Source organism: Pseudomonas leptonychotis, assembly GCF_004920405.1.
In the GTDB taxonomy this organism is placed as follows: Bacteria; Pseudomonadota; Gammaproteobacteria; order Pseudomonadales; family Pseudomonadaceae; genus Aquipseudomonas; species Aquipseudomonas leptonychotis.
In genome coordinates, this window is sequence record NZ_RFLV01000002.1 from 115,344 (window position 1) to 172,133 (window position 56,790).

At 57.9% G+C, this 56,790-nt stretch carries 54 protein-coding genes and 1 pseudogene (2 of these 55 running past the window's edge); 18 read left to right on the forward strand and 37 right to left on the reverse strand.

Annotation, left to right across the window (positions count from 1 at the left end):
• From D8779_RS11190 to nudC, 4 genes are all read left to right on the forward strand, one after another.
• Positions 1-1,147, forward strand: the 3' portion of a protein-coding gene (locus tag D8779_RS11190) for an Orn/Lys/Arg family decarboxylase (RefSeq protein WP_136664565.1). Its footprint begins 1,112 nt before the window's first position; 1,147 of the gene's 2,259 nt are visible here — the last part of the coding sequence; the start codon falls outside the window, past its left edge; its stop codon occupies positions 1,145-1,147.
• A 241-nt stretch (positions 1,148-1,388) separates the two neighbouring features.
• The gene (locus tag D8779_RS11195; RefSeq protein ID WP_136664566.1) at positions 1,389-2,201 is read left to right on the forward strand and encodes a crotonase/enoyl-CoA hydratase family protein; all 813 of its coding nucleotides are present in this window, start codon (positions 1,389-1,391) and stop codon (positions 2,199-2,201) included.
• 50 nt (positions 2,202-2,251) lie between these two features.
• The gene (locus D8779_RS11200) at positions 2,252-3,931 is read left to right on the forward strand and encodes a FimL-related protein (protein ID WP_136664567.1); all 1,680 of its coding nucleotides are present in this window, start codon (positions 2,252-2,254) and stop codon (positions 3,929-3,931) included.
• 2 nt (positions 3,932-3,933) lie between these two features.
• Entirely contained in the window at positions 3,934-4,761 is an 828-nt protein-coding gene (nudC, locus tag D8779_RS11205; protein ID WP_136664568.1) for an NAD(+) diphosphatase, read from the forward strand.
• Here the strand turns inward: nudC and D8779_RS11210 are convergent.
• On the reverse strand, positions 4,729-5,514 hold the full coding sequence (locus D8779_RS11210) for a TSUP family transporter (protein WP_136664569.1): 786 nt from the start codon (positions 5,512-5,514) through the stop codon (positions 4,729-4,731). The two genes, nudC and D8779_RS11210, sit on opposite strands and share 33 nt — an antisense overlap.
• A gap of 174 nt (positions 5,515-5,688) precedes the next feature.
• Between D8779_RS11210 and D8779_RS11215 the strand changes: the two genes are divergently transcribed.
• Positions 5,689-6,336 (forward strand): hypothetical protein, encoded by a 648-nt coding sequence (locus D8779_RS11215; RefSeq protein ID WP_136664570.1) that lies wholly within the window; start codon positions 5,689-5,691, stop codon positions 6,334-6,336.
• A 61-nt stretch (positions 6,337-6,397) separates the two neighbouring features.
• Here D8779_RS11215 and D8779_RS11220 read toward each other — a convergent pair whose 3' ends face one another.
• The 9 genes from D8779_RS11220 to puuE all read right to left on the reverse strand — a co-directional run bounded on the left by D8779_RS11220 (position 6,398) and on the right by puuE (position 15,982).
• Positions 6,398-7,165, reverse strand: a complete 768-nt coding sequence (locus D8779_RS11220; protein WP_136664571.1) for an SDR family oxidoreductase — start codon at positions 7,163-7,165, stop codon at positions 6,398-6,400.
• A gap of 40 nt (positions 7,166-7,205) precedes the next feature.
• Positions 7,206-8,273 (reverse strand): phosphotransferase family protein, encoded by a 1,068-nt coding sequence (locus tag D8779_RS11225; protein WP_136664572.1) that lies wholly within the window; start codon positions 8,271-8,273, stop codon positions 7,206-7,208.
• A gap of 382 nt (positions 8,274-8,655) precedes the next feature.
• Positions 8,656-9,528, reverse strand: a complete 873-nt coding sequence (locus D8779_RS11230; protein ID WP_136664573.1) for an outer membrane protein OmpK — start codon at positions 9,526-9,528, stop codon at positions 8,656-8,658.
• 79 nt (positions 9,529-9,607) lie between these two features.
• Positions 9,608-11,104 carry a nucleobase:cation symporter-2 family protein gene (locus D8779_RS11235; protein WP_136664574.1) on the reverse strand — a complete coding sequence of 499 codons (1,497 nt, stop codon included), beginning with the start codon at positions 11,102-11,104 and terminating at the stop codon, positions 9,608-9,610.
• Between the two features lie 357 nt (positions 11,105-11,461).
• A complete protein-coding gene (locus D8779_RS11240; protein WP_136664575.1) occupies positions 11,462-12,781 on the reverse strand; it encodes a urate hydroxylase PuuD in 1,320 nt (439 codons plus the stop codon).
• 48 nt (positions 12,782-12,829) lie between these two features.
• Positions 12,830-13,333, reverse strand: a complete 504-nt coding sequence (locus D8779_RS11245; protein ID WP_136664576.1) for an ureidoglycolate lyase — start codon at positions 13,331-13,333, stop codon at positions 12,830-12,832.
• Positions 13,334-13,451: 118 nt separating this feature from the next.
• Positions 13,452-14,447 carry an allantoicase gene (alc, locus tag D8779_RS11250; RefSeq protein WP_136664577.1) on the reverse strand — a complete coding sequence of 332 codons (996 nt, stop codon included), beginning with the start codon at positions 14,445-14,447 and terminating at the stop codon, positions 13,452-13,454.
• A 78-nt stretch (positions 14,448-14,525) separates the two neighbouring features.
• Positions 14,526-15,041, reverse strand: coding sequence for a 2-oxo-4-hydroxy-4-carboxy-5-ureidoimidazoline decarboxylase (uraD, locus tag D8779_RS11255; protein ID WP_136664578.1), 516 nt, complete (start codon positions 15,039-15,041; stop codon positions 14,526-14,528).
• Entirely contained in the window at positions 15,038-15,982 is a 945-nt protein-coding gene (gene puuE, locus D8779_RS11260) for an allantoinase PuuE (protein WP_136664579.1), read from the reverse strand. The genes uraD and puuE overlap by 4 nt, the downstream gene beginning before the upstream one ends.
• A 409-nt stretch (positions 15,983-16,391) precedes the next feature.
• Here puuE and uraH point away from each other — a divergent pair, with 409 nt between their 5' ends.
• On the forward strand, positions 16,392-16,745 hold the full coding sequence (uraH, locus tag D8779_RS11265; protein ID WP_136664580.1) for a hydroxyisourate hydrolase: 354 nt from the start codon (positions 16,392-16,394) through the stop codon (positions 16,743-16,745).
• A gap of 286 nt (positions 16,746-17,031) precedes the next feature.
• On the opposite strand, the gene D8779_RS11270 is transcribed toward uraH, so the two are convergent.
• Both D8779_RS11270 and D8779_RS11275 read right to left on the reverse strand, forming a co-directional pair.
• Positions 17,032-17,658 carry a LysE family translocator gene (locus tag D8779_RS11270; protein ID WP_136664581.1) on the reverse strand — a complete coding sequence of 209 codons (627 nt, stop codon included), beginning with the start codon at positions 17,656-17,658 and terminating at the stop codon, positions 17,032-17,034.
• 67 nt (positions 17,659-17,725) lie between these two features.
• A complete protein-coding gene (locus D8779_RS11275; RefSeq protein WP_405118044.1) occupies positions 17,726-19,075 on the reverse strand; it encodes an NCS2 family permease in 1,350 nt (449 codons plus the stop codon).
• A gap of 583 nt (positions 19,076-19,658) precedes the next feature.
• Between D8779_RS11275 and D8779_RS11280 the strand changes: the two genes are divergently transcribed.
• Positions 19,659-20,429: a GntR family transcriptional regulator gene (locus D8779_RS11280; protein ID WP_136664582.1), complete on the forward strand. Its 771-nt coding sequence runs from the start codon at positions 19,659-19,661 to the stop codon at positions 20,427-20,429.
• Positions 20,430-20,486: 57 nt separating this feature from the next.
• On the opposite strand, the gene guaD is transcribed toward D8779_RS11280, so the two are convergent.
• From guaD to D8779_RS11305, 5 genes are all read right to left on the reverse strand, one after another.
• A complete protein-coding gene (gene guaD / locus D8779_RS11285; RefSeq protein ID WP_136664583.1) occupies positions 20,487-21,791 on the reverse strand; it encodes a guanine deaminase in 1,305 nt (434 codons plus the stop codon).
• Positions 21,792-21,852: 61 nt separating this feature from the next.
• Positions 21,853-22,689: a xanthine dehydrogenase accessory protein XdhC gene (gene xdhC, locus D8779_RS11290; protein ID WP_136664584.1), complete on the reverse strand. Its 837-nt coding sequence runs from the start codon at positions 22,687-22,689 to the stop codon at positions 21,853-21,855.
• Between the two features lie 277 nt (positions 22,690-22,966).
• Positions 22,967-25,363: a xanthine dehydrogenase molybdopterin binding subunit gene (gene xdhB / locus D8779_RS11295; RefSeq protein ID WP_136664585.1), complete on the reverse strand. Its 2,397-nt coding sequence runs from the start codon at positions 25,361-25,363 to the stop codon at positions 22,967-22,969.
• Positions 25,356-26,795 carry a xanthine dehydrogenase small subunit gene (gene xdhA, locus D8779_RS11300; RefSeq protein WP_136664586.1) on the reverse strand — a complete coding sequence of 480 codons (1,440 nt, stop codon included), beginning with the start codon at positions 26,793-26,795 and terminating at the stop codon, positions 25,356-25,358. The genes xdhB and xdhA overlap by 8 nt, the downstream gene beginning before the upstream one ends.
• 375 nt (positions 26,796-27,170) lie before the next feature.
• A complete protein-coding gene (locus D8779_RS11305; RefSeq protein WP_136664587.1) occupies positions 27,171-28,304 on the reverse strand; it encodes an alkane 1-monooxygenase in 1,134 nt (377 codons plus the stop codon).
• A gap of 250 nt (positions 28,305-28,554) precedes the next feature.
• Here D8779_RS11305 and D8779_RS11310 point away from each other — a divergent pair, with 250 nt between their 5' ends.
• From D8779_RS11310 to ligA, 4 genes are all read left to right on the forward strand, one after another.
• Entirely contained in the window at positions 28,555-29,214 is a 660-nt protein-coding gene (locus tag D8779_RS11310) for a GntR family transcriptional regulator (RefSeq protein WP_136664588.1), read from the forward strand.
• 12 nt (positions 29,215-29,226) lie between these two features.
• On the forward strand, positions 29,227-32,715 hold the full coding sequence (smc, locus tag D8779_RS11315; RefSeq protein WP_136664589.1) for a chromosome segregation protein SMC: 3,489 nt from the start codon (positions 29,227-29,229) through the stop codon (positions 32,713-32,715).
• A gap of 182 nt (positions 32,716-32,897) precedes the next feature.
• Positions 32,898-33,722, forward strand: a complete 825-nt coding sequence (gene zipA / locus D8779_RS11320; protein WP_136664590.1) for a cell division protein ZipA — start codon at positions 32,898-32,900, stop codon at positions 33,720-33,722.
• 61 nt (positions 33,723-33,783) lie between these two features.
• A complete protein-coding gene (gene ligA, locus D8779_RS11325) occupies positions 33,784-36,153 on the forward strand; it encodes an NAD-dependent DNA ligase LigA (RefSeq protein ID WP_136664591.1) in 2,370 nt (789 codons plus the stop codon).
• A 54-nt stretch (positions 36,154-36,207) separates the two neighbouring features.
• Here the strand turns inward: ligA and D8779_RS11330 are convergent, their stop codons facing one another.
• The 4 genes from D8779_RS11330 to D8779_RS11345 all read right to left on the reverse strand — a co-directional run bounded on the left by D8779_RS11330 (position 36,208) and on the right by D8779_RS11345 (position 40,273).
• Positions 36,208-36,516, reverse strand: coding sequence for a TRL-like family protein (locus tag D8779_RS11330; protein WP_136664592.1), 309 nt, complete (start codon positions 36,514-36,516; stop codon positions 36,208-36,210).
• A 235-nt stretch (positions 36,517-36,751) separates the two neighbouring features.
• Positions 36,752-37,108, reverse strand: a complete 357-nt coding sequence (queD, locus tag D8779_RS11335; RefSeq protein WP_136664593.1) for a 6-carboxytetrahydropterin synthase QueD — start codon at positions 37,106-37,108, stop codon at positions 36,752-36,754.
• A 105-nt stretch (positions 37,109-37,213) separates the two neighbouring features.
• Positions 37,214-38,347 carry a catalase family protein gene (locus tag D8779_RS11340; RefSeq protein ID WP_136664594.1) on the reverse strand — a complete coding sequence of 378 codons (1,134 nt, stop codon included), beginning with the start codon at positions 38,345-38,347 and terminating at the stop codon, positions 37,214-37,216.
• Positions 38,348-38,398: 51 nt separating this feature from the next.
• Entirely contained in the window at positions 38,399-40,273 is a 1,875-nt protein-coding gene (locus D8779_RS11345; RefSeq protein ID WP_136664595.1) for a di-heme-cytochrome C peroxidase, read from the reverse strand.
• A 161-nt stretch (positions 40,274-40,434) separates the two neighbouring features.
• On the opposite strand from D8779_RS11345, the gene D8779_RS11350 reads away from it, so the two are divergent.
• Positions 40,435-40,902 (forward strand): DUF3429 domain-containing protein, encoded by a 468-nt coding sequence (locus D8779_RS11350; protein WP_136664596.1) that lies wholly within the window; start codon positions 40,435-40,437, stop codon positions 40,900-40,902.
• Here D8779_RS11350 and D8779_RS11355 read toward each other — a convergent pair.
• Positions 40,870-41,421, reverse strand: a complete 552-nt coding sequence (locus D8779_RS11355; protein WP_136664597.1) for an AAA family ATPase — start codon at positions 41,419-41,421, stop codon at positions 40,870-40,872. The genes D8779_RS11350 and D8779_RS11355 overlap by 33 nt on opposite strands.
• A gap of 10 nt (positions 41,422-41,431) precedes the next feature.
• Positions 41,432-41,998 carry a nicotinamide riboside transporter PnuC gene (gene pnuC, locus D8779_RS11360; RefSeq protein ID WP_136664598.1) on the reverse strand — a complete coding sequence of 189 codons (567 nt, stop codon included), beginning with the start codon at positions 41,996-41,998 and terminating at the stop codon, positions 41,432-41,434.
• A gap of 147 nt (positions 41,999-42,145) precedes the next feature.
• Between pnuC and D8779_RS11365 the strand changes: the two genes are divergently transcribed.
• Positions 42,146-43,258 (forward strand): ABC transporter substrate-binding protein, encoded by a 1,113-nt coding sequence (locus D8779_RS11365; protein WP_240789725.1) that lies wholly within the window; start codon positions 42,146-42,148, stop codon positions 43,256-43,258.
• Between the two features lies 1 nt (position 43,259).
• Here D8779_RS11365 and D8779_RS11370 read toward each other — a convergent pair whose 3' ends face one another.
• The 5 genes from D8779_RS11370 to D8779_RS11390 form a co-directional block, all read right to left on the reverse strand.
• Positions 43,260-43,475 carry a DUF2970 domain-containing protein gene (locus D8779_RS11370; RefSeq protein ID WP_136664600.1) on the reverse strand — a complete coding sequence of 72 codons (216 nt, stop codon included), beginning with the start codon at positions 43,473-43,475 and terminating at the stop codon, positions 43,260-43,262.
• Between the two features lie 431 nt (positions 43,476-43,906).
• Positions 43,907-44,551, reverse strand: coding sequence for a hypothetical protein (locus D8779_RS11375; RefSeq protein ID WP_136664601.1), 645 nt, complete (start codon positions 44,549-44,551; stop codon positions 43,907-43,909).
• 26 nt (positions 44,552-44,577) lie between these two features.
• Positions 44,578-45,150, reverse strand: coding sequence for a DUF2589 domain-containing protein (locus tag D8779_RS11380; protein ID WP_136664602.1), 573 nt, complete (start codon positions 45,148-45,150; stop codon positions 44,578-44,580).
• A 61-nt stretch (positions 45,151-45,211) separates the two neighbouring features.
• Positions 45,212-45,874, reverse strand: coding sequence for a DUF2589 domain-containing protein (locus D8779_RS11385; protein WP_136664603.1), 663 nt, complete (start codon positions 45,872-45,874; stop codon positions 45,212-45,214).
• A 79-nt stretch (positions 45,875-45,953) separates the two neighbouring features.
• Positions 45,954-46,337 carry a Mor transcription activator family protein gene (locus D8779_RS11390; protein WP_136664604.1) on the reverse strand — a complete coding sequence of 128 codons (384 nt, stop codon included), beginning with the start codon at positions 46,335-46,337 and terminating at the stop codon, positions 45,954-45,956.
• Positions 46,338-46,501: 164 nt separating this feature from the next.
• On the opposite strand from D8779_RS11390, the gene D8779_RS11395 reads away from it, so the two are divergent.
• Complete coding sequence (locus tag D8779_RS11395; RefSeq protein WP_136664605.1) at positions 46,502-47,056, forward strand: pesticin C-terminus-like muramidase; 555 nt, start codon at positions 46,502-46,504, stop codon at positions 47,054-47,056.
• Positions 47,057-47,103: 47 nt separating this feature from the next.
• Here the strand turns inward: D8779_RS11395 and D8779_RS11400 are convergent, their stop codons facing one another.
• From D8779_RS11400 to D8779_RS11425, 6 genes are all read right to left on the reverse strand, one after another.
• Positions 47,104-47,562, reverse strand: coding sequence for a hypothetical protein (locus D8779_RS11400; RefSeq protein ID WP_136664606.1), 459 nt, complete (start codon positions 47,560-47,562; stop codon positions 47,104-47,106).
• 273 nt (positions 47,563-47,835) lie between these two features.
• Positions 47,836-48,027 carry a DUF1272 domain-containing protein gene (locus D8779_RS11405; protein WP_136664607.1) on the reverse strand — a complete coding sequence of 64 codons (192 nt, stop codon included), beginning with the start codon at positions 48,025-48,027 and terminating at the stop codon, positions 47,836-47,838.
• Between the two features lie 23 nt (positions 48,028-48,050).
• Positions 48,051-49,046 (reverse strand): GlxA family transcriptional regulator, encoded by a 996-nt coding sequence (locus tag D8779_RS11410; RefSeq protein WP_136664608.1) that lies wholly within the window; start codon positions 49,044-49,046, stop codon positions 48,051-48,053.
• Between the two features lie 171 nt (positions 49,047-49,217).
• Positions 49,218-49,487 (reverse strand): hypothetical protein, encoded by a 270-nt coding sequence (locus tag D8779_RS11415; protein WP_136664609.1) that lies wholly within the window; start codon positions 49,485-49,487, stop codon positions 49,218-49,220.
• Between the two features lie 189 nt (positions 49,488-49,676).
• Complete coding sequence (locus D8779_RS11420) at positions 49,677-50,516, reverse strand: hypothetical protein (protein WP_136664610.1); 840 nt, start codon at positions 50,514-50,516, stop codon at positions 49,677-49,679.
• Positions 50,517-50,570: 54 nt separating this feature from the next.
• A complete protein-coding gene (locus D8779_RS11425) occupies positions 50,571-51,650 on the reverse strand; it encodes a patatin-like phospholipase family protein (protein ID WP_136664611.1) in 1,080 nt (359 codons plus the stop codon).
• A gap of 193 nt (positions 51,651-51,843) precedes the next feature.
• On the opposite strand from D8779_RS11425, the gene D8779_RS11430 reads away from it, so the two are divergent.
• From D8779_RS11430 to D8779_RS11445, 4 genes are read left to right on the forward strand one after another with little or no spacing between them, the layout of a single operon-like run.
• Positions 51,844-52,152 (forward strand): PepSY domain-containing protein, encoded by a 309-nt coding sequence (locus tag D8779_RS11430; protein ID WP_136664612.1) that lies wholly within the window; start codon positions 51,844-51,846, stop codon positions 52,150-52,152.
• Positions 52,152-52,469, forward strand: coding sequence for a PepSY domain-containing protein (locus D8779_RS11435; RefSeq protein WP_136664613.1), 318 nt, complete (start codon positions 52,152-52,154; stop codon positions 52,467-52,469). The genes D8779_RS11430 and D8779_RS11435 overlap by 1 nt, the downstream gene beginning before the upstream one ends.
• Before the next feature lies 1 nt (position 52,470).
• Positions 52,471-53,139, forward strand: a complete 669-nt coding sequence (locus D8779_RS11440) for a response regulator transcription factor (protein WP_136665148.1) — start codon at positions 52,471-52,473, stop codon at positions 53,137-53,139.
• The gene (locus D8779_RS11445) at positions 53,136-54,455 is read left to right on the forward strand and encodes a sensor histidine kinase (RefSeq protein WP_136664614.1); all 1,320 of its coding nucleotides are present in this window, start codon (positions 53,136-53,138) and stop codon (positions 54,453-54,455) included. The genes D8779_RS11440 and D8779_RS11445 overlap by 4 nt, the downstream gene beginning before the upstream one ends.
• A gap of 27 nt (positions 54,456-54,482) precedes the next feature.
• Here the strand turns inward: D8779_RS11445 and D8779_RS11450 are convergent, their stop codons facing one another.
• The 3 genes and pseudogenes from D8779_RS11450 to D8779_RS21085 all read right to left on the reverse strand — a co-directional run.
• Entirely contained in the window at positions 54,483-55,079 is a 597-nt protein-coding gene (locus tag D8779_RS11450; protein WP_136664615.1) for an NADPH-dependent FMN reductase, read from the reverse strand.
• 112 nt (positions 55,080-55,191) lie between these two features.
• Complete coding sequence (locus D8779_RS21080; RefSeq protein ID WP_420875604.1) at positions 55,192-55,947, reverse strand: methyl-accepting chemotaxis protein; 756 nt, start codon at positions 55,945-55,947, stop codon at positions 55,192-55,194.
• Positions 55,948-56,049: 102 nt separating this feature from the next.
• Positions 56,050-56,790 (reverse strand): annotated as a pseudogene (locus D8779_RS21085) (PDC sensor domain-containing protein); its annotated part runs 546 nt beyond the window's last position; the annotation flags it as partial.

Below are 56,790 nucleotides of genomic sequence, written 5' to 3' on the forward strand. Positions count from 1 at the left end.
GTTCTACGCCGGCCGTTACGGCATGGGCACGCTGAGAGCCGAGGATACGCCGCTGGTGTTTACCACTCACTCGACGCACAAGCTGTTGGCGGCGTTCAGCCAGGCGTCGATGATCCACGTGCAGGATGGCGGTGCGCGCCAACTGGATCGGGATCGCTTCAACGAAGCCTTTATGATGCACATCTCCACCTCGCCGCAGTACGGCATCATCGCCTCGCTGGATGTCGCCTCAGCCATGATGGAAGGTCCGGCGGGCCGCTCACTGATTCAGGAAACCTTCGACGAGGCCCTGAGCTTTCGTCGAGCCCTAGCCAATCTGCGCCAGAGCCTCAGTGTTGATGACTGGTGGTTCAGCATCTGGCAACCGCCACAGGTAGAGGGCTCTGATGATGTCGTGACCCAGGACTGGCTGTTGCAGCCGCAAGCCGATTGGCACGGTTTTGGCGATGTCGCTGAAGATTATGTGCTGCTTGATCCGATCAAGGTGACCTTGGTGACGCCAGGCCTGACGGCCGATGGCAAGCTGGCCGAACGTGGCATTCCAGCGGCGGTGGTCAGTAAGTTTCTCTGGGAGCGTGGTTTGGTGGTAGAGAAAACCGGTCTGTATTCCTTCCTGGTGCTGTTCTCCATGGGGATTACCAAAGGTAAATGGAGCACGCTGTTGACCGAGCTGCTGGAGTTCAAACGCAGCTATGACGCCAACCTGGCGTTGAGTGATGTGCTGCCTTCAATCGCCCAGGCCGGCAAGGTGTTCTATCAGGGTATGGGCTTGCGTGATTTGTGCGATGCCTTGCACGCCTGTTACCGCGAAAACGCCACTGCCAAGGCACTTAAGCGCATGTATACGGTGCTGCCCGAGGTGTCGATCAAGCCTGCTGATGCCTATAACCAACTGGTGCGTGGCGAGGTTGAGGCTGTGCCGATCGAGCAGTTGGAAGGTCGAGTTGCAGCGGTCATGCTGGTGCCGTACCCGCCAGGTATCCCGTTGATCATGCCGGGTGAGCGTTTTACCGATCAGACCCGCTCGATCATCGATTACCTGGTCTTCGCTCGCGCCTTCGATCGCAGTTTCCCTGGTTTTGACGCTGATGTGCACGGCTTACAGCGTGAGGAGGGGGTTTACACCGTCGACTGTATCAAGGGCTGATGCGGGCTTGGCTTGACTGCTCTAGCGGGCGGTTCTGATCTTGCCCACCGGTCCGCAGTCAGTCTTTCTCTGTAGATCAAGCGCTTATCGCCGATAGGTAAAAATTGAGCTTAACTTTAATGGCGTGTTCTGCGTCACAGTGGTCAGCATCGACATTTGTCGGTTGGTTGTTATAGTTGCTCGATTTTTATCATAAGAACATTTCCATTGCGCGCTTGCGCCACAGCTGAGGATGACTGCCGTGTCCGACTACAAAGCCTTTAATGTCGTGTTGGCAGATAAGGTCGCCCATGTGGTGATCAACCGCCCGGAAAAGGTCAATGCGATGAACGCGGACTTCTGGCGCGAAATCATCGAAATATTCCGCTGGGTCGACGACACCGATGAAGTGCGCGCTGTGGTGATTTCCGGCGCCGGTAAACATTTCTCTTCAGGCATTGACCTGATGATGTTGGCCTCGTTGGGCAGCCAGATGGGTCCGGACGTCGGTCGCAATGCCGAAAAGCTGCGGCGCAAAATCCTCGAATTACAAGCTTCGTTCAATGCCGTAGACAACTGCCGTAAGCCTGTTTTGGCTGCTATTCAGGGTTATTGCCTGGGTGGTGCGATTGACTTGGTCTCGGCGTGTGACATGCGTTACGCGACCGATGATGCACAGTTCTCCATCAAGGAAATCGACATTGGCATGGCCGCCGACGTCGGTACCTTGCAGCGTCTGCCGCGTATTATTGGCGATGGCATGATGCGCGAACTGGCATTTACCGGGCGCACCATTAATGGTGAGGAAGCCCGCAGCATTGGCTTGGTCAATCGCACTTATGCCGATGCCGATGCCTTGCTTGATGGTGTGATGGGGATTGCCCGCGAAATCGCCAGCAAGTCGCCGGTGGCTATCCGTGGCACCAAAGAGATGATTCGCTACATGCGCGATCACCGTGTTGATGATGGCCTGGAATATATCGCCACCTGGAACGCTGCCATGCTGCAGTCGGCGGATTTGCGCGTGGCCATGACGGCTCATATGAGCAAGCAGAAGCCGGAGTTCGCTGACTGATGCTGTCCTTCCACTTTTATTTATCACCCACGCGGGAGGCGCAATAGCTCATGGTTTCTGGAGCCACGTCGCTTAATTTAGTGCGCGCTGAACTGTTCACCACGATGGAAGAGGCCGAGTCGAGCCTTGAACAGTTCATCGCCGACCGCCATAACGGCAGCCTGCTGCAGCAAGCGGTGGAGAATTTGCATCAGGTTCGCGGCACGCTGAATCTGATCGAGCTGACCGGTGCGGAACTGCTGGCGCAGGAAGTGCTGGATCAGGCCACCGACATCCCAGCAGGGGCCGGCGAAGAGCGTGACGTGCAGCTTTCCGCCCTGAGTAATGCATTGCATGTGCTACGCCGCTACCTGGAGAGCGTTGACGCGCATCGTCAGGAAATGCCCGAGCTGTTGCTGCCGGCGATCAATGACCTGCGTCAAGCAGGTGGTCAGCCAGGCTTGCCGGAAAGTTTCTTTTTCAGCGTGCGCCTTGATCATGCCCGTCCACGAACCTCGCCGCCGTCGGTTGATGGTGCGGCGCGTGAAAGTGAAGGTCGCCGTTTGCGGCATATGTATCAGGTGGGGCTGCTAGGTTTTATTCGTGAGCAAAATCCGCAGGCCAGTCTCAAGTTAATGGGACGCGCGCTGACCCGTCTAGATAACTTGTTTGCCAACGAGCCGCGTGGTCGAGTGTGCTGGGTCGGTGCTGCTGCCGTTGAGGCGCAGGTTGACGGCCAATTGCTGGCACGCAAGTCGCGTAAACAATTGTTTTCGCGCATTGATCGCGAACTCAAGCAGATGCTCGTTAACAGTCAGTACGAAGCGCCACGCAGCCTACTCAAAGAACTGCTGTATCTCGTGGCCCTGGCGGGCACCCAGGGGCCGCAAGCAACAGTCCTGAATCAGATTTTTGGCCTGACACCGCTACCGTTCACGGACCATCTGCTGGAGGAGGAATACCAGCGTTTGGCAGGCCCTGGGCAAGCGGTCATGCGCTCGCTGAGTTCGGCAATTCGTGAAGAGCTCAATAGCGTCAAAGACATGCTCGATTTGATCGAGCGTGGCACCTTGCAAAGCGAGAGCCTCAATAGCCTGCATGCCTTGCTCGGCAAACTCAGCAAAACCCTGGGTATGGTCGGTCTCAGCTCGGCCGGCAATTCCCTGAGTGCTCAGCTACAGATCGTTGCCAGCTGGACGGAGGCGAGCGCGCCGCAACCGCAGGAGCTGCATAAGCTGGCGGACACGGTGTTGTACGTCGAAGGCATGGTAGCCAGCCTAGAGAGTGGCGAGCGCCGTGAAGCACGGCCTCCCCAGGCGCAGCCGGGTAATGAGGCTGACTCGTTTGCCCAGCATCAGCTTAACGAAGCACGCATTGTTGTGGTCGATGAGGCGCAGGCCGGTTTGGCTTTGGCCAAACGGGCAATTACCGCGTACCTCGAATCAAGCGGTGAGCGTATGCACTTGTCCAACGTACCGTTCAGCTTGCAGGCGGTTCGTGGCGGGTTGTGGTTCCTCGATCAAGAGCGTGCGGCGATGTTAGTGGGCGCTTGTGCGGACTACATCCAACAGCAGATGTTCGATGCGCCGCAGATGCCGTCCGAACAGATGCTGGAAACGCTCGCTGATGCGCTGAGCAGCCTCGAGTATTACCTTGAGGCCGGTGCGGTGATGCGTCCGGAAACCCAACCCAGTGTGCTCGATCTCGCCGCTGAAAGCGTGCGGGCATTGGGTATGCCGCTGGGGGCTTGAATATGCAGCGTTGGCAGCCCACGTTGCTCGACAGCCAGCTACCGGGTGGCTGGGTCGTCGCGCATTTTAAGCAGCATTTCTTGGCCGACAGTAATGGTGTGCTGTTTCCGCGCGAGTGGCTCAAGCAGCAGGATCTGCCAATTGTCGCCGAACATGGCTTGGGCCACTTTGATGGTGACGCCATCTACTTGTTGGAACTGAGCCAGCCTTTCGACATGCAGGGTTGCGCCTGGCAGAGCCTGCGCCAATTTATGCTGCAGGGCGATGCCGATACCTTCAAGTTGCTCAGCTATGCCACGCAGATTGGCACCTGGGCCAGCCAGCACCGTTTCTGTGGCAGTTGCGGCGAGACAATGCAGCACATTCCAGGCGAGCGTGCGATGCATTGCGTGCGCTGTGAGTTGCAGCATTACCCGCGACTATCGCCCAGCATGATTGTGCTGGTAACCCGCGGTGATGAGGTGCTGTTGGCACGCTCACCGCGCTTTGTCAGCGGTGTCTACAGCACCCTGGCCGGGTTTGTGGAGGCTGGCGAGTCGGTGGAGCATTGTGTGGCGCGCGAGGTGCGTGAAGAAGTGGGGGTCGAGATTAAGAACTTGCAGTACCTGGGTAGTCAGGGCTGGCCGTTCCCACACTCATTGATGCTGGGCTTTCATGCTGAATATGACTCGGGTGATATCGTCATGCAGGCCGATGAAATCGAAGATGCGCAGTGGTTTAACGTGCACGATTTGCCGCCATTGCCGGCGACACGTTCAATTGCACGTCACCTGATCGATGTGTACGTTGCGCGCCGTTTAGGTCATCCCGAACCAGTGCTGCCAGGCTAAGCGCACGGTCAACCCCAGCACCACCAGAATAAATACCGGGCGGATAAACTTCGAACCGCCCTTGATCGCCGTGCGTGCACCGAGAAACGCACCAACCATCAGTGCCAAGCCCATGCAGATGCCCAGCAGCCAAGCCACTTGCCCGCTGATGATGAAGACGCTCAGTGCACAGATATTGCTGACGAAGTTCATGCTGCGGGCTACGCCGCTGGCGCGTACCAGGTCGAGCGGGTAGAGCAGTAAGCTGCTGACCGTCCAGAACGCGCCAGTGCCAGGGCCTGCCACACCGTCATAAAAACCCAAACTCAAACTTTGCGGCCATTGCCGACCCTTGGCGATAGGGGCGTCGGCGAGTAACGGTGCTGCTGGGGTTTTGCCAAGTAGCAAGTAAAGCCCGCAAGCAAATACCACGGCTGGCAGTAATTGGTTCAGCCAGGCAGACGGTACCCACTGTGCCATCGCGGCGCCAAGCAATGCGCCCAACGCTGTACCTATCAATGCATTGCGCCACTGGCTGGGGTCAAACAGTTTGCGCCGGTAAAAGGTGTAGCTGGCAGCTGCCGAACCGAAGGACGAACTGAGTTTGTTGGTGCCCAAGGCCAGGTGGGGCGGTAGACCAGCCGTGAGAAGTGCGGGGATGGTCAGTAAGCCGCCGCCGCCGGCAATAGCATCGATAAAGCCGGCTATAAACGCGACGAGGACGAGAATTGCCAGCGTCGACAGCTCGACACTGAGTTCAAATGGGAAATCCATGAGTAGTTTCCGGCAGAGTTTTTAACGTTGTGGCGCGCAAGCTTGCAGGGTATCTGACATAGGCCGCAGAGCATAAAAATAGGCCCTGCGTCTAATTGTGGTGTTCTCTTGCTGTTCGTCAGCTGGGTAGCTGCGCATAATGCCGTCAATTACAAGCAGAAGGAATGCACGGCGATGCAATACGGCGGACTGGCATGGGCAACGGCATTGCTTGGGTTACTGGCGGCGTTTGTTGCCGCGCGCATCCTGTTCAACCGGCAGTGGTTTATCGGTTGGTTGCGCGGCACCTGCGGCTTGGCGTTTCTCGCACTGGCGGCGTTGATTGGTATGTTGGCTAACGATTTGCGCAGCTACGCGCCGATTGCCGAAGGCAAGCCGTTGGCGACCTTGAGCTTTAAGGCGGATGGCCCGCTGTATCGGGTCAGCCTCCTGGAAGGTGGGCGCGAGCGCACCCTGACTATGGAGGGCGATCTCTGGCAGTTGGATGCGCGTTTTCTGCAGTGGAAGGGGCTTGCGGCGTTGATCGGTTTGCAGCCCGGTTATCGTCTGGAAAAACTCTCAGGGCGTTTCCTCTCCATCGAACAACAGAACCTGTCGCAACACACCCGTGTCGAGCTGGCGCGCAGCCCTTATGGTATTGATCTGTGGCGCTGGCTGCGGTTGGGTCAACATGATCTGTTTATCTTTGATCCGCAGGCGCGCCGGGTAACCTACCTGCCGCTTGCCGATGAGGCGGTTTACAGCATCAATCTGACGCCTGCCGGTTTGCTGGCCGAACCGATGAATCCCGCGGCCAAGCAAGCGTTGAAAGACTGGCAGTGAAGTGCAGGCGATAAAAAAGGGACCCTAGGGTCCCTTTTTTAGCTGTGGCGTTTTTCAGGGCTCAGGAGAGGAAGCCGCCATCCACATTGAGTGCTACGCCGGTGGTGTAGCTGGATGCATCGCTGGCCAGGTACAGCACGGTGCCAGCCATCTCACTTGGATCGGCTACGCGCTTGAGTGGGATACGTTGCAGGGCGATTTTGAGGATCGCGTCGTTCTTCACCAGCGCGGAGGCAAACTTGGTGTCAGTCAGGCCGGGCAGTAGCGCGTTGCAACGGATACCGAACTGCGCGCATTCCTTGGCAAAGACCTTGGTCATGCTGATAACTGCAGCTTTGGTGACCGAGTAAATACCTTGCATTTCGCCTGGCGAGACGCCGTTGATCGAGGCGACATTGATGATGCTGCCGCCGCCATTGGCCTTCATCAACTTGCCGCCTTCGATGGACATGAAGTAGTAGCCACGGATGTTCACATCGACGGTTTTCTGGAACGCGCCCAGGTCGGTGTCCAATACGTTGCAGAACTGCGGGTTGGTGGCGGCGTTGTTGACCAGGATGTCGAGGCGGCCGAACTGTTCTCTGATCTGCGCGAAGACGTTAGTGATCTGCTCCATTTCACCAATATGGCAGGCCATGGCAGTTGCCTGACCACCTTCGGCAATGATGGCATCGGCGACTTTCTGGCAATCATCGATCTTGCGGCTTGAGACGATTACGTGGGCGCCTTGCTGAGCCAGCAGTTTGGCAATGGCTTCACCGATGCCACGGCTGGCACCGGAAACAAAGGCGATTTTGCCGTCAAGGTCGAACAGTTGGGTCTTGGACATAAGCTTTTCCTTTCCTGATTTGAGAGGCCTGTTCGGCCGTTTACAGCTGTGACTTATTGATAACCTGCAGGCTCATTTGCTCCAGCAGCTTGTTCATGTGAATGAACTGCGCGAAGCGTTTGTCCTGGGTCTGACCATGGAAGTAGCGGTAGTAGATCTGCTGCACGATGCCGGCCAGGCGGAACAGGCCGTAGGTGTAGTAGAAGTCGATGCTCTTGATTTCGATGCCTGAACGTTCGGCGTAGTAGTCAGCGAACTGTTGACGCGTAAGCATGCCAGGGGCGTTGCTGGGCTGGCGGCGCATCAGCTGTATGGGCGCCGAGTCACCGGCTTCGATCCAATAGGCCAGGGTGTTACCCAAATCCATGAGCGGGTCGCCGATGGTGGTCAGCTCCCAGTCCAGTACGCCGATAATCTCGCTTGGATTCTGCGGATTGAGGATCACGTTATCGAAGCGGTAATCGTTGTGCACGATGCCAGGCTTGTGATGGTCAGCCGGCATCTTGTCCTTGAGCCAGGCTTTGACCGGTTCCCACAGCGGTGCGTCAGGGGTTAGCGCCTTGTCGTAACGATCACTCCAGCCGCCGATTTGTCGTTGCACATAGCCCTCAGGCTTGCCCAGATCACCCAGGCCGCAAGCTTGATAGTCGACGTTGTGCAGCTCGACCATTTTGTCGATAAAGCTTTTGCACAGATCGCGGGTCTGCTCAGCGCTGAAATTCAGCTCGGCGGGCATCTCGGAGCGCAAGATGATCCCGTTGACCCGCTCCATGACATAGAACTCGGCACCAATCACCGATTCGTCAGTGCAATGCGCATAAGCCTTCGGGCAGTAGGGAAAACCGGCATTGAGCTGATTAAGAATGCGGTACTCGCGGCCCATATCGTGGGCCGATTTGGCTTTGTGGCCAAATGGCGGGCGGCGCAGCACGAATTCCTTGCCGGGGTATTCAAGCAGATAGGTCAGGTTAGAAGCGCCGCCTGGGAATTGACTGATGCGAGGCTCACCCGTCAGCTCGGGGATATGCGCCTTGAGGTACTGGTCGATGACCGCGGTGTCGAGTTCTTCGCCTTCGCGGATACGGGTGGACTGGTCAGTAAGCGCCATGTTTATCCCTTCTGCTTATGATGGGTGCCTAAGATAATTAGCTAATCTAATGTTGTAATCCTTCGCCGACAACCACTATGGCCCTTTATAGGCAGGCGTGTTGCTGCTCAATCAAGCCGCCTGATTGGTCGCGGTGCGAGGCGCTTGTGGGGCGAAAAGATTAGCGGATTCGATTCAGTGAACCTAGGCGACGACTCGCCGAAGTAAAGCACGCGGCAGATGGCCATGGGACCGATACGCGCGGCAAAGAGGCGGGCTTGCCTGCGCATGTTTACACGCAGCCTTGCTTCTTTGATGCAAGGCTCAATAAAAAAAGGGATGGCAGTTTTGCCATCCCTTTTGGGTACGGATTACCGCCTACCCGGCAGCCCGCTTTAAGCGTTTAGAAGTGGTACTTCACCAACGCTTGCACAGCGGTTTGATCGAAACCATCGGTGCTGCCATCAATCGGCCTGATGCCGTACTTGTTGTGCCACATGTTCAGCTCGGTGCCGACATAGAGTTTGCGTCCTTCACCGAACAGCGCCTTGCCCGCATCCCATTTGATTTGGATCGAGGAACCGACCGACGTCTGGGTGCCAGCGTCCTTGGACGGCGCTCGCCAATCGATATAGCCGTCGACCACGAAGTCCTGTTCGCCAATGGCGAACGGGTACGCGCCGTTCACGGTCAGTTGGTAGGTGTGGCCGTTGCCCTTGTCTGAAGCCTTGAAGTCATGATCAAAGAAGATGTGGTTATTGACCTTCACCGCATACAGGTTGGCGTTCAGGTAAGCGAAGCCTGGAGCGTTCCAGGCGGTGCCGATGCCATAGAGGTAGTTTTCGGTGCCTGGGCCGCCGTTGCCTTTCTCATAGGTAAAGGCTGCGTATACATCCTTCAAGGGGCCTACGGACAAGTCCTGGTCAGTCAGCCAGCTGAGGCTGACGCGTGGCGAGAACTCCATGTAGTAGAAGTTGCTCTTCTTGTCGATATCGAGGTTGCCGAAGTTGCTGCCGCGTGCCTGCGCATTGTCGGCGTCGATGTAGTCGAGGAAGAAGAAGGTGTCGCCCCAGGTCCAACCACTGGCGTTCTCCAGGGTGAAGGTGGTTTGCGAACGCTGCTCTTCATCGTTGAAATTCAGGCGCTGAAAGTTGCTGCCATAGAGATAGGAGAGGCTGGTGTCTTGCCAGAGGAATGCGCCCTCGGCCATGGCCTGCTGGCCGGAGAACAGTCCGACAGAGAGGGCGATGCAGTGGGGCAGGTGCTTCAGTTTCATCGGGGTTTCCTTATTATTGGACTTACAAGGGTTTCTGCCCTGCGGCGAGCCGCAGGGCCTTCAGGCAAAAGGCTATTGTTCAGCTGGTACGCGGCGCTGCGTTGAGTGTGTCGCGGTTGGTGCTTGGCATAGCCGTAGCACTGTCGTTCTGCGGGTTTTGCAGCACGGTGTGCAAGTGGGCTTCGGGGTCGTAATCGTTTTCTTCCAGCTCCAGGTGTTCTTCTGGCAAAAAGATATTCAGCAAAATGGCGCTGAAAGCACCGATGGTGATAGGGGAGCCGAAGATGTTCTTCAGCGCATCCGGCATCTGTGAAAGCACTTCCGGTACGGCTGCGACGCCTAGGCCGAGGCCCAGGGATATAGCAACGATCAGCACATTGCGGCGGTGCAGGCCGGCTTCAGTCAGGATCTTGATACCGGCTACTGCCACCGTGCCGAACATGATCAGCGTGGCGCCACCGAGCACGGGCTTGGGCATTAGCTGCAACACCGCACCTACCGCAGGAAACAAACCAAGCAGCACCAGGATGCCGGCGATATAGAAGGCGACATGGCGGCTCGCCACGCCGGTTAACTGAATCACACCGTTGTTCTGGCTGAAGGTGGTCATCGGCAGACTGTTGAACATGGCGGCGATGGCCGAGTTGCAGCCATCGGCCAGCACCCCGGATTTGATCCGACGCATGTACAGCGGGCCTTTAACCGGCTGCTTGGAGATGATCGAGTTGGCGGTCAGGTCGCCAGCGGTTTCCAGCGGGGTAATCAGGAAGATTACGGCGATGGGCACAAACGCGACCCAGTCAAAGTTGAAGCCGTATTTGAACGGCACCGGGATGCTGACCAAGGGCACGTCGGCCATATTGGCGAAGTCCACCTTACCGGTGTACCAGGCCACGCCGAAGCCCAAGACGAGGCCAATGATCACCGCTGATAAGCGCACCACCTGTGAGGGGAAGCGATTAAGAATAACGATGGTGGCCAGCACCAAACCGCCAAGCCCCAGGTGGTGCAGTGCACCCAGGTCAGGCGCACCGAAGCCGCCGGCTATATCGGTCATGGCGACCTTGATCAGCGACAAACCCATCAAACAGATGATGGTGCCGGTCACCACTGGGGTGATAACCCGGCGCAGTTTGTTGATGAACTGGCTGAAGGCAATCTCGACAAAGGCGGCGCAAAAGCACACGCCAAAGATGGTCGAGAGAATTTCCTCTTCATTGCCGCCACGGCCTTTAACGATAAAGCCGGCGCTGAGAATCACGCTGAGAAAGCCAAAACTGGTGCCTTGCAGGCACAGCAGCCCTGAGCCGACCGGGCCAATGCGTTTGGCTTGTATGAAGGTACCCAGGCCTGAAACGAACAGCGCCATGCTGACCAGATAAGGCACATACGCGCCGAGGCCGAGTACGCCGCCGATGATCAGGGTGGGGGTGATGATGCCAACGAAGCTGGCCAGTACATGTTGCAGCGCGGCGAAGATCGCCGGGGCAAAGGCGGGGGTGTCATCGAGTTGGTAGATAAGGTCGTTGTTCGCTACAGGCGCAGCTGTGCTGTCTGTGCTGTGAGTCGTGGTCATGTCATAGCCTGCCAGTTGTTTTTATAAGGTCATGGGCTTACACGAGGCTTCACGGCGCCTCTTCTCTGATGGCTGCGAAAACTTGTCCGCTTGGTCAGAATGGATTGACTATAGCAACTTGTTCACACTGATAAAAACAATTTATTTTAGGATTGTGCACAAAAAATGAACCGTCAGTCAGATAACCATTTGCCGGGTGCATAGCCCCGCAATTTCTGTGGTGCAGATGACCTGTGCATAGTGTTTAGCAGAGCAGTGGGTAAGTCTGTCCGAGAAGGCCGAAGGGGGATTTAGCTGTTGGCAGATATAAAAATGCCGCACTCAATTAAGCGTGCGGCATTTCAGTGGCGCGCTTGATCAGTTGATCTGCGCGCCTTGATCAATCCAGGCGCCGATCAGGTCGCGCTCTTCCTGGGTCATCTGGGTGATGTTACCCAGTGGCATGACTTGCGAAGCAACGCTCTGGGCGTGGATTTTTGCAACCTGTGCCTTGATCTGCTCTGGGGTGTCGAGCATCAGGCCGGCAGGTGGTGCGCTAAACATAGGGCTGCTCGGTGTCGCCGAATGGCACACGCTGCAACGCTCTGCGATCACGGCCTGCACCTGAGCAAAGTTGCTGTCAGCACTGGCGGCCGGTTGCTCTGCTGGCGCGCTGGTTTCGCTCTGCGCCGCAGCGGCTTTTTTTGCGGCTTCCAGTGCTTTGGGGTTGCCGCTAACACCGGTTGCTGGGATCGGTGCGTACTTGATGGCCGCAACTGGCGCAGCTTGTGGTGCGCTGACCCTTGGGCTTGGTCCGGTGACGTAGGCCAGGCAGATCATGCCCAGTGCGGCGGCGGGCAGGGTCCAGACGTACTTGCTGCTGTCGTGGCGGGTGTTGAAGTAGTGACGCACCAATACCGCCAGAATCGCGATGCCTGCCAGGATCAACCAGTTGTACTGGCTGCCGTAGGTGCTCGGGAAGTGGTTGCTGATCATGATGAACAGCACCGGCAGGGTGAAATAGTTGTTGTGGCGCGAACGCAACAGGCCTTTGGCTGGCAGGGTTGGATCTGGCGTGGTGCCGTCTTCGATGGCCTTAACCAGTGCGCGCTGGGCCGGCATGATGGTGAAGAACACGTTACCGACCATGATGGTGCCGATGATCGCACCCACATGCAGGTAAGCCGCGCGGCCACTAAAGATCAGGTTGAAACCATAGGCCGCCGCGATCAGCAGGACGAACAACACCGCGCCGAGTAGCGCTGGGCGCTTGCCCAGGACCGAGTCGCAGAGGAAGTGATACGCCACGTAACCCACCACCAGCGAGCCAAGGCCAATAGCGATGGCGACAGCTGGAGCCATGTCACTGCCAGGCGCAACCAGGTACAGGCTCGGGTTGAGGTAATACACCACCATCATCAGGGCTACGCCGGACATCCAGGTGAAGTAGGCTTCCCATTTGAACCAGTGCAGGTTCTCCGGCATTTTCGGCGGGGCCAGTTTGTATTTTTCCAGGTGGTAAATACCGCCACCGTGAATCGCCCATAAGTCGCCCGACAGGCCGTCTCGTGGGTTAACCCGGTTGAGGTTGTTTTCCAGCCAGACGAAATAAAAGGATGCGCCGATCCAGGCCACGCCGGTGATCATATGCACCCAGCGAATGCTCAGGTTCAGCCACTCAATCAAATGTGCTTCCACAATCAGTACCTCACTCCCAGTGCCGGCACGCCGGTTGCTGGGCTTCTCTTATTGGTGGGGGGCGAGGAGCAACAGCTCGTCGTCACTAAAGAAATGCTCATCACAGTTGTTACCAGAACCACTGCGATCAACCACCAGGAAGTCATCCCGCTTTTCGATCGTCAGCACCGGGTGGTGCCAAACGCCGCGATGGTAATTAATGCCCTGCCTGCCGTTACTGCGGAAGGCGCGGGCCAAACCTGATTCAGGTGCATCGCCAACTGGCGCGACCACGATCAGAAAGGGATTGCCGAGCAGCGGTATAAACGCCTGACTGCCCTGCGGATGGCGCTCCAACATGCGCACGGTCAGCGGCATGTCCAGCGCTTCGGCGCTGAAAATACTGATGATCGCGTTGTCCTCTGGCTGCGCGGTCTCGACCGTTGCCAGTTTGTGATAACGGCGTGTAGAGCCGTTATTGATCATAAAAAACTCGCTGCCCTCGGTTTCAATAACATCGCCGAACGGGGCGAAGGCTTCTTTGCTCAAGGGCTCGATGATCAGTTTGCGCATGTGGGTCTTCTGTTTTTAAGTTCGGTTGCTTGTGCGTTTATGTGGGAGGGGCTTTAGCCGCGAGCGTTGCAAGCTAGCGCGGCTGAAGCCCCTCCCACAGAAGATGCATCTGCAGGTTCTACTTGGCGACTTTGCCAAACAAACGCAGACGGCTGATACCACCATCCGGGAACACGTTGATACGCACGTGAGTCAGGGTGCCGAGGTCTTTGATCTGCTCGTTGAATTCGTGCTCAGCGTGCATTTCCAGCTTCTGGCTTGGCAGCAGTTCGCGCCAGAACAGGCTCTGGGTTTCGATCTGGCTGTCGGTGCCGCCCTTAACGAATGCGCCCTGAATCGAGCAGCTGTCCGGGTAGTTGCCTTTGAAGTGCAGGGTGTCGACGACGATGCGCTCGATCGAGCCCGGCGCGCCGAGGGCGACGATCACCCAGTCATTACCTGGGGTGCGGCGGCGAGCGGTTTCCCAGCCATCACCCATGTTGATGCCACGGCCCGGGTTGAGGATGTTGCTCATACGGCCGAAGTGCTCATCCGAACAGGCCAAGGCGCGGCCACCGTTAAGGGCGGAAGCCAGGTCGACTTCTTCGTTGTCGCCGACATTGCTCCAATCGCGGAACGGTACACCGTAAACGCGCAGACGGGCTACGCCGCCGTCTGGGTAGATGTTAAAGCGCAGGTGGGTGAAGGCCTGTGCATTGGCGATTTCATGGTAGTGGTGGCTGTTGCCCTGCAGTTCAACCGCGCCCAGTACTTCAGTCCACTCGGTGGCGTCAGTCGGGTCGCCTTCGGTCACGAAGCAGCCTTCCAGGGAGGCGGACGGCGGGAAGTTACCGGTGAAGAAACTGGTGTCGATGTCCACACCCTTGATCGAGCCGGGTACGCCCAGGCGGATTACCGCGCTGTCGTAGCCTTCAAAGCGCTTGCGGCGCGACTCCCAGCCATCCATCCACTTGCCGTTGTCATCGAAAACGCCCTCCTTCCATACGGCCGGGGTCGGCTGGAACAGGCGGTTGACGTCGGCGAACCAATCGTCGGTGACCGAGATGGCCTTAGTGCCCAGACGTGCGTCGGCGAGGTTGACGTATTTCTCAAAGGGTACGGCGTAAGCTTTCATGGATATCTGCCTTATCGGTGCCTTTTAGATGGCGTGGGGAGGTGGCGGTACGCCTGTAAACAGGCGACGTTGCAAGTTCTATAGAGCCTGCAAACGGAACAGCGCGATCTTGTTGATTTCAGTCAGAGCCCGGGTGAACTCGGCTTCTGTGGAGTTGTGAATGCGCTCCTCAAATGCCGCGAGGATCTGGTGCCGATTGCTGCCCTTGACCGCCATGATGAAGGGAAACGCGAACTTCGCTTTGTAGGCGTCGTTCAGCTCGGTGAAGCGTTGGAACTCTTCAGCCGTGCATTCGTGGATGCCGGCACCGGATTGCTCCGAGGTGCTGGCTTGTGTCAGTTCACCGCGTACAGCGGCTTTGCCGGCTAGGTCCGGGTGAGCGTTGATCAGCGCGAGCTGTTCAGCGTGGCCGGCACTGAGCAACAGATCGGCCATGCGCTGATGCAGGCCGTCGATGTCGTTGATGCTGTCATCCAGGCCCAGGTCAAAGGCGCGTTCAGCGACCCAAGGCGAATGCTCATAGATGTCGGCGAAGGCTTTAACGAAGTCTTCACGGCTCAGGCGGGACGGGGTCAGGCTTTGAAAACGGCTCATTTCGAGCTCTCCTTGGCAGGCTGCTCTGTGAATGGGTGGGTCGCGTGCCAGTGTTTGGCAATGTCAACGCGGCGGGCGCACCAGACTTTCTCGTGGCTCTGCACGTATTCAAGGAAGCGCGCCAGCGATGCCAGGCGCGCAGGGCGACCGAGCAGGCGGCAATGCATGCCAATCGAAAGCATTTTTGGTGCGCCGGCAGCACCTTCGGCGTAGAGCACATCGAAGGCGTCTTTGAGGTATTGGAAAAAGTCATCGCCCTTGTTGAAGCCCTGCACCTGGGTGAAGCGCATGTCGTTGGTGTCCAGGGTGTAAGGGATCACCAAGTGCGGTTTTTCGGCGGTGCTGGCAGGGTCCCAGTAGGGCAGGTCATCGTCATAGGTGTCGCTGTCATAGAGGAAGCCACCTTCCTCGCGCACGATGCGGCGGGTGTTCGGTCCAGTACGCCCGGTGTACCAACCTTGCGGACGCTGCCCGGTCAGCTCGGTGAGGATGCGGATGGCTTCGTGCATGTGCTCGCGCTCTTGCGCTTCGTCCATGTACTGATAGTCGATCCAGCGGTAACCGTGGCTGCAGATCTCGTGACCGGCGGCAGCCATGGCTTTAATGGCGTCCGGGTGGCGCTGCGCAGCCATGGCCACGGCGAAGATGGTCATCGGGATGTTGTGTTTCTGGAACAGGTTCAGCAGGCGCCAGACGCCGACACGACTACCGTATTCGTAGAGCGACTCCATGCTCATGTTGCGCGCGCCTTGTAGCGGCTGCGCGGAAACCATCTCGGAGAGAAACGCCTCGGATTCTTTGTCGCCATGCAGCACGTTGCGCTCGCCGCCTTCCTCATAGTTGAGGACAAACGACAGGGCGATGCGCGCATCATTCGGCCAGTGCGGGTGGGGTGGGTTGTTGGCGTAACCGATCAGGTCGCGTGGATAGTCAGCGCTCACTGCAGTCTTCCTTCTGGCTGTTTGTGGCGGTCATTGGGCAAGCATAGATGCGTTGCGCGACCGTGATGGGCTAATTGTATACAAAATGCTTTGCATCTTGTAAATCTAAAATCCACTTATTTTCTAAATTATTGCTCTATGGCCGAATTTGTCCTGTACGTCATGCTTTTTGCCATGAAGCCTCTGTCTATCAGCCTCTACCGCTTTAGAGAGCCTTCTGGTGAGTTAGCTAACGGATAAAATAGCTAGATTATTGTGTACAATATTATGCAAAAGTGTCTTATTCTAGGCTTCACATGCTAAGCTGAGCGCCAATTTAGGCTAGCTAGCCTGATGAACCACCGAATTCAACAAAAGTAGAGGAGGTGCGGTATCGGTGTTGCTTTAAGCGCATCGATATCCATAAGCGATGGGACGACTGACCACACACGTACTGGATGCTGCCCACGGGTGCCCTGGAAGCGCGCTGAAAATCGAGCTGTACCGGGTTGAAGGTGCTCAGCTTGAGCTGCTCGCCAGCGTTGAAACCAACCACGATGGTCGTTGCGATGCGCCAGTGCTGCAGGGTGACGACTACCGCAGTGGCGTTTACCAGCTGCATTTCCATGCGGGCGACTATTACCGTGCACGCGGGGTTGTATTGCCTGAGCCGGCTTTTCTCGATGTTGTGGTGCTGCGCTTCGGCATCGATGCCGCGCAAGAGCACTACCATGTCCCTCTACTGATTTCCCCCTACAGCTACTCGACCTACCGCGGTAGTTGATTGACCGAATGCTTGTCACCCTCTGACTCATTTAAGAGTCGTTAGCCCGCCCACACTGCGGGCTTTTTTTCGTCTGTATAACCGCCGCCTGGTGGGCCTCCAAGTCGACGCGGCAATGCATGGCACAGCAAATTGTCGCGCTGGCCACGAGTTATCAATACTCACAGCGTGAGTTGCGCCGTAACCCGCTAAGGCGGGTTCAGCGGACATGATTGAGTGTGGGGGCTGAACGAAGCGGAGTCTGGTTTTGCCGGCAGGCCAATACCAGCCGGCAATGAGCTTGCGTTTAGCGACTGAGCAGCGAGGCTGCACCTGCGCCACCAAACAGCGCTGCACTGATACGGTTGAACCAAACTTGGCCCTTGCCCGAACGCAAGTAGCGCGCCGCGCCTTGGGCGCTGAGGCCGTAGAACAGCTTGCAGGCCAGATCGAGCACCGCCCAAGTGGCGATCATCACCAGCAACTGCTGGAGCATCGAGTGCTCGGCGCTGATGAACTGCGGCAAAAAGGCAGCAAAGAACAGGATGTCCTTGGGGTTACTGGCGCCCAGGCCGAAGGCCTTCCAGAACATGCTGCGAAAACCGGGGTTAACCGGTTGTTCTTCCGCCGTCACTGGCTTGGCGGCTTTGCGTGACTCCTGCCAGCTCTGCCAGGCGAGGTAGAACAAATAGAGCGCACCGACAATCTTCAGCAGGCTGAACAGTCGCTCAGATGCCAGCAACAACGCGCCGAGGCCCAGTGCTGATGCGCTTAGTAGGCAAAGCGAGGCGGAAACGCCGCCGATAAACGCCGGCGCTGAGCGGCGCAAGCCATAGTTCAGGCTGTTGCTGACCATCAGCAGTGAGAGCGGGCCAGGTATCAAAATCACTACCAGTGCAGCGCTTGCGAAGAGCAGCCAGGTTTCCAGGCTCATTGCGGTTCTCCAGGTGTGCAAAAGCCCCGGCGAGCAGTGCCGGGGCCTGGGTGCTAGTTGGCCAACCTTACAGGAAGGCGAACTTGGCGATAAAAATGACGCACAGCACGTACAGACTGAGTGAAACCTTGTCGCGCTGACCGGTCAGCAACTTCAAGGTTGCGTAGGTCAGGAAGCCCAGCGCGATACCGTTGGCAATGGAGAAGGTCAGCGGCATCATCACCACAGTAACAATAGCGGGGATGGTGTCGGTGTTGTCTTTCCAGTCGATGTGCGCCATGCCGCTCATCATCAGCATCGCTACATAAATCAGCGCGCCTGCGGTGGCGTAGGCGGGGATCATCCCGGCCAGCGGGGCGAAGAACATCGCCGCCAGAAACAGTACCCCAACCGTCACGGCTGTCAGGCCGGTACGACCACCTGCCGCTACACCGGCAGCACTTTCGACATAGCTGGTAACGGGCGGGCAGCCAACCAGAGAACCGATAACGCTGGAGGTACTGTCGGCTTTTAACGCCTGAGACAGGTTCTGAATCTTGCCGTCTTCATCCACCAGGTTCGCGCGGTGAGCAACGCCCATCAGGGTGCCGGCGGTGTCGAACATGTTCACAAAGAGGAACGACAGCACCACGCTGATCATCGAGATCTGGAAGGCACCGGCAATGTCCATCGCCAGGAAGGTTGGCGCCAGACTTGGCGGCATCGACACCATCCCGGTGTACTCAACCATGCCCATCGCCATGCCAATACCGGTGACGGCCAGCATGCTGAACAAAATGGCGCCGAACACATTACGGTGGCTCAGCACAGCGATCAGCAGAAAGCAGATGGCGGCCAGCAGCGCATTGGGGTTAGCGAAGCTGCCCATGGTTAGCAGCGTGGCTTGGCTGTCGACAACGATACCGGCGGTTTTCAGGCCGATCAGGCCGAGGAACAAGCCGACCCCCGCACCCATGGCAAAGCGCAGGCTCATCGGGATGCTATTGAGCAGCCATTCGCGGATGCGTGACAGGCTCATGATCATAAACAGGATGCCGGAGAGGAATACCGCGCCGAGGGCAGTTTCCCAGCTGTAACCCATGTCGCCGACTACGGTGAAGGTGAAGAACGCGTTCAGTCCCATGCCGGGTGCCAGGCCGACTGGCCAGTTGGCGTAAAGGCCCATCAGGAAGCAACCCAAGGCGGCACCGACGCAGGTCGCAACGAAGGCGGCACCTTGATCAACGCCGGCGATTGCCATGATGCTGGGGTTGACGAAGATGATGTAGACCATGGTGAAGAAGGTTGTTACACCCGCAATCAGCTCGGTTTTGATGTTGGTACGGTTTGCGGTCAATTTGAAAAAGCGGTCGAGTAGGCCGGTTCTGTTCAGCTCTTGCATCTGCGTCGCCAGTTGTTCTTGTTTAGCGCTTTCCACAGGGGTACTCCTCATCTCTTGTTGTGTGCCACCCAGAGCCTGTGCTGCGCACTGCTCGGCTCTCTGAGGTAGGTGGTGCGTTAGGCTTGTTGGCGTGCTAGCTGACTTGTCGGTCAAGAAATCACACTGCAGCCGATTATGATGTTGTATACAAAAAAAGCAAATAATGTTTCTTGTTAAAAAACACTGTGTACTCGGTTTTTGTCTCTATACACAACAGGTCGCTTTCTAGTGGCTGAGTGGTGCGGTGCGTCAGCTAGCTGCTGCGCAGGAAGCGAGGCTGATTACCGCAGCGAGTGCTGATGGGTTACTTCAGGCTGACCTTGCAAGCAGAGACGTGTTTTTTAATTGAACGGATGTTTTCGCGATGCCAGGACTGGCTAGTGGAACCGGCCCAGTGCATGCGTGCACCCACCTATTTGCGAAGCCGCGTGAAGCCACTGAAGATGGACGTGTTGATCATATTGTGTACAATGCAGGGGCTTTTTATTTGTGACTTTTTACTGACTTACCTTGCCAGAAGGTGGGTGGTACGCAGTAGAGTTGCATCAGCAACCGCCGAATTTTGATTACGCGAGCCACAATGAACGAACAATTGCAGCCCCTTAAGAAGCAGACGCGCGAAGGTAAAACCGTTCGCAGCGGGACTCAGGACGATGTCGTTTACGCCCATATCTTCGATGCCATCCTTGAGCAACGCCTGGCTCCTGGCACCAAGCTCAGCGAAGAAGCGCTCGGTGAGATCTTCGGCGTTAGCCGTACCATTATTCGTCGCGCGTTATCGCGCCTGGCCCACGAAGGCGTTGTCCTATTGCGGCCAAACCGAGGTGCCGTAGTCGCCAGTCCAGGCGCTGAAGAAGCCCGGCAAATCTTTTATGTGCGCCGCATGATTGAGCGTGCGATTACTGAGTTGGCTTGCAAAAATGCCAAGCCTGAGCAGATTGCAGCGTTGCGTCAGATGGTGATTGACGAGCGTGAGTGCTTCGCCCGTGGTGACCGCGGCATGGGCATTCGTTTGTCAGGTGAGTTCCACCTTAAATTAGCGGAAGCCGCTGGCAACCTGACGTTGTTAGGGTTTCTGCGCAGCCTGATCTCGCAAACCTCATTGATCATCGCCTTGTATGAGAGCAACAGCCGCACCCATTGCTCGGATGCGGAGCATGATCAGGTGATCGATGCCATTGAGGCCGGTAATGTCGAGGTGGCGGTGGACTTGATGATGCGCCACATGGACAGCGTTGACGCCAAGCTCAACCTGGACGGCGAAACCGCCTCCGATGACCTGCATGCGGTGTTTTCGCACCTGCTGCCCGGCACCAAGAAGAAAGCGCCTCGCAACGCCGCCAGCCGTTAAGCGGCGCTGCACTAAAAAGCCCCGCATTTGCGGGGCTTTTTAGTGGCTGAGGTTTTATCAGCCGCGTCGGTGTACCGATTCGCCGGCGGCGAAGGTTTCTTTAATCGCGCGGTCGTCGCCGAGCATGGTCAGGGCGAACAAGCGTTCATCAAGGCTTTTGGCTTGCTGCATGCGGTAGCTGATCAGCGGCGTGGCGTTGTAGTCGAGCACCACAAAGTCGGCGTCTTTGCCGGGCAGGAAGTTGCCGAGTTTGTCGTCCAGGTACAGTGCGTTGGCGCCGCCGAGGGTGGCCAGGTACAGCGACTTGAACGGGTCGAGTTTCTTGCCCTGCAACTGCATGACCTTGTACGCCTCGTTCAACGATTGCAGCTGGCTGAAGCTGGTGCCCGCACCGACGTCGGTGCCCAGGCCGACGCGTACGCCGTGTTCTTCGAGCTTATTCAGATCGAACAAACCGCTGCCAAGGAACAGGTTGGAGGTCGGGCAGAAGGCCACGGCCGAGCCGGTTTCAGCCAGACGTTTGCACTCGTCGTCGCACAGGTGCACGCCGTGGGCGAATACGGAACGGGCGCCGATCAGTTTGAAGTGGTCGTACACATCCAGGTAACCCTTGCGCTCAGGGAACAGCGCCTTGACCCATTCGATTTCCTTGCGGTTTTCGGACAGGTGGGTGTGCATGTACAGGTCTGGGTATTCACCGAACAATTTACCTGCAAGCGACAGTTGCTCCGGGCTGCTGGTTGGAGCAAAGCGCGGGGTTACCGCGTAATGCAGGCGGCCCTTGCCGTGCCAGCGCTCGATCAGCTCTTTGCTGTCGGCATAGCCGGATTCTGGGGTGTCGGTCAGGTAATCCGGTGCGTTGCGGTCCATCAGCACCTTGCCGGCGATCATGCGCAGGTTCAGCGCCTCGGCGGCCTCGAAGAAGGCGTCTACCGATTGCTTGTGCACGCTGCCGAACACCAGGGCCGTGGTAGTGCCGTTGCGCAGCAGCTCCTTGAGGAAGATGCCAGCCACGTCAGCCGCATGGGCCTTGTCGGCGAACTGCTGCTCGGTGGGGAAGGTGTAGGTGTTCAGCCAGTCCAGCAGTTGCTCACCATACGAGGCGATCATCCCGGTTTGCGGGTAGTGGATATGGGTGTCGATAAAACCGGGGGTGATTAGCGCATCGCGGTATTCGGTGATTTCCACGCCCTTGAGGGTGGGCAGTAGATCGGCGGCAGGGCCGACTTTGGCCACCTGGCCATTTTCGATAACCAGCAGGCCGTCTTCGAAGTATTCATAGGATTGCTCAACGCCCACCACGGCCGGATCGGCGATGCTGTGCAGAATGGCGGCGCGGTAGGCTTTCACTGGGCTAGTCATGTAACGCTTATCTCAATCTATGGAGTTGGTCGCTCAGGCGCGCGTGCGCTTGAGCAGATAGTCAGGCCTGGCTGCGGCGAGAGGCGGGCAGTAGCTTGGCAACACTGGACTGGCCCTTTTTGCTCTCTTGGCCAAAAGCGGCGTTATAGGTGGCGATCACTTCGCCGGCGATGGACACGGCGATTTCCACCGGCAACTTGCCTTTGACCTCAGCCAGGCCCATGGGGCAACGCATACGCTGCATCACTTCAGGGCTGAAACCGCGATCACGCAGGCGGTGTTCGAATTTGCTGCGCTTGGTCTGCGAACCGATCAGGCCGTAGTAGGTGAAGTCGTTGCGCTTGAGGATTGCCGCGGTCAGCTCCAGGTCGAGCTGATGGTTGTGGGTCATGACGATAAAGTAGCTGCCGGCAGGCATGCACTCGATTTCGTCGACCACCTCGTCATTGACCACTTTGTCCACGTTTGCCGGGATATGCTGAGGGAACTCGTTTTCCCGCGAGTCGATCCAGCGCACCTTGCACGGCAGGCTGGCCAGCAGCGGCACCAGCGCGCGGCCGACATGGCCTGCACCGAATACGGCGATCTGCGCCTGCGGTTGGCCCATGGGTTCAAACAGCAGCACGGTCGCGCCGCCACAGCACTGGCCGAGGCTGGCGCCCAGGCTGAAGCGCTCCAGGCGGGTGTCCTGGCTGCGGTTGTCGAGCATTTCGCGGGCCAGCTCCATCGCCTTGTATTCCAGATGACCGCCACCGATGGTCTCGAAAATGCGGTCAGCGGTGACCACCATTTTCGAGCCGGCATTGCGCGGGGTTGAGCCGCGCTCTTCGATGATGGTCACCAGCACGCAAGCTTGACCTTGCTGCTGCAGTTCGGCGAGGGCGCTGATCCAGCTCATTTGCTCAGCCTCCAAGTTGGTGGCAGTTGTCCGGGGCGCGGTAGGCGCCAGTTGCTCGGCGACGGATCCAAGATTGGAACCGGCGCTGGCGGAGTCGGTTGGGTCTTTGCGTCGGTGTGTTTTGTCATTGTTGTACACCTGTTGCGTCGGGCGGTGGTTCTTGTGCCTGTGGGAGGCGCTTCAGCGGCGAACGTCGCGGCTAAAGCCCCTCCCACAGCAGTTTCATGGCAGTTTGTAGGGTGGATGTCGCGCAGCACATCCACCAAGGTGGTTGGCGTTACGCCGGTTCAATCTCTGTAACGGCGGCCGATTTGGCGTTCAGCTGCAGTTTTTTCATTTGCTCCACCCCCCAGAGCACGCGCTCCGGTGTAGCAGGGGCGTCGATGTTCGGCTGTACCCGGTAGTCCGCCAGGCTGGCCACGGCGTCCTTGATCGCGCACCAAGTGGCGATGCCGAGCATAAACGGCGGCTCACCGACGGCCTTGGAGTGGAACACGGTGTCTTCCGGGTTCTTGCGGTTTTCCACCAGCTTGACGCGCAGGTCCAGCGGCATGTCGGCGATGGCCGGAATTTTGTAGCCAGCGGGACCATTGGTGACCAGCTTGCCTTTGTTGTTCCACACCAGTTCTTCGGTGGTCAGCCAGCCCATGCCCTGAACGAAGGCACCTTCGACCTGGCCGATGTCGATGGCCGGGTTCAGCGAGGCGCCGACGTCATGCAGGATGTCGGTGCGCAGCATCTTGTACTCGCCGGTCAGGGTATCGACGATTACCTCGGAACAGGCGGCGCCATAGGCGAAGTAGTAGAACGGGCGGCCGGCAGCTTTGTCACGGTCGTAGAAGATCTTCGGCGTGCGGTAGAAGCCGGTGCTGGAGAGCGAGACCTGGCCGAAGTAAGCCTTTTGGATCACTTCTTCGAAGCTTAGGAACAGATCACGCACGCGCACTTGGCTGTTACGGAACTCGACGTCTTCCGGGGTGACCTTGTATTCGCGCACCAGAAAGTCGACAAGGCGCTGCTTCAGCGTTTCGGCGGCGTTCTGCGCGGCCTTACCGTTGAGGTCAGTACCGCTGCTTGCTGCCGTCGGCGAAGTGTTCGGCACCTTGTCGGTGTTGGTGGCGGTGATCTGGATACGCGAGATATCCACCTGCAACACTTCGGCAACGATCTGCGCGACCTTGGTGTTGAGGCCTTGGCCCATCTCGGTGCCACCGTGGTTCAGGTGAATCGAACCGTCGGTGTAGATGTGGATCAGCGCGCCGGCCTGGTTGAGGAAGGTGGCGGTGAAGCTGATGCCGAATTTAACCGGAGTCAGTGCCAGGCCTTTCTTCAATATCGGGCTTTTGGCGTTAAACGCGCGGATTTCTTCGCGGCGCTTGGCGTAGTCACTGCTGGCTTCCAGCTCGGCGGTCATCTCGTGGATGACGTTGTGCTCGACGGTCTGGTGGTAGTGGGTGACGTTGCGCTCGGTCTTGCCGTAGTAGTTGGTCTTGCGCACTTCCAACGGGTCTTTGCCCAGGCTGCGGGCGATCGCGTCCATGATCTCTTCGATGGCAACCATCCCTTGCGGGCCGCCGAAGCCGCGGTAAGCGGTGTTCGAGGCGGTGTTGGTCTTGCAGCGGTGACCATTGATGGTGGCGTTGCCGAGGAAGTAGGCGTTGTCGGAGTGGAACATCGCGCGGTCGACAATCGAGCCAGACAGGTCGGGCGAGTAGCCGCAGTTGCCGGCCAGTTCGATCTCAATGCCATGCAGCAAGCCGTTGTCGTCGAAACCGACGTCGTATTCGACGTAGAAGGGGTGACGCTTGCCCGTCATCTGCATGTCTTCAACACGCGGCAGGCGCATCTTGGTTGGCCTGCCGGTGAGGTGCGCAATCACTGCGCACAGGCACGCCGGGCCAGCCGCCTGGGTTTCCTTGCCGCCGAAGCCGCCACCCATGCGGCGCATGTCGATAACGATCTTGTGCATCGGCACGCCGAGCACTTCGGCCACCAACTTCTGCACTTCGGTGGCGTTCTGCGTCGAGGTGTAGACGATCATGCCGCCATCTTCGCTCGGCATCACCGAGGAAATCTGGGTTTCCAGGTAGAAGTGTTCCTGACCACCGATATGCAGGCTGCCCTGCAGACGGCGCGGCGCGGTGGCCAGTTCGGCGCTGGAGTTGCCGATTTTGTGCTGATGGCTGTCGAGTACGAAGTGCTTTTTGCGCAGGGCATCGACCACGTCCAATACCGGCTCAAGGTCTTCGTATTCAATGATCGCGGCCATGGCCGCCTTGCGTGCGGTTTCCAGGCTATTGGCGCCGACGGCGAGTACGACTTGACCGACGTATTCAACTTTACCGTCTGCCAGCAGCGGGTCACCGGCAACCACCGGGCCGATATCCAGTTGGCCCGGCACGTCTTCGGCGGTAATCGCAATGGCTACACCGGGGATGGCGTAGCACGGGCTGGTGTCGATGCTGATGATGCGCGCATGTGCGCGGTCACTCATGCGGGCATAAACGTGCAGCTGGTTAGGGAACTCCAGACGGTCATCGACGTAGGTGGCTTCGCCGGATACGTGTTTGTCGGCGCTCTCGTGTTTAACGCTACGGCCTACACCGGTGGTGATATCGGCGCGGAACAGTTCGGCCAACTCGGCCTGGCTTTTGGCTACGTGATGGTTAGACATAAGCGGTCACCCGTGTTGCGACTTCTGGAGCCTGCATCTCAAGGAAGAATTTACGCAGCAGGTTCTGCGCGATGAGCAGGCGGTATTCCTTGCTGGCGCGGAAATCACTCAGTGGGGTGAAGTCCTCGGCCAGCGCGGCGCAGGCGCGTTCGACCACGTCTGGATACCAGGCCGAGCCTTGCAGTGCGGATTCACAGGCGGCGGCGCGTTTCGGGATGGCCGCCATGCCGCCAAAGGCGACACGCGCGCTTTGCACCACGCCATCTTCGACCACCAGGTTGAAGGCGGCGCAGACGGCGGAGATGTCATCGTCCAGGCGCTTGGACACCTTGTAGGCGCGAAACGCCTGGTTGCCCTGGTGGCGCGGCACGATGATCTTTTCGATAAATTCGGCTTCCTGGCGTGCAGTGACCTTGTAGTCGAGGAAGTAGTCTTCGATCGGCAAGGTGCGGCTTTCACTGCCTCGGCGCAGGGCGATTTGTGCACCCAACGCGATCAACAGCGGCGGGGCGTCACCAATTGGTGAGGCGTTGCCGATATTGCCGCCTAGGGTGCCCTGGTTGCGGATTTGCAGTGAGGCGAAGCGGTGCAGCAGCTCGCCGAAGTCCGGATAGTCCTGGGCCAGCGCTGCGTAGCAATCGGACAGCGCGGTGGCAGCGCCGATTTCGATGCTCTCGGCAGTCACGTCGACGCGCTTCATCGCTTCGATATGGCCAACGTAGATCATCACCGGGAGTTCGCGGTGGAACTGGGTGACTTCTAGGGCCAGGTCGGTGCCGCCGGCCAGCAGACGAGCTTCAGGGTTGGCAGCATAGATATCGGCCAGGTCGGCGACTGTCAGCGGCAACAGGCAGCGTTTGTCGCCACTGTTGAGCTCGGCGGTTTCGCGCGGGGCGATGCTTTTCAGCTGGGTAACGGTTTGCGCTTCGGCGCTATCGAACTGGTCCGGCTGCTTCTGGCAGCAGGCTTGTTCGGCGGCATCGATGATCGGGCGGTAACCGGTGCAGCGGCACAGATTACCGGCCAGGGCTTCCATGGTGTCGGCCTTGTCGAAGCCGCTGCTGTTTTTCTGCAGGGCGAACAGCGACATGACGAAACCGGGGGTGCAGAAGCCGCACTGCGAACCGTGGCAGTCGACCATAGCCTGTTGCACGCTGTGCAGCTTGCCCTGGTGCTTGAGGTCTTCGACGGTGATCAATTGCTTGCCGTGCAAGGAGGAAACAAAGGTCAGGCAAGAGTTGAGGGTGCGATAGCGCACGCGCTCGCCATCCAACTCACCGACTACAACGGTGCAAGCACCGCAATCGCCTGAAGCGCAGCCTTCTTTGGTTCCGGACTTGCCGACATGCTCACGCAGGTAATTGAGCACGGTGACATTTGGGTCGAGGGCATGCTCAGTACGCAGCTCCCGGTTGAGTAAAAACTGGATCAAGGACGACCTCCAGGCACTTTATTGTTCTCGTATCAGGCTCTGTTGAAACACCTGGCAGGGCTGCACAGGGTTTCCACACGGCTTGGCATGGAGCAAATCTAGAGTTTTCTGACTTTAGGGTCAACAAATATTTGACTCTTTGGTCAGGCGTTTGTCATGCAATTCAGTTATGAGCGCGAAAAGCCCGCGAGCCCAGTTAAACGCTAGCCGTTTTTGTGCCAAGCACGGCGCTGCAGAAACAAAAGTGCAAATTGTCAGGAACAATCTTTAACGTCGCGTAGCGACGGCCCGAAGGGTGGCCGCCATGGATGGCAGGCCATAATAAAAAACGCCAAGGGTGAGCCCTTGGCGTTTTGCATTGCAGTGATTAGCCGATCAGATGAGTTGCGAGCCGGTCAGTTGATGCTCTTCACCGGCGTAATAGGCGCGTACCCGAGGGTCCATCACCGCTCGCCACAGCGGGGGAAAAAGCGCTAGAACAATCATCCCGGCATAGCCATTAGGCAGTTGCGGGCTGTCCTCAAAGTGGCGCAGCACCTGGTAGCGCCGCTTGGCGTAGGAGTGATGATCGGAATGGCGTTGCAGGTGGAAGAGAAACAGGTTGGTCAGCAAGTAGTTGCTGTTCCATGAATGCGTCGGATTGGTGCGTTCATAGCGGCCATTGTCCAGCTTGCGCCGGTGCAGGCCGTAATGTTCCACGTAGTTGACGATTTCCAGCAGGGTGAAGGCCACGATCGACTGCGCAATAAAGAACAGCGCGCCCAGCCAGCCGAACGCCAGGCTGAAACTCAGCAGAAACAGTGCGCTGACGGCGTACCAAACGATCAGCTCATTGCGCCAGTGCAGGGTTGGCAGGTTCTTGCGCTTCAGTCGCTCGGCTTCGAGCCGCCAGGCATTGAGGAAGTTATGTTTGTAAGCATGCGGCAGAAAGGCATACAGGCTCTGCCCGTAGCGTGATGAGCTGGCATCTTCTGGGGTCGATACATGTACGTGGTGACCGCGAACATGCTCGATCTTGAAGCCGCCGTAGCACACGGCCGCGAGCAACAGTCCGCCGGCATTTTGTTCAAGTTGCGGGTCTTTATGGATGAACTCATGGGCCACGGTGATGCCAATCGCGCCTGTGACCGTACCGACTGAAAGAATCCAGCCAAGTTGGCCAACCCAGCTCCAGACGTCATGGTTTATGAATACCCAGCCGGACCAGCCGAGCATGCCGAGTAGGGCGGGTACAGTGGCCAGGCTCAGTAAGCGGTAGTAACCCTGCTGCTCCATCTGCGGCACTTGCACCGTTTCATCAGGGTTGGCTGGGTCGCGACCGATGATGAAGTCCAGTAAAGGAATAACCCCAAATACCACCAGCACCACCAGCCAAGGCCAGGCGTTGGCGTATTGACTGTTTAATGACCAGTAGTGGCTCAGAGGAATACCCAGAACAGGGATCAACCAAAACCAGTAGCCGATGCTTTTTATGGCAAGCATCCAGTTGGAGGGCAGGCGTTCAAACATGGTGGCTCCGTACTTATTATTGTTGAGTAAATGCGCTGAATAAATTGTAGGACAATCATGGCTTGTGACCATCCATAAATGACCCACCTTTTGATTTGAAAGCCGGCCTCAGGTGGCCTTGGCCCGGTAACACCCTGTGTTACACTCGCGCCCGTTGCTGCGCGCTAAAGCCAAGCCAGGCGGGCTTTTAGCCACTTTTTGGCCACCTTTGTTTATTCCCGTTTAGGCCAGATAGAGCCTCAGGATCATCATGATGTTCAAGGCACCGGATAGCCTCGCTGAGCAGATTGCCCATCACCTTGCAGAACGCATCATTCGTGGTGAGTTGAAGGCGCGTGAGCGAATTCAGGAACAGAAAGTCACCCAGGCGCTGAATGTCAGTCGTGGCTCGGTGCGTGAAGCGCTGCTGATTCTCGAGCGGCGGCATCTAATCGTGATCCCACCGCGCTGCGGTGCCCAGGTGGCTGAGCTAACACCGCACAACGTCAAGAGCCTGTATGCCTTGGTGATGGAGTTGTACATCCTGCTAGGCAAAGCGGTCGCAGACAGTTGGCAGGTTGAAACTGACCTTGCACCGTTCCTCGTCATTCAGCAGCGCCTGCAGGACAGCTTGCAGCGCGAAGATATCGACGGTTTTGTGCAAGGCAGTTTCGACATCATGCGGGCCGCGTTTCCGTTCTCCGATAACCCGTACTTGCAGGAGACGGTGGAGAACCTGTTGCCGGCCATCAGCCGCACCTACCACCTGGCGCTGGAGCGCCGTAAAGGCGAAATGGGGCAGTTCCTCAATACCTTTGCAGCCTTACTGCAGGCGATTATTTCCCGCGATCACCCGGCAATTCGCCAGGTCTTGCTGGGTTACGGCGAGCACAATTGCCAGCTGGTGCTCGCTGCACTGGCCGAGGCCTAAGGAAGGCGGTTCATGCGGCTTAAGTGCATCAAACTGGCGGGTTTCAAATCCTTCGTCGACCCAACCACCGTATCTTTCCCCAGTAATATGGCGGCGGTGGTCGGCCCCAATGGTTGCGGCAAGTCGAACATTATCGATGCCGTGCGCTGGGTGATGGGCGAAAGTTCGGCGAAGAACCTGCGCGGCGAATCGATGACTGACGTCATCTTCAACGGCTCGAATACCCGTAAGCCGGTGACCCAGGCCTCCATCGAGCTGATCTTCGACAACTCCGATGGCACCCTGACCGGCGAATACGCCGGTTATAACGAAATTTCGATCCGCCGCCGCGTCACCCGCGACAGCCAGAACACCTATTTCCTCAACGGCACCAAGTGCCGTCGCCGCGACATTACCGACATCTTCCTCGGTACCGGCTTGGGCCCGCGCAGCTACTCGATTATCGAGCAGGGCATGATCAGCAAGCTGATCGAAGCCAAGCCGGAAGACCTGCGTAACTTTATTGAAGAAGCCGCCGGCATCTCCAAGTACAAAGAGCGCCGCCGCGAAACTGAAAGCCGTATCCGCCGTACCCACGAAAACCTGGCGCGCCTGACTGATTTGCGCGAAGAACTTGAGCGTCAGCTCGACCGCCTGCATCGCCAGGCCCAGTCCGCCGAGAAATATCAGGAATACAAGGCCGAAGAGCGCCAGCTCAAAGCGCAGCTCACGGCGCTGCGCTGGCAGGCGTTGAACGAGCAGGTCGGTCAGCGTGAAGCGGTGATCGGTAATCAAGAAATCAGCTTTGAAGCGCTGGTGGCTGAGCAGCGCAACGCCGATGCCAGTATCGAACGCTTGCGCGACGGCCACCATGAGCTGAGTGAGCGCTTCAATCTGGTGCAGGGGCGCTTTTACTCGGTGGGCGGTGATATCTCCCGGGTCGAGCAAAGTATTCAGCACGGCCAGCAGCGCCTGCGACAGTTGCAGGATGATCTGCGCGAAGCCGAACGGGCGCGCCTGGAAACCGAATCGCACCTGGGCCACGACCGCACCTTGTTGGCGACTCTAGGCGAAGAGCTGGAAATGCTCCTGCCAGAGCAGGAACTAACCGCCGCTGCGGCTGAAGAATCTGCCGCCATGCTGGAAGAGTCTGAAAGTGCCATGCACGGCTGGCAGGAACAGTGGGACGGCTTCAATCAGCGCAGTGCTGAACCGCGGCGTCAGGCAGAAGTGCAGCAATCGCGGATTGCCCAGCTGGAGCAGAGCCTTGAGCGTCTCGCTGAGCGTCAGCGCCGCCTCACTGAGGAGCTGCAGCAGCTGTCCGCCGATCCTGAAGATGCCGCCATTCTTGAATTGAGCGAGCAGATCGCCGCAGGCGAAATCAGCGTAGAGGACCTGCAAATTGAAGAAGAACAGCAGGCTGAGCGCTTGCAACAGCTGCGCAATGATTTGCAGCAAACCGGTCAAGCCCAGCAGCAGGCACAAGGCGAACTGCAACGTTTAAATGGCCGTTTGGCCTCACTGGAAGCGTTGCAGCAGGCGGCGCTCGACCCAGGTAAGGGCGCCGGCGACTGGCTGCGCGAACAACAGCTGAGCGAACGCCCGCATCTGGCCGAAGGCTTGCGGGTTGAAGCCGGTTGGGAGCTGGCGGTGGAAACCGTGCTGGGCGCCGATCTGCAAGCTGTGTTGCTGGATGATTTCCAAGGGCTGGATTTCGCCGGGTTGAACCAAGGTGATTTGCGCTTGGTCAGCCTAAGTAAGGCCGGCGCGCGGGTTGTCGGTAGCCTCTTGGATAAAGTTGAAGCGAGCGTCGATCTGGCGCCCTGGCTGGGCAAGGTCAAACCGGTGCAGAGTCTCGATGAGGCGCTGGCGGCACGTTCGAGCTTGGCTGAAGGCGAAAGCCTGATCAGTCGCGATGGTTACTGGGTCGGTCGGCATTTTCTGCGGGTACGCCGCGCCAGTGAAGCAGAAAGCGGCGTATTGGCCCGTGGCCAGGAAATCGAACAGCTTGGGCTGGAGCGCGATGAGCGTGAAGCCGCTCTGGCTGTGCTCGACGAGCGTTTGTTGCAGTTGCGCGAGAGCCAGCGTGCTCAGGAGGAACTGCGCGAGCAGCAGCGCCGGCAAGCGCAGGATCAGGCGCGTCGCCTCGGCGAATTGAAGGCGCAGCTGTCGGCTGGGCAAGCGAAAGTCGAGCAATTGACGTTACGCCGTAGCCGTCTGGATCACGAATTACTGGAGCTGGGTGAACAACGCGAGATCGAACATGAGCAATTGGGTGAGTCGCGCCTGCACCTGCAGGACGCCCTGGATGCCATGGCCACTGATAACGAACAGCGGGAAACTCTACTGGCCAGCCGTGACAGCTTGCGTGAGCGTCTCGACCGGGTGCGCCAGGAGGCGCGTCAACACAAAGACCACGCCCACCAACTGGCCGTGCGCCTGGGTTCGCTGAAAGCCCAGCATGACTCCACGCGCCAAGCCCTGGAGCGTCTGGAACTGCAAGCCGAGCGTTTGCACGAGAAGCGCGAGCAACTCGACCTCAATCTGGAAGAGGGCGAAGCGCCGCTGGAAGAACTCCGCCTGAAGCTTGAAGAGCTGCTCGACAAACGCATGGCGGTGGACGACGAGCTCAAACTGGCGCGTCTGGCGCTGGAAGATGCTGATCGCGAATTGCGTGACGCCGAGAAACGCCGCACCCAGGCCGAGCAGCAATCACAGTTGTTGCGTGGCCAGTTGGAACAGCAGCGTATGGATTGGCAATCCCTGACCGTGCGCCGCAAAGCCTTGCAGGATCAACTGCTGGAAGACAATTACGATTTGCATGGCGTGTTGGGCACTTTACCGCCTGAAGCCAGCGAGAAGGCTTGGGAAGAAGAGCTTGAGCGTTTGGGCGCACGTATTCAGCGTTTAGGTCCAATTAACCTCGCCGCTATCGATGAATACCAGCAACAGTCCGAGCGTAAACGCTATCTTGATGCGCAGAACGCCGATCTGGTGGAAGCGCTGGAAACCCTGGAAAACGTCATCCGCAAGATCGACAAGGAAACCCGTAACCGCTTCAAGGAAACCTTTGATCAGATTAACGGAGGCCTGCAGGCGCTATTCCCTAAAGTTTTCGGTGGTGGTAATGCCTATCTGGAACTGACTGGCGAAGACTTACTGGATACTGGCGTAACCATCATGGCGCGCCCACCGGGCAAAAAGAACAGCACTATTCATTTGCTTTCAGGCGGCGAAAAAGCGCTGACAGCATTGGCATTGGTGTTCGCTATCTTCAAACTCAATCCTGCACCGTTCTGCATGCTCGATGAAGTGGACGCGCCGCTGGATGATGCCAACGTCGGGCGTTATGCCCGGCTGGTTAAAGAGATGTCGGAGACCGTGCAGTTTATCTATATCACCCACAATAAAATCGCCATGGAAATGGCCGATCAGTTGATGGGCGTGACCATGCATGAACCGGGTTGTTCACGTCTGGTGGCGGTGGATGTGGAAGAAGCCCTGGCATTGGTGGAATCCTAGTGCGTGAGGCGGTGTAAAGTTATCTTTCGTCGTGCTAGCTTAACGCGCATTGTTATTATGCACGCCGGTTTAAACAGTCAAAGAGCTGTCAGAACATGGACTTGGCGTGACGCTTTAGAATTAGCAGAATGGGCCAGGAAGGCCGTTTTCATCACATATTTATTCAGGGGTTAAGGTATTTCATGGAATTCGGTCTGCGTGAGTGGCTGATAGTCATCGGCATTATTGTGATTGCAGGCATCTTGTTTGATGGCTGGCGGCGGATGCGCGGTGGCAAAGGTAAGCTCAAATTCAAGCTCGACCGTAGTTTCTCTAACCTTCCGGATGACGACAGCGACCCTGACTTACTCAGCCCTCCGCGGGTTATCGATCGCAGCCATGAGCCGGCTTTTGATGAAGAGGATCTGCCTTCGCTGAGTGCGCGTGAATTGAATCGCCGCCGCAGCGGCGAGCCGCAGCAGGGTGACTTGAACCTGGGCCAAGATGAACCGGTGCCTACTTTGCTTAATCCGGTTGATGACGAGGTGGTTAAGCCTGCCAGTCATGACAAAGAAAGTGCTCGGGAATTGCCGCCGGTTGAAGAAGTCCTGGTAATTAATGTTATCGCCCGCGATGAAGAGGGCTTCAAAGGCCCGGCGCTATTACAAAACATTCTGGAAAGTGGTCTGCGCTTTGGTGAGATGGATATTTTCCACCGTCACGAGAGCATGGCCGGCAATGGTGAAGTGCTGTTCTCCATGGCCAATGCATTGAAACCCGGTACGTTTGATCTGGATGACATTGAAGGCTTTAGCACCCGCGCGGTGAGCTTCTTCCTCGGTTTGCCGGGGCCGCGTCATCCCAAGCAGGCGTTTGATGTAATGGTCGCCGCGGCGCGTAAGTTGGCCCATGAGCTCAATGGCGAGTTGAAGGATGACCAGCGTAGCGTGATGACCGCACAAACCATCGAGCATTACCGCCAGCGCATTGTGGAATATGAGCGTAAGCAATTGACCAACAAGCGCTGAATTAACCCGTGAGATAGAAAGAGCAGCCCAGGCTGCTCTTTTCGTTTGAGAGAACACCGCAATGACCGACGCCTCGACTGCTACCCAGCGCATTGTGCAACTGCGTGCCGAACTGGATGGCCATAACTACCGTTATCACGTACTCGATCAGCCGAGCATTCCCGACGCCGAATATGATCGCCTGTTCCGTGAGTTGCAGGCGTTGGAGAGCCAATACCCGCAGCTGGTGACCCCTGAGTCGCCCACCCAGCGCGTCGGCGCTGAGGCGCTCAGCGCTTTTGGTGAGGTGCGCCATGAGATCCCTATGCTCAGCCTGGGTAATGCGTTCGAGGAAGAAGACCTGCGCGCGTTTGATCGCAGTGTGCAGGCTGGGCTGGGCTTGAAAGGCGGCGATTTGTTCGGCGCGGGTGTCGAGGTCGAATACAGCTGCGAACCGAAATTGGACGGTCTGGCCGTCAGCCTGCGTTACGAGAACGGTCAACTGGTGCGTGGTGCCACGCGTGGCGACGGCAGCACGGGCGAAGATATCAGCAGCAATGTGCGCACCATCCGTAACGTGCCGCTCAAGCTACAGGGCGAGGGCTGGCCGCAGATACTCGAAGTGCGTGGCGAGGTATTTATGCCCAAGGCAGGGTTCGAGGAGCTCAATGCCCGTCAGGCCGAGAGCGCCGGTAAGACCTTTGCCAACCCACGTAATGCGGCAGCCGGCAGCCTGCGCCAGCTTGATCCGAAGATCACTGCCAGTCGCCCCTTGGAATTCTGCTGCTATGGCGTAGGCCAAGTCAGCGGCGAAATCTCGAGCACTCAGGTTGGCATGCTTGAACAGCTCAAGGCCTGGGGTATTCCCATTAGCCGCGAACTGAAACTGGCCAAAGGCGTGCAGGCTTGTCTGGATTACTACCGAGATATTGGCGAACGGCGCATGGCCCTCGCTTATGACATCGACGGTGTAGTGTTCAAGGTCAATAACATTGAAGACCAGCAGCAACTGGGTTTTCGCGCGCGCACGCCGCATTGGGCGATAGCCAATAAGTTTCCGGCCCAGGAGGAGCTTACCGAGTTACTGGACGTGGAGTTTCAAGTCGGGCGTACCGGTGCCGTCACTCCAGTGGCGCGGCTCAAGCCAGTCAAAGTGGCTGGGGTGATCGTGGCCAACGCCACCCTGCATAACATGGATGAAGTCGCGCGCCTGGGTTTGATGATTGGCGATACGGTGATTATCCGCCGCGCGGGTGATGTGATTCCGCAGGTGATGCAGGTGGTACTTGAACGTCGGCCAGCGGATGCCAAGCCCGTGCTGATCCCTGAAAGCTGTCCGGTGTGTGGCTCGCATGTCGAGCGCACGCAGTTAGTCAAACGCAGCAAGGGTAAAGAAACCTTTAGTGAGGGTTCTGTGTACCGCTGTGTCGGCCGTTTGGCCTGCGGTGCTCAGCTCAAGCAGGCGATCATTCATTTTGTTTCGCGACGCGCGATGGATATCGAAGGGCTAGGCGACAAGACCATCGAGCAGCTGGTCGATGAGGCGCTCATAACCTCGCCTGCAGACCTTTACACCCTGGCCTACGAACAGATTATCAACCTGGAGGGCTTTGCCGAGGTTTCCAGCAACAAGCTGCTGCAGGCCATCGCTGACAGCAAGAAACCCACATTGGCACGGTTTATTTACGCCCTCGGCATTCCCGATGTCGGTGAGGAGACTGCCAAGGTGCTGGGCCGCTCACTGGCATCGTTGGAGCGGGTTCAGCAAGCCCTGCCAGAAGTGCTGACCTATCTGCCGGATGTTGGTCTGGAGGTGGCGCATGAGATCCATAGCTTCTTTGCCGACAGCCATAACCAGCAGGTTATCGCCGCTTTGCTGTCCAGCGATGAATGCGGGCTGCAATTACAGGAACAGGGCGAGCTTAGCGCCGAGTTCAGTGCCAGCGCGACGCTGGCAGGGATGCTCGACAAGCTGAATATTCCGTCTGTGGGCCCAGGTGGTGCGCAGAAGCTGGCGGATAAGTTTGTCAGCCTTGACGCCGTGCTGGCGGCTGACTGGCTGGACATGCGCCAAGCCCTGCCTGAGAAGCAGGCCAATGCGGTGCGCGAATTTTTTGCAGTAACCGCCAATGCCGAGCGCGCCCGCGCGATTGAGGCTCAGCTCAAGGCGTTTGGTATGCATTGGCACAGTGAAAAAAAGGTTGTCGAAGGGTTACCACTGGCCGGGCAGACCTGGGTGCTGACGGGCAGTCTGGAGATTATGAGCCGTGATATAGCCAAGGAAAAACTGGAAAGCTTGGGGGCCAAAGTGGCAGGGTCGGTATCGGCGAAAACCAGTTGCGTGGTGGCGGGGCCGGGGGCGGGTTCGAAGCTGGCAAAGGCCAGTGAGTTAGGTGTGCGGGTGATTGATGAGGCGCAGTTTGTGTTAGCCCTGGCAGGCTACGGCCTCTAACGTCGTGCTCTTTATGCACTGCCCCCGAGGGTGACTCGAGGGCAGTCCGACAACTTAGTTACCGGTTACGTTCACGCAGGTTTCGCCGAAGAACGGGTAGAAGCCTTTGGTGTGGTAATCAGCGGTAGCGATGGTGCCGATGTTGCCATTGGCCTTGGCAGCTGCAATGGATGCGTCGCCTTTGTTGATCAGACCAATGATGGTGGTGGCGCAAGCAGTACCAGTCTTGCCGCCGGCGGCGGTAGTGGCAGTGATCGGGCCTTTAACGTCGGTGATCAGACCAACGCTGACTGGCGACAGGCCAGATGCGCAACCGCTCAGCAGAGTAACCAGGCCAGCAGTCAGAGCAATTTTCTTCAACATGTAATGCATCCTTTTAAAATCTTATCCGTAAGAAACTTTACCCATCCAGGCAAAGTGCAGGCGCAAACTAAAGCAGCAGCCTAGCAACCGCAAGCCGCACTGCTATTTTTCAAACCGGTTTCAAATTTATGACGTGTGGTGGTGGCTTTCTCAAGCGTTTGCAGCCTGACACAAGCCCGCATGCCTATGAGCCGGTGACACGCAGTACCGGCTTGGGCGATCCAGGCGCTGCTCTTCAGTCGCCGCGGTATTCGCAGCCGCTGGTGCAGGTTTCGTGGATACGGATACGCGACAGCTCAGGTAGCAGCGGCTTGAGTTGCTGCCAGATCCATTTGGCCAGCACTTCACTGGTGGGGTTTTCCAGGCCAGGAATATCATTCAGGTAGTTATGGTCAAGCTGCTCATAGAGCGGCTTGAAGATCGCCTTGATCTCCGAGAAGTCGCGTATCCAGCCGGTATAAGGATCAACCTCACCCTCGATATACACCGCCACCTTGAATGAATGGCCGTGCAGGCGCCCACATTTGTGGCCCGGCGGAACGTGCGGCAGAAGGTGTGCAGCCTCAAACATAAACTCTTTGAACAATTCCACGGTCTTTCTCTCAGGTGGTACGCGGCTAACAGCGCGTTTAGCAAGGCGCGAATATTACCAGCTCAATGACTGTTAACCGAGTAGCACAGAGGATTGGATACAGTTTTATGGCTGATTGCGCTCCAGTCGATAGATGCTGATGGCCTCGTATACCGCCTTGCGCAAACGGTTGATACCCCCAATCGGGCGATGCTCAGGCAGCGCGTGCCACGGGTTGAAGGACATATTGTCACAGGCCACATTCTGTTCGCGGCTGTCGAAGTCTTGTGCTGGTACGGTGAGGGTGGCCACTGTTTCGAACGGTGAGATGGCCTCACTCCACTCCACGCTTGGGTCTTCGATGGGCATGTAGTAGTCGGGGTTCTGCCGTTGCACTTGCAGGGCAAAGCAGGCGGGTATGCGGTCTAGCGAGAGTTGCTGGTACAACGCATTGCGCAGGAAATTGGGTAAGTCGTGGTTCTGTTCGGGCAGTTGATAGTGAGGGCAGGCTTCGGGCTGCGGAATGACCCGGTACTTGATGTTGTGCTCGCCTAACTTGAACGGGGCGATGGAATTGTAGGTGGTTGCCACGGGCGTTTCGGGGGCAGGGGACAGGGTCTTCAGGGCGATAATCATGTGGCGGATTTCCCAGCTGCGTGGATCCCAGCTTGGGAAAAATGCCATGACCTTTTGCCCCGCAGCTTGTGCGGCAAAGTTGCTTTTGTATTCGGCCACATCGCGCACAAAAAAGGATGGATGGTTGAACATCACGAAGTCTTGTTCTTCGGCGTGTTGAGGGCTCTGGGTGAGCTTGTCCCCCGGAACATCCAGCAGTTTGATTGCCATGCCGCGTGCATCACGGGCTCTGTCGAACTGTGGGTAGGCATTGCCGTTGGACAGGCGTATCCAGGCTTGCCAGGTTTTTCCCGGCTCACTGAACACGCCGCGTTGCAGGTCACTGTCTAGGTCGGTGATTACGCTGACTTCGGCCTTCATGCAGCCATGGGCTTTGGCATGGGCATCACGCAGTACGCGGGTGTTGTCGCGGTGCTGTTCGACGACGCCGATGGCGTCTTCAATGATGCTTTGGGTCAGTGCCGCTTCGCCGGCTGGGATCTGTTCTTCAGTGGCAACCGGGCCGGAGAACTTCCAGCCATAGTAGGCTGCCCCGATGGCCCAACCGCCAAGACCGATAGCCAATACGAGCACCAATAGCTTGCCAAGTAGGCGGCCGAGCCAGAGCCAGAATCGTTTAAACATGGGTTAATTCCTTTTACTTATTCTCGGTGTGCGTTCACAGGTTATGTGTGCTCAGTTCTGGCAAGACGGACCGGGTGTCCAGGTTTTGGCTGCGACAGGCTGTAGTTGCTGCTCCATCGCTGGATTGCCCAAAACCTTGAGGTACTCGATCAGCGCCCAGCGTTCTTCCGGTTGCAAGGCACGGCCGATCACGCCGTCTTCACGGCAGCCAGCGCGGAATTCATGACCGCGATTGCTGTTGCCGGTGACTTGGGTATCAAAGTGGAAGCCGCCGGTGAATTTCTCGCTGTTGTAGCCAATCTGTTTGGGGTTGAACTCGAAGTTGCCCACCCAGAACTGGGTTTGTCGCTCTGCGATGGGTGACAGCAGTTGGAACAAGCTGGGCACCGAACCGTTGTGGAGGAACGGCGGCGTGGCCCAAATGCCGTCCAGCGGGCGTGCTTTGTAGCCGCGCAGCTCCTGCACGCCGATCGGCAAACCAAAACCATCCATGCGCCAGCGCTCCCGCTCAGAGATGCCGGCATCACGGTAAGCGCGGTTTTCCACATAGGCGGTGACATATGCCAGGGCCTTGGCGCTGGAGATTTTGCGCATATCGATAGCGTCTACGCTGGCGCCAAACAGCTTCACATCCAGTTTGCCGAGTTCGGTTTGGGTCCAGCCGAGCTTGCTGATGTCGAAACGATGGTCGGCAATATTGTCGGCGGTGGTCGGGTCAGTACCCACCTCTTGGGTCGGCACGATACGCATGCGCCACTCAGGGTCGCGCGCAGGGGCAAAGCTGTCTTCGGGCTTTTTGGGGTTAGGTGCGTGGCAGTAAGCGCAGTTCTCCGCAAACAGTGCGCGACCGCGACTGGCTAACGGCACATCGACCTTGCCGAACACCTCTTCAGGCCACGCTGGTGGCTTAAGTTGTTTGAGTGTTTCTTCAAGGGTGTACAGATCCCGCAGGCGCACGCTGGAGGCGTAACGTTCGGTTTCTGCAACCGGGTGACCATCGGTACTCAAGAGGCTCAGGGTCGCGCCAACCCCCAGGGCTTCGCCAACGTTGCGGGCCATGGGTTGCATGGCGGAGCCGTTCCACTGTACCCAGTCAAATTTCCAAATATCCCAGACCTGCGGGTAACTCACCGGCGCATTGGCGACGCGGTAGTTGCTGGGGTCGATGGCATCGCCAAATACGCTGTTGGCAATCCGGCCAAATGCATCGGTCCGGCCAAAGCCTTCCTCGGTTGGATAGAGACCGCGGTGCCAGTCATTGAAAGCGGTGCCCAGCAACCGGTCTAACACCACTTTGAAATCGCGGCGCAGTTGCGCCTTGTGGCTACTGTATTCATCGCCGAGCACCTGTTGGGCGAAACGGCGGAATTTCAGCGGGTTGTAATAGGTGAAAGCCATGCTCATGCCAAGGGCCTGGCCAAAGCTGCCGCCGCGCACAGTGGGTACGGTTGAGGCCAGTGAATGTAGCGCTGCGCCGCCGTCAATCCTCACCGCTTGGCCTTTATAGCGCAGCTCACCGGTGTGACAGGCGGCGCAGCTGATATCCAGGTAATGCTCGCCACTCTCGGCGTCGGCATGCCGGGCAAAACCTACGGGCAGGTTGCCAGGGTTCAGTTGTGTGGGCTGTTGGGCGGGATCGACGAGGAAGCCAAAGCGCGCCAGATAATCCGGGGTGGCGAACTTGCTACTGCTGAAGGGTAGCTCCAGAGCGCTGAACCATTCATAGCGCAGACCTTTAACCTGGGTACCTTGGGGGGTGTAGTAGTAAGTCTGGCGTTCTTCTGCCGACCACTGATCGAGGTAGTGCAGCTTGTCGGGCTGTCGGTAGACCGGCAGGTTGGGGTTGGCGATGAAATATAGAGCCACCAGCAGCCCAACAACCAGCAACAAAACAAGCCCATACAGGGCCCGGCGGAGAATGCGCATGGATACTTCCTTGTGGCGTTTTTTATTTGTTGTTTTTATGCCTATTGCAGTAGCCGATGGCAAGCGGCCATTACCCCTAAATCCAGGAAATAGTCTTCTTTTAGGTCGGAAGATGGCTTTACAGTGCGTTTTATGACGAATTAATAACCAGGAGTGAATGCATGCATCCATTTGACGCGCCACAACCACCGAAATTGGCGGTGCTGTTGGGCTATGCCGGGCTGCTGCCTTTCGTGAGCGGGGCGCTGGGCATTTGGGTGATACCTGAGGGCTGGCGAGTGGTTGTTTTAGCGGCCCTGTTGGATTACGCCGCGGTCATCCTGGCCTTTATGGGGGCCATTCATTGGGGCCTGGCTATGCGGGCGCAGGAGACGAGTGAAGCGGCGAGAATACAGCTTGGACTATCGGTCGTACCGCCCTTGTTAGGTTGGCTGGCAATCAGCAGTGGTATGCCGGTCAGCTTGGCTTTACCTTTGTGTTTGCTGGCGTTTGGCGGTTTGTACGCCGCCGATTTGCGGGCGGTGAAACTGGGCCTGGCGCCACAGTGGTATCCCAGCCTACGCCGGCCGCTGACGATTATCGTCTGCCTGAGCCTGCTAGTGGCCTGGGTTAGCGTGCTGCTGCGTTGAGTTGAGCCAGTGCGCCACTGTCGCCAGCGTCTGCTCACGACGCTGCGCCCAGTCGCCCTGAATACACTGCAACGGTTGTTGATGGCGTCGTAGCCAGCGCTCGCACTGCTGGTAGAACGCCATCCGCTGAGCCAATTGCGGTTGGCAGCGCTGGCCATCGTCGACCCAAGGCACATCGATTGGGTCGAGCAACAGATGCAGGTGATAGTCACGTTCGAGCAGGGCCTGCTCGATCCAGGCGGGGCAGTCGCCAAACAGCTCCTGACTCCAGAGCATATTGCTCAGTAAATGAGTGTCGAGGATCAGCAGCTCAGGCTGCGTCGCCCTGGCCTGATCTTCCCAGGCCAATTGCCCTGTGGCGATGGCACTGATATCGGCAAAGCAGGTGTCGCGCTGCTCACGCTCGATAAAGTAGCGCACGTACTCGCCAACCAGCACCCCACCAAAGTTCGCCTGGATATGCCCGGCCAGCCAGCTTTTGCCGCTGGATTCCGGCCCGGTGAGCACCAGCACCTTCATGCCTGGCACTTCATGCGTTGGTCAGCGCGCGATCACGTCGCCAGGTTAACCAACCATTGATGGCTAACAGGGTAAAGACCCCGTACAAGGCTGCTGTCGGGTACAGCTCTTGCTGCACAAATAGTGCAACAAACAACAGGTCCAGAATAAGCCACAGAGGCCAGCATTCAACGCGCTTTTGCGCCATCCAGACCTGGGCGACCAAACTGAATGCACTCAACGCCGCATCCTGCCAAGGCGCGGCCGCATCGGTGAACGTAGCCATCAGGTAACCGAGCACAAGTGCACCGACTGCACCTATTGCAAGGCTGATCACTATGCCTGGTGGGCTAAGCCTGCTGACTTGTACCCCGTTATGACTAATGCCGCCGCGTGTCCATTGCCACCAGCCGTAACCTTGCAGCACGGCATACACGCCTTGCAGCAGCATGTTCGAGTACAGCTTGCCGTCGTAGAAGATCCAGGTGTACATCAGCACCATCAGCAAGCCGAGCGGCCAGCACCAGCGGTTCTGCCGTATGGTCAGCCAGACAGCGCCTATGCCCAGAGCTGAAGCGATGATTTCCAGAGGCGACATAAACCACCGATGAGTGAGGCAAGAATGGTCGGCGATTGTAGCGGCTGCCTTGTACGACGTCTTGGCTGCTCAGTCACGTATGTCGGCTAGATGGCTAATTGCTATGGCTTTACCGATATACTCTGCGCCCCGTTGAGGAGGCATGGCGTGTTCAGGTCATTTCTAACTGTTATTGGCACCCTGTGCGTATTGGCTTTTGCCCACGTTGCTCATGCGGTTGTTGAAGACCCGCGCGCCGTGCGCAAGGCACCGGCGTCGGTGGTGTTTCTCAACCCGGGCTTTTCCGACGAGCCGTTTTGGGTTGGCTATAGCGACTTTATGCAGGCGGCGGCCGATGACTTGGGCATGCAGTTGCAGGTTATCTATGGCGAGCGCAACCCGCCGCAGTTGCTGGAGAAAGCCCGCAGCGTATTAGCCCGCGACAAGCAGCCGGACTACCTGATATTTGTCAACGAAATGTATACCGCGCCGGAGCTGCTCCGCCTGTTTGCCGATAGTCCAATCAAACTGTTCTCCCTGCACAGCACTCTGACGCCTGAGCAGCAACAGATGGTCGGCGGTTCCCGTGGGTACTACCGCAACTGGATCGGTAGCCTGATCCCTAATGATGAACAAGCCGGTTACTGGATGGCCAAAGCCTTGATTGCCAAGCTGAAGGGCAAGCCCGGCAGCCTGCTGGCTTTTGCTGGGGTGCGCCATACACCGTCCTCCAGCCTGCGCGAAAGCGGCCTGCACCGCGCCTTGCTCGAACACCCGGAAATTAAGCTGCAGCAGACGTTGCAGGGTGAGTGGAAACGCCAGCGTGCATATGAACAAGCGCAGTTAATGCTGCCGCGTTATCCAGACGTCCAGTTGGTGTGGTCAGCCAATGATGAAATGGCGTTTGGAGTGATGCAGGCTGCGCAGGAGCTGGGCAAGAAACCGGGTAGGGATATATACCTGTCGGCCTTGAACAACTCGGACGAGGTGCTGCAAGCGCGTATCGACGGCAAAATTTCCGTGTTGGTTGGCGGCCATTTCACCTTGGGCGGCTGGGCCATGGTGATGTTGCACGACTACCATGCCGGGCTGGACTTTGCCGCGCGCGGCGGCAAGGACCGGGTCGATCAGCTGTTCAGCCTGTTGGATGCGAGGCAGGCCGCGTACTTGCAGCAACGCCTCAAGGTGCCAGGCTACGGCCTGAATTTTCGTCAGTTCAGCGCGCTATACCGGCCGCAAATCAAGAACTACGGGTTTTCCATCCAACCCTTGTTGCCGTGAGTCAAACGCCTGCCAGATGCAACACCAGTTTGACCACGCTGAAAATCACCACTACAAACACGGCCGTGAACAACACGCCGAGAATGATGAAGTGGCTCGGTTTACCCCGTGAGAAATCACGACTACGGTTCTTTCCGCTCTGCACGCCGAGCGCTGCGCTCAGTACGCTCTGCAACATTTCCCAAAGCGTTAGTGGTTTGTTTTCCTCGTCGCTCATGTGTCTCTCCGTTACTCAGACTGACTGCTTGCTTAGTAAAGCCTAACCGGAGGCTAAGCGTTTGCCGTGGAAACGACTCCTGCTGAAGTTGCTTGAGTGCCGACCCCTAGGCTGAGATTCCATACCTAACGAGGGGTTTTACCATGAGCAAGTCGGTAATTATTAACACCAGTGAGCGCGGGTGGCTGGATAAAGCCATCCGCATGCGCCTGGTATTTGGCGCAGTTGAGCTGGTCGACGACGCGAACACGGGCGTACAGCCGGAAGATATTGAGGAGCTGCTGGAGCTGATTCAGAAGCATCAAGGGCATCACAGTAGCCGACTGCGGACATTGCTGGGCGTGGGTGTCGGCTTGTGCCTATCGTTGATGGGCTTGTGGATGATCCACGCTGCCGCCACTGATCCGATCGCAACCAGTGAGTTATGGGTACTACTGGCCGGTGGTGTGTTTATGGCGTTCTTCGGCGGATTGGGGGTGTTCTATGCCCTGGGGCAGCGCTGGAGAATCAGTGCCAGTAGCGGTGATCGGAACATGACCCTGGGCTCCGACTGATGGTGCGGTGCCGTGGTCACTGCTCACGGCACCGCTTTCACTGCGCATGAGATCTTCAAGTAGGGTTATTAAGCCTGCGCAAACCAGAAACAATCCCCCGTTGAACGCTGCCGTTTGCATATGCCGCAGAAGGCGCATCCACTCGCTCTGGGTTTGCGGTATCCACACGATCGGCAGCATAAAACCCAATAGCGCCACCATCGCGTAAGACATCAAGCGGATAAATGTTTGTGGCGGTGGCGATTGCTGTTGCATGCCGTAGACCACTGTGGCGACCACCAGAATGCTGGCCGATGCGGACAACACAAGATCGGCGCGCGAGTGCAGTACATCGAACAATACCGCTTCGAACTCTTTGCCTGCTGATGTATCCGGGTGCAAGACCAGCGCCGCACCGACTAACTGCACTAGCGCACCGCCCAGCCAGGGTGCCTGCAGCAAGGGATAGCGTTGCAGCAGTGCTGGCATCGCGAGGCTGCGACGCCAGAACAGCAGCCAGGCCAGTGCACTCAAACTGTACATCAAGCCTATCGCCACGCTGTACATGATCAGGAGCTGGCAGGTTGAGGGGGTGTTGGTTCGCCTTCAATCACGGCTGGCGTGGGGGTGGCCATTCGAATCGGGCTGATCAGGTTGGTGTACTCCTCGATCAGTCTATGCACGGCCTCAGGCGGCTCGCAGGCCTTGAACTCCATACTGATGGTGATTTCATCCGGGTCACGTTCTTGTCCTTGACGCTTCTCGCTGCCGAAGGTGACAAAGAACCGCTCGCTTTGCAGTTCGCCATTTTCCAATGCATGACTGGCTTTCTCGAGCTCGGTACCGTGCATCTTGACGGAGAGGTCGACCTTCATGCTTTCCAGACCCAGGCCACGGGGTGCGACCAAGGCGATCAGCGGGATATTCATGCTGTGATGCTCATCCAGGCCAACTTCCACCATCTTCGCCTTCATGGGGGTGCCGAGGTCGTCCGGGTCATAGTCGAAGAATTGGTCAAACAACTTGATGTACTGCTGGGCGACCAGGTTGTGAGTCGCCGCCGCCGCCTGATGCAGGCCACGGGTGATGTGGCTCAAGTCACTGGCGCTCATCGGTTCTTTCTTGCTGGAAAACAGTGCCATGGGGCAACTCCTGGGTTACTGATCTAAGGAAGACCCCGCCGAGGCGGGGTCAGGTTGATGACTACGGTGGGGTTGTGCCGCCTTTGGCTGGCGCGGGCTTCGGCGACTCTAGAATGGCGTCAGTGGGCAGCGGGTCAGTCGCCAAGGTTGCCTTCTCGCTTGGCATCAGCACGGGCTTGGTCGCCGCATCGGTGAGGAAGTCGATCACCCGCATCAATGCTTCAGGTGGGTCCTGTCGGGCAATTTTGGTGCTGATCGCATAGCGTGCACGGGTGTCGGTTTTGCGCGTTTGGGTCGACTTGTGGCTAACCGAGCCCTTCACCGAAACACTGAATGGCCCCCAGCCGAGCTTGGCTTCAAAGCTGCCTTCGCCGGCCGTTTCGCTGGTGTCTTCGGCCTGCTGGCTGATGGTCAGCTCGAAGTCGATAGAGCCTTCTTCGATGGTGATGTTGGGGTGGCTGATGGCCGCCAGCAACGGGATGCGCATCTTCTTGGTGACGGTGCCCTTGTAGACGCCGTTCTCGTCGACCAGGGTCTCGTCGTAATCGAACTGCACGGACACCGCTTTGCCGTCCTTGATGCACACCGCCATCAGGAAGTCGGCATAGGCTTTGCTCGCCTGCACCTGAGCCGTGATCATGGCCTGCAATGGCCCTGAAATCATGCGATCGAGTGGCAATGCGTTGATGACGGAACCGATCAGGCCGGTATCAATCTGGGACATAGTCAATCTCCTTATCGTATGCGCGATATGCGCAGCCTCAGGCTATGGAGCCGCGTAGTTGAGGTTCAGCAGGAACTACTTACCTGTGAGTTTCATGCTCTTGACGGCGGATATTGCCGATCTGTCGCAGGCTCAAACCGTACTTGTCAGCCAGTGCGCTACGCGACAAACCATCCGAACTTTGCTGAACGATCTGCAGGTTGCGTATCTGTCTGAAGAAGTGGTCGGCCTTGGGGATCTCGATAGCGATTCCGGCATAACGCTCTATTAGAGCGTCCAGCGCTTGCGGCGGCAGGAGCAGGGCTAGTGAGGAGCGGGCAGGGTATTTGGGAATGTATTTGGGGCGGCCGCCGAATGCGCAGGTCAATCGGTATGCGCTTTCCAGACCGATACACTCGATCAGTTCCTGCAGTGAGTGGGGCAGTAGCTTGATGTCGACCTGTTGCAGGTCATTCTCGTCCATGGGGTCCTCCTTGTTGTCTCGTGGACTGCCAAGGATGCTAGGAATAGGACGCATTGTTTTTTCAGCAGGAAATACCCCCCCTGAATTCGCCGGGAAATGCTTCAAGCTGATATCGGGTTGCTGCGGGTGATCGACTGTCAGTCCCCATCAACGGAGGGTTGCACATGTCTCACTACTCGATTGATTTCAGCTTTATCGCCCATTTGGAAGGTGGTTCGGCCACCAAGGGTTATGTGCCTGACGCAGGTAATAGCCGCAGCGGTGTCACCATCGCCACTGGGTTCGATCTCGGGCAACGTCAACTGGCTGATTTGCAGGCGCTGGATCTGCCGGATACCTTGGCTGAGCGCATGCGTCCCTACCTCGGCCTGACTGGGCACGCCGCGATGGCGCAACTGAGCACGCAGCCGCTGAGTATCACCGCGGCGCAAGCAGAGCAGATTGATGAGGCCTACAAAGAGCCCTTTATCAATCGCTTGGCGGCCAGTTATGGCAAATGCGGTGGCGGTGATTTTGCTCAGTTACCGGCGCAGATGCAGACCGTTATTGCCTCCGTGGCTTTCCAATACGGTGACCTAGCCTCACGCACGCCGAACTTCTGGAAGCAGGTGGTGGCGCACGACTGGAACGGCGCCCATAGCAACCTGCTGAATTTTGGCGACCGCTACACCAGCCGGCGGCGCCAGGAAGCAGAGTTGCTGTTTCAGGCCATGTCCTGAACGCACACTGCCCAGCCTGAAGCTGGGCAGTTTTGCGAGGGTATTGATTACTGGCAAGGTTGTACCAGCAGCAGGCTGACACTGCCCATCTGGCCACTGTCGGTGGCCGGTGTGTGTTCGGGCAGGCTGCGCCAGTCCACGTTTAGGCAGATCGCCGTCAGGGCCTGTGGACCTTCAGTGCCGACTACGCGGGGAGCAAAGTCGCGGCGGTATAACGCTTGCGTGCCTTTATCCGGCTGCACGCTGTGGGCGTCGCGCAGGGTGCTGCTGACCAGCTCGGGGATCAGCTTCATGGGCAAGGTAAAACGTGCTTGCGCGCCGTCCTGATTGAAGTATCCGGCAGCTCGGGTGCGTTGCCAAAGCTGTTGCCATTGGCTGCTGCCGGCCGCCGCCGCGAGAGACTGGCCATAGGTTTTGAGGGTGGTTTCAGACAGGTTTTCTGTGCTCATGGCATGGCTCAAGCCGCTGGCCAGGATCAGCAGGAAGGACAGGTTACGTATCAACATGATCAAGCTCCGGTGGGTCGTGGAGCTGGCAAGGTGCCTGGGCCATCGGTAGCTGTTCAGCGGGAAATACTGCCCGTCACGTCACACCTTCAGATCACTGCGGAAATACTTCCTGCTGTAGCAGAAGGGTGCGGGCGTTGAGATAGGTCTGCCAATTGGCAGTTATTTCGCATTGAGAGACTGGTATGCCCACTCTGAACCCTGCTATTACGCTTGCCGGCAACCTCGCCGACTTCAACCATGACGGTTTGAAATCGATCAGCGGAGTGCTTTCTATTTAGTGTCGGCAGCCATACGACGCGGTCTTTGCAGCAGCTCACCGGCACAGTTTGGACACGTGATGTGCAATGTGTTCTCGCTGCAGTCACGGCAGAACGTGCACTCATAGGAGCAGATAAACGCGTCCTGGCTGTCGGCCGGAAGATCCCGGTTACAGCATTCGCAATTGGCCCGTAATTCCAGCATGGCAAGCTCCTTGGGTGAGGTGTTCAGGCAAAGCGTTCGGCATATTCCTGAGGGCTGATGCCGAGATGTTTGTGAAAGGTGCGGCGCAGGTTTTCCGGATGGTTAAAGCCGCTCAAACGGGCCACAGTGCTGATCGAGGCTTGGGCGTTCTGCAGCAGATTACGCGCCGCTTCAAGGCGCACAATCTCAACATAACGGCCAGGTCCCATGCCCAGTTCCTGGTTGAAAATCCGCGACAGGGTACGTGGCGTCATATTGGCCTGTGTGGCCAGAGCCGCCAGCGACAGGTCTGCATGCAGGTGCAGCGGTATCCATTCCAACAGGCTGGCCAGGCGCGGCACTCGGCTCGGTTCCGGGGTCAGCAGCGCACTGAACTGCGCTTGTCCGCCGGGGCGGCGCAGAAATAACACCAGGCGCTTGGCCACGGCTAACGCCAGTGGCCGGCCGAGATCGGCTTCGACCAGGGCCAGCGCCAGATCAATCCCTGCGGTTACGCCCGCAGACGTAAAGATATGGCCATTGCCGCAAGGGTCTTGCGGATCATAGGTGTGCAAGCAGTCGCCGCTGATTTCAATCTGCGGATGTTCCTGGCGCAGGCAATCGAGGTCGGCCCAATGGGTGGTGGCACGCCGTCCATTGAGCAGGCCGGCGGCGGCGAGAATCAGTGCGCCGGAACAGACCGAGCCAAGCCGCCTGATCTGCGGCGCCGCGCTACGTAGCCAAGCCAGCAGCTCAATGTTCTGACACTGCGCCTTATCACCTTGGCCGCCAGGTATCAGCAAGGTGTCGATATATGCAGGCTCTATGGCACTCCAGGCCTGTTCGACAACCAGTTGAAAGCCGGCTGAAGTAGGCATCGGCCCAGCTTGCTGACCGAGCACGAGCAGGCGATAAGCGGCGGGCAAGCCCTGGCGTTGGCGTTCGTCATTAGCAGAGGCAAACACCTGCAATGGGCCGGTCAGGTCCAGGCTCATGACATGCGGATAAAGCAGGCAGGCGATGGTTCGCGGGGCATCCATAGGAGCGTCTCGATAAGCGATAGATGCAGTCTGCGCTTAACGAGTAATTGGCAACAAGGACAATAAGCCCACAGATATTGCCATTCAGGGCGTCACCTGGTGGCCAATGGAAGGAAGGGCTCTGACAAGAGGGGCCAATTGGCAGCTCAGAGCCCTTGTGGTAGCAGCCGATTACTCCGGCATGCTCCATGGCTCCAGGGTGAAACCTTGCTGGCTGAGCTGCTCGCGGGACTGCTTGAGCACGTCGGCAAATTGCGCCGGGTCGCTGTAGATGCTGCTGGACAGTTGAGTGCGACCGAGCAGGCGGGTGCTGGTACGGTCGATCACACTCAAGCTGAGGTTGCCAGTGCCATCTTGCGGGGCCCAGGCGACGCATTGGAACGGTTGAAAGGCGCGGTCAGCAATAAGTAAAGCTTCGTTAAAACGCAGCGGTGCGTTCATGGGGTCGGTTTCTCCGAGGTGATCCCAAATACACAAAGGGGCAAACGGTAGATTCACGCTTGCCAGTCATAAGTGTTGATGAACGAAGCTGACTGTTAAGTCACATGTTGTCGAAGAAATGCAAGAAATTGTCCGATAAATCACAGTTTTAATGGCGTAAGCCGAGAAACAGCGCGAGGAAGAGAGGTGTTAGGCCTTCCCTGAGCCTTTGCAGACCGCTAGCAATTGATGCAGATAAGCGGCGACATAGCGCTGAAAACCACGGTCATCCCAATACATCAGGTGGCTTAGCGGGGTATGCCGCTTGTGCCAGGGGCCTACCGGCATGGCGCGGTCTTCTGCGACTACGGCGGCGTAGTTGGGCAATGGCCGCAACGGATAACCCAGTGGATCGGCGGGGGCATAGAGGTTGAGCCAGCGTGCCTGCTCGGTTACGGCTTGAGTCAGGCAATGGCCAGGAAAACGGATGGGCACAACCGGGCTATAGGCAAAGGTAAACAGCGGGATATTGCAGCCAAAGGTAATCAGACCGCTCAAGGTTTCCAGGGCCAGAAATGGATCCAGCGGACATTCTTCAGCCTTGTTGATTCGCTGCTGATCCCAGACGAAGTTAGAAAAAATATGCCCGCCCAGTGAGTGCGCCAACACCACCAGCGGCGTGTCAGCATCAACCTTGGCGCGCAGGGCGTTGAGGCCGCTGCGTAAGCACTGGTGAACTTCTTCGTAGGTGGTGTCGTAGGCCTGGCTGACCTTGCGATAGCCGCTGGCATCACCGAGAAACAGCGTAACGATGCGCCTTAGCCAACGCCAGCGAACGGGTTGATCGTTCAATTTGTCGAGATAGGCCAGCTGGCGCTTGTCCAATACGCTGGCCCAATACAGGCTTTGAAAGGCCACCTGGTTGGCGTCGCTGCCGAGACGTTGGCGCAGCCCGGCAATCAGGGTCTGGGCGAAGGCGTGTTGCCCATCATCATCGCGCAGGTCGGGTTGTGTGCCGATGCCGTGAATAATGGCGACTGCGAGTTTCATCCTGCCCATCCTTAGGTCATGTCGGCGTGGCTGGCATGCCTACGCCACGGTGTATCAAAGTGCCTGCACGCGCTCACTGAGGCGACCGCTATCGACCAGTTCGAGAAACTCATCGCCAAGGCGCTGACTCTCGCTCATGGCGGTGCGCCAATACCGTTCGCGGCCGACATCATCACCCAGGTAACGGCTGAAGTCTTTGCGGTCGGGAAGTTTGCCATGCGGTAGACGCGCCAGGTAGTCGCGTGACGGCGCCAATAACAGCACATCCTGCAAGCGGCCACCGTCGCCACGGCGCCAGGGCATGCCTTTGTCGAACCAGCCCGGGATGACCTTATCGGTGAAGTGCGGGTAGAGCACGATGTCCTCACCGCTGTAGGGCAGGTCGAGGTGATAGTCGAGCAGGCCGCCATCGCGGTAGGTGCCAGGCCCGGCACCGGGAATATCGCGCACCCCCTGCATGATCATCGGGATGGAGCCTGAGGCCAATAATGCATGGCGCAGATTGCTGCTATCGAGCTGCAGGTAGCGCGAGGGAAAGTCGCTGAGTGCGCCCAGCGGCGGAACCAGACGGGCGTCGTGCAGAATTACCCGTTCGAAATGCTTGGCCAGGCGTTGGCGGCCCAGCAGGTTGCTGCCAATCACCGAAGACAGGCCCAGGCCGAGTGCGCCGCGATGGTCGTGCTGGAGCAGGCCATGGCTTTTCACCACAACGATATTCAAGCGGTAATGCGGGTTGCTGAGGATGCTGGCTTCATCGTCCCCCAGCAGTTGTTCGAGCATCAGGCTGCAGCTGCTCGACACCTGCGCCATGCTCACGCCTTTGGCAAAACGCTGCGAGGTATACAGCTCGCCAAGCCGACGAATGCCAGCGGCGGCATCCGGCAAACAGGCGCTGGCGAAACGCCAGGAGCCGATGGAGGCGCCTATCAGCGAGCGCTCACGCGGTGCTCGCTGCAACCAATCGCCGAACAGCGCCAGATCCAGTCCTTGAATACCCAAGGCCTTTGGACCGCCTGCCGCACCAGGCAAAATGCCCACGTCCGCCGGCTGCAGGCCGTGCTCGCGAATCCGCGCGAGGGCGCGTTTACCGGCCTTGATTGTCAAAGCAGGGGACTTGATTAATATCGCACTCATGCTGGCCTCCATCGCGCAAGGCAGCGATTATAAAGCGCTGCCTTGCCAGGCCAAGCGACTTCAGCAGATGAATGAGCAGGCATGCCTGAGAGCGTCAGGCGGCGCAAAAAAGGCTACAGCACATTCAGCTTGAATTAAGTCGTGTTGAGTAACCTGGACTTCGTTGAAAGCCAACGCCATAAGGAGTTTGAAGATGAATTCATTGACTGCTGTTTTTGCCACTGCTGCTTTGACGCTGACGGCTGGAATCGCACACGCCCGTGACATAGGGCCGGATGAAGCCCTCAAGCTGCGTGACACGGGGACCATTGAGTCCTTTGAAAAACTCAACGCGGCTGCCCTGGCGCTGCACCCAGGCAGTAAGGCTGAAGACACCGAGCTGGAGGAAGAGTACGGCCGCTACGTTTACCAGATCGAAGTGCGCGACGCCCAGGGCGTGCAGTGGGACGTCGAGCTGGATGCCACTAACGCACAAGTGCTGAAAAACCAGCGAGACGATTAATGAACACCACTGCTTGGCTTCCCCGCGCGCTCCTGGCCTGCCTGCTACTAACGCTGCCGCTTAGCAGCAGCGCGCGTGACCTGGATCAGGATGAAGCATTACGGCTGCGTCGCGAGGGTCAGATCCTGCCACTCGAACAGTTGCTGCAGATGGCCATGCAGAGCCATCCCGGCGCCGTTTTACTGGAAGTTGAGCTGGAAGAAGAGGACGGCGTATTGGTTTACGAAGTTGAACTGGTCACCGAGCAAGGCATTGTGCGCGAGCTAGAGCTGCGCGCCAGCACCGGCGAAGTGCTCAAAGATGAGGTTGAAGACTGAGATGCGCCTACTGCTGGTTGAAGACCATGTACCGCTGGCCGACGAACTGCTGGCCAGCTTAACCCGCCAAGGTTATGCCGTTGATTGGCTAGCCGATGGCCGGGACGCTGCTTACCAAGGTGCCACCGAGCCCTATGACCTGATCATTCTCGACCTTGGCTTGCCTGGCAAACCCGGATTGCAAGTGCTGCAGGAATGGCGCGCCGGCGGTCTTGCGACACCGGTCTTGATCCTCACCGCGCGTAGCTCGTGGGCCGAGCGCATAGAGGGGCTTAAAGCCGGAGCGGAGGATTACCTGAGCAAACCGTTTCACCCGGAAGAGCTGCAGCTGCGTATCCAATCACTGTTGCGCCGCGCCCGCGGTCTGGCCAACCAACCGCAGCTGGAGGCGGCAGGTTTGCAGCTGGACGAAAGCCGGCAAACCGTTAAACGCCAGGATGAAGAGGTGCAACTGACGGCTGCCGAGTTTCGCCTGCTGCGCTACTTCATGCTGCATGCCGGGCAGTTACTGTCCAAGAGTCACCTGGCGGAACACCTGTATGACGGTGAAAGTGAGCGCGATTCGAATGTGATTGAAGTGCACGTCAACCACCTGCGGCGCAAACTGGGTCGCGAGATCATTGAAACCCGGCGTGGCCAGGGTTATCGCTTCAGTGGGGATGCTGCTTGAGATCGATTCAGCGGCGTTTGAGCTTGGGGCTGATCAGCGTGCTGCTGATTATTGGGCTGCTGCTGGCGCACAGTAGCCTCTGGTTGTTTGATCGCAGCCTGCGCAGTTATTTGCAGACAACCCTACAGGATGAAACGCAAACGTTGCTGGGTGCGGTGGTGCGTGGCCCCAACGGTTTGCAATTGGATGAACGACGCCTGAGTGCGGCGTTCAAACGACCTTATTCGGGCTTGTATTTCCGCATCGACCTGGCGGCGCAGAGCTGGCGTTCACGCTCGCTTTGGGACCGTGAAATGCAACCGGTCGAGCGGGCTGGGTTGCAGAGCACCCTGAGTGATGGGCCGCAAGGCCAGCAGTGGCTGGTGTACCGCGCCGATTATCAGCGCTATGGCCAACCGATCGTGATTCACGTGGCACGTGACTACACCCCGATGCTTAATAGCTTTCGTCAGGTGCAGAAAATTGTCTTGGGCTTGGGTGTCGCCGCTCTCGTGCTGATTCTGTTGCTGCAACGACTGATCGTTGGCCGTGCACTGCGGCCGCTGGAGCAGACTCGTCAGCAAATCATGCAGCTGCAGCAGGGCCAACGAACTCAGCTGGATCAGCACGTACCGCAGGAGTTGGAGTCACTGGTGGCACAGATCAATCACCTGCTGACGCATACCGAAGACACCCTCAAACGCTCACGCAATGCCTTGGGTAATCTGGGGCATGCATTGAAAACGCCTTTGGCTGTGCTGGTCAGCCTGGCCAGCCGCGAAGAGCTTAAACAGTTGCCGCAATTACGTGAGAGTTTAAATGGGCAGCTGCAACAGATCGAACAGCGTATCGCGCGTGAATTGGGCCGTGCACGCTTAGCTGGCGAAGCCCTACCGGGCGCGCATTTTGACTGCGCCAGCGAGCTTCCTGAGCTGTTTGCAACCTTGGCTATGATTCATGGCAACCACCTGCAGATGGACTGGCAGGCCGAGCCGGGTTTGCGCTTACCCTGGGACCGTGAGGACCTGTTGGAGCTGCTCGGCAATCTGCTGGATAACGCCTGTAAGTGGGCGGACAGCCAAGTGCAGTTGCACATCAGCCGGCAGGCTGGCGGTTATCAACTATTGATTGAAGATGATGGCCCAGGTATCGCCGCCACACAGCGCGACGAGGTGCTCAGCCGTGGCAGCCGGCTGGATGAGCAGGTCGCGGGTCATGGTTTGGGTCTGGGTATCGTGCGCGATATCGTCGAGGCATGGGCTGGGCAGTTGCGCCTGGACGAAAGTCCGTTGGGTGGGCTGCGCGTCACGCTCGTGTTACCCGGGAAGCGCACCTGAGCTCAGTCAGTGCGCTCACCGCAACGCTTACATGCCGTTGGCAAAAGCCGGGTTACTCATGTCGATGGTGGCACGTACCGGCAGCAGGGCGTGTGCGTACTTGGCCAGAATATCCAACTCATAATCGATGCGCGCATGCAGGCGCTGGTCGTCTTCGCTGCTCGGCGTTGGCGTGTTCAGCACCTTCTCGACGTTACGCACAATCAAGTGTTCAGGCAGGTAGCAAAGGCGACAGTTCTTGTAGCTGGAGGCGCGCAACTCGCTGATCGGGTAAGCGCCGCCGACCCCCGACGAAACCCCCACCAGCAGCCCTGGCTTGTGCGCCAGCTCAGCCTTGCTGGCGTAGATAAAGAAGTTCTTGATCGCCGGGCAGGCCATGCCATTCCACTCCGGAGAAATGATCACCACAGCATCGGCGTCCGCTAATTGCTTGCTGTACAGCCCCCACGGGCCAGCATCTTCAGCAGGCCAGAGCGGAAGCGGAGCAAGCCCCAGGTCAATCACGTTACTTTGCGCATCATCGGTATGCCCCAGCTGAATCAGGCGTTGGCGCAAGAAGCGAGCGACTTTGCCTGATTGGCTATTGGTACGGCCGGAGCCGGCTACCAGCGTGATATTAAGCATCGTGCACCTCTTTAAAACAGAAAAACGCAGGCTAGCGGTTGCTAGCCTGCGTCACAAGGAAACAGCCGCCAGAAGAGGGGGCCGATAGAGCCACGCTCAGGCTGAAGAAGGTTTAAACGCGGAACTGATCCATCAGGCTTTGCTGGTGATTGGCCAGTTTGTTTAAGCCCTGACTTATTTTTGCGGACTCGTCGGCCTGGCCCGAAATCGACTCCGTCACATCACGGATTGAAGCCACGTTGCGGTTGATTTCTTCAGCCACCGAGCTCTGTTCTTCGGCGGCACTGGCGATCTGCAGGTTCATGTCAGTAATCACGCTGACGGCTTGGCTAATGCGTTGCAGCACAGCCACTGCCTGTTCCACTTGATCGACGCTGCCCTGAGCCTGGCGATGGCTGCTGTGCATGGTGCTGACCACTTCTTTGGTGCCGCTTTGCAGGCCTTCAATCACCTGGCGAATTTCTTCGACCGAGTCCTGGGTGCGTTTGGCCAGGTTGCGTACTTCATCGGCCACCACGGCAAAGCCACGCCCGGCTTCACCGGCGCGTGCGGCTTCAATCGCAGCGTTGAGTGCGAGTAAATTGGTTTGCTCGGCAATTGAGCGGATCACTTCGAGCACCGAGCCAATTTTTTCACTGCTGTTGGCCAGGCCTTCGACTTCCTGCATGGCCACGTTCATTTCATTGGCCAACAGTTCGATGGTTGAGGTGGTCTTGCCAATAACGTCCATGCCTTCGCGGCTGGCCTGGTCAGCCGTCCGTGCGGCCTCAGCAGCCTGGGCGGCATTGTGCGCAACATCTTGTGCGGTGGCGCTCATCTCTTGGAAGGCTGTGGCGACCTGATCGACTTCACGGAACTGCTGTTGCATACCATCGCTGGTCTGGCTGGCGATCAGGGCCGACTGGTCTGCGGTGCTGCGAGCGTCCTGCACGCTGCGTTTTACATCGGCGATGATCGGTTGCAGCTTGTCGAGAAAGCGATTGAACCAGCTGGCCAATTCGCCCAGTTCATCCTGTTTGGCGTATTCAAGGCGACGGGTCAGGTCACCTTCGCCGCTGGCGATGTTTTTCAGCATGGCTGCCACACCCAGAATGGGCCGGGTTACGCCCAATGCCGTTAGCCAAATCAGCAAAATACCGACCACACCAGCAGCCAGCCCCAAACCCAGAGACATGGCGGTATTACGCGTACCCATTTCATCCATTTTGGCTTCAAGCTGAGTCGCGCGCGCTAGCAGGACCTGCTCTGGCACCTCCATCAACACGCCCCAAGGTTTCGACTCAGGGATCGGTAGCAATGGTTGCAAGACTTGTAGCGCACCCTCATGGTGCAGCGTTTCCGGGCGGTTACTGGCCACCAGGTTGAGTATTTCGCGGTGTTGGTCTGTGAACGCTTTCTCCAGTTTTCCGCCCAGCAAACTACTGTCGCGGCTGTGGCCGGCGAGTAAGCCTGCAGGGCTGATGATGCTGACATGCCCGGCACCGTCGAACAGGTCTTGATGGGCTGCGCTACTGAGTTCTTGCAGGCTGGCCAGGCTGATATCGACACCCAGCACACCAATCACCTTGTCGTCCTTTATCAACGGAAACGCGATGCTGGTCATCAGAGTCTTCACCCCGTCGGCCTCGTCGATATAGGGATCGAGTAGGCAGACTTTTTTCTGCTGCAACGGGCAGCTATACCAGGCGTTATAAGGTGCGCCGCTGATGCC

Excerpts from the sequence above, each read along its gene's own strand:
- D8779_RS11370 (WP_136664600.1), bottom strand. The coding sequence starts at position 43,475 with ATGAGCGACGAGGAAAACAAACCACTAACGCTTTGGGAAATGTTGCAG.
- D8779_RS11430 (WP_136664612.1), top strand. The coding sequence starts at position 51,844 with ATGAATTCATTGACTGCTGTTTTTGCCACTGCTGCTTTGACGCTGACG.
- D8779_RS11225 (WP_136664572.1), bottom strand. The coding sequence starts at position 8,273 with ATGGCGCTTACTGACCAGTCCACCCGTATCCGCGAAGGCGAAGAACTC.
- D8779_RS11380 (WP_136664602.1), bottom strand. The coding sequence starts at position 45,150 with ATGGCACTGTTTTCCAGCAAGAAAGAACCGATGAGCGCCAGTGACTTG.
- D8779_RS11405 (WP_136664607.1), bottom strand. The coding sequence starts at position 48,027 with ATGCTGGAATTACGGGCCAATTGCGAATGCTGTAACCGGGATCTTCCG.
- D8779_RS11230 (WP_136664573.1), bottom strand. The coding sequence starts at position 9,528 with ATGAAACTGAAGCACCTGCCCCACTGCATCGCCCTCTCTGTCGGACTG.
- D8779_RS11305 (WP_136664587.1), bottom strand. The coding sequence starts at position 28,304 with ATGTTTGAACGCCTGCCCTCCAACTGGATGCTTGCCATAAAAAGCATC.
- D8779_RS11270 (WP_136664581.1), bottom strand. The coding sequence starts at position 17,658 with ATGAGCCTGGAAACCTGGCTGCTCTTCGCAAGCGCTGCACTGGTAGTG.
- D8779_RS11450 (WP_136664615.1), bottom strand. The coding sequence starts at position 55,079 with ATGCTTAATATCACGCTGGTAGCCGGCTCCGGCCGTACCAATAGCCAA.
- xdhC (WP_136664584.1), bottom strand. The coding sequence starts at position 22,689 with ATGAGCTGGATCAGCGCCCTCGCCGAACTGCAGCAGCAAGGTCAAGCT.
- guaD (WP_136664583.1), bottom strand. The coding sequence starts at position 21,791 with ATGACTAGCCCAGTGAAAGCCTACCGCGCCGCCATTCTGCACAGCATC.
- D8779_RS11400 (WP_136664606.1), bottom strand. The coding sequence starts at position 47,562 with ATGTTGATACGTAACCTGTCCTTCCTGCTGATCCTGGCCAGCGGCTTG.
- D8779_RS11215 (WP_136664570.1), top strand. The coding sequence starts at position 5,689 with ATGCAATACGGCGGACTGGCATGGGCAACGGCATTGCTTGGGTTACTG.
- D8779_RS11350 (WP_136664596.1), top strand. The coding sequence starts at position 40,435 with ATGCATCCATTTGACGCGCCACAACCACCGAAATTGGCGGTGCTGTTG.
- D8779_RS11235 (WP_136664574.1), bottom strand. The coding sequence starts at position 11,104 with ATGACCACGACTCACAGCACAGACAGCACAGCTGCGCCTGTAGCGAAC.
- uraD (WP_136664578.1), bottom strand. The coding sequence starts at position 15,041 with ATGAGCCGTTTTCAAAGCCTGACCCCGTCCCGCCTGAGCCGTGAAGAC.
- D8779_RS11220 (WP_136664571.1), bottom strand. The coding sequence starts at position 7,165 with ATGTCCAAGACCCAACTGTTCGACCTTGACGGCAAAATCGCCTTTGTT.
- uraH (WP_136664580.1), top strand. The coding sequence starts at position 16,392 with ATGGGACGACTGACCACACACGTACTGGATGCTGCCCACGGGTGCCCT.
- D8779_RS11435 (WP_136664613.1), top strand. The coding sequence starts at position 52,152 with ATGAACACCACTGCTTGGCTTCCCCGCGCGCTCCTGGCCTGCCTGCTA.
- D8779_RS11425 (WP_136664611.1), bottom strand. The coding sequence starts at position 51,650 with ATGAGTGCGATATTAATCAAGTCCCCTGCTTTGACAATCAAGGCCGGT.
- D8779_RS11410 (WP_136664608.1), bottom strand. The coding sequence starts at position 49,046 with ATGGATGCCCCGCGAACCATCGCCTGCCTGCTTTATCCGCATGTCATG.
- D8779_RS11330 (WP_136664592.1), bottom strand. The coding sequence starts at position 36,516 with ATGTTGAAGAAAATTGCTCTGACTGCTGGCCTGGTTACTCTGCTGAGC.
- D8779_RS11280 (WP_136664582.1), top strand. The coding sequence starts at position 19,659 with ATGAACGAACAATTGCAGCCCCTTAAGAAGCAGACGCGCGAAGGTAAA.
- D8779_RS11200 (WP_136664567.1), top strand. The coding sequence starts at position 2,252 with ATGGTTTCTGGAGCCACGTCGCTTAATTTAGTGCGCGCTGAACTGTTC.
- ligA (WP_136664591.1), top strand. The coding sequence starts at position 33,784 with ATGACCGACGCCTCGACTGCTACCCAGCGCATTGTGCAACTGCGTGCC.
- D8779_RS11345 (WP_136664595.1), bottom strand. The coding sequence starts at position 40,273 with ATGCGCATTCTCCGCCGGGCCCTGTATGGGCTTGTTTTGTTGCTGGTT.
- D8779_RS11440 (WP_136665148.1), top strand. The coding sequence starts at position 52,471 with ATGCGCCTACTGCTGGTTGAAGACCATGTACCGCTGGCCGACGAACTG.
- D8779_RS11420 (WP_136664610.1), bottom strand. The coding sequence starts at position 50,516 with ATGAAACTCGCAGTCGCCATTATTCACGGCATCGGCACACAACCCGAC.
- alc (WP_136664577.1), bottom strand. The coding sequence starts at position 14,447 with ATGAAAGCTTACGCCGTACCCTTTGAGAAATACGTCAACCTCGCCGAC.
- D8779_RS11310 (WP_136664588.1), top strand. The coding sequence starts at position 28,555 with ATGATGTTCAAGGCACCGGATAGCCTCGCTGAGCAGATTGCCCATCAC.
- D8779_RS11210 (WP_136664569.1), bottom strand. The coding sequence starts at position 5,514 with ATGGATTTCCCATTTGAACTCAGTGTCGAGCTGTCGACGCTGGCAATT.
- D8779_RS11375 (WP_136664601.1), bottom strand. The coding sequence starts at position 44,551 with ATGTACAGTTTGAGTGCACTGGCCTGGCTGCTGTTCTGGCGTCGCAGC.
- D8779_RS11355 (WP_136664597.1), bottom strand. The coding sequence starts at position 41,421 with ATGAAGGTGCTGGTGCTCACCGGGCCGGAATCCAGCGGCAAAAGCTGG.
- D8779_RS11390 (WP_136664604.1), bottom strand. The coding sequence starts at position 46,337 with ATGGACGAGAATGACCTGCAACAGGTCGACATCAAGCTACTGCCCCAC.
- D8779_RS11385 (WP_136664603.1), bottom strand. The coding sequence starts at position 45,874 with ATGTCCCAGATTGATACCGGCCTGATCGGTTCCGTCATCAACGCATTG.
- nudC (WP_136664568.1), top strand. The coding sequence starts at position 3,934 with ATGCAGCGTTGGCAGCCCACGTTGCTCGACAGCCAGCTACCGGGTGGC.
- pnuC (WP_136664598.1), bottom strand. The coding sequence starts at position 41,998 with ATGTCGCCTCTGGAAATCATCGCTTCAGCTCTGGGCATAGGCGCTGTC.
- xdhB (WP_136664585.1), bottom strand. The coding sequence starts at position 25,363 with ATGTCTAACCATCACGTAGCCAAAAGCCAGGCCGAGTTGGCCGAACTG.
- D8779_RS11245 (WP_136664576.1), bottom strand. The coding sequence starts at position 13,333 with ATGCGCAAACTGATCATCGAGCCCTTGAGCAAAGAAGCCTTCGCCCCG.
- D8779_RS11395 (WP_136664605.1), top strand. The coding sequence starts at position 46,502 with ATGTCTCACTACTCGATTGATTTCAGCTTTATCGCCCATTTGGAAGGT.
- D8779_RS11415 (WP_136664609.1), bottom strand. The coding sequence starts at position 49,487 with ATGAACGCACCGCTGCGTTTTAACGAAGCTTTACTTATTGCTGACCGC.
- zipA (WP_136664590.1), top strand. The coding sequence starts at position 32,898 with ATGGAATTCGGTCTGCGTGAGTGGCTGATAGTCATCGGCATTATTGTG.
- smc (WP_136664589.1), top strand. The coding sequence starts at position 29,227 with ATGCGGCTTAAGTGCATCAAACTGGCGGGTTTCAAATCCTTCGTCGAC.
- D8779_RS21080 (WP_420875604.1), bottom strand. The coding sequence starts at position 55,947 with ATGCAACAGCAGTTCCGTGAAGTCGATCAGGTCGCCACAGCCTTCCAA.
- D8779_RS11340 (WP_136664594.1), bottom strand. The coding sequence starts at position 38,347 with ATGTTTAAACGATTCTGGCTCTGGCTCGGCCGCCTACTTGGCAAGCTA.